This is a genomic window from Campylobacter sp. JMF_04 NA10 (assembly GCF_027737655.1).
GTDB lineage: Bacteria > Campylobacterota > Campylobacteria > Campylobacterales > Campylobacteraceae > Campylobacter_B.
Genome location: NZ_JAOVTZ010000002.1, coordinates 1 through 57,671, shown reverse-complemented (window position 1 = coordinate 57,671; position 57,671 = coordinate 1). Strand labels below are relative to the sequence as shown.

Annotated in this window: 59 protein-coding genes and 1 tRNA gene (1 of these 60 running past the window's edge); 15 read left to right on the top strand and 45 right to left on the bottom strand. The window is 39.3% G+C overall.

All coding sequences use genetic code 11. The features are described from left to right. The 3 genes from pta to OFO12_RS03220 form a co-directional block, all read left to right on the top strand. Positions 1-221: the 3' end of a phosphate acetyltransferase gene (gene pta, locus OFO12_RS03230; RefSeq protein WP_270869445.1), read on the top strand. 1,180 nt of this gene lie to the left of the window's left edge; only the last 221 of its 1,401 coding nucleotides appear in the window; the start codon falls outside the window, past its left edge; its stop codon occupies positions 219-221. Then, positions 221-1,417 (top strand): acetate kinase, encoded by a 1,197-nt coding sequence (locus OFO12_RS03225; protein ID WP_270869444.1) that lies wholly within the window; start codon positions 221-223, stop codon positions 1,415-1,417. The genes pta and OFO12_RS03225 overlap by 1 nt, the downstream gene beginning before the upstream one ends. Positions 1,418-1,550: 133 nt before the next feature. Beyond that, a complete protein-coding gene (locus tag OFO12_RS03220; RefSeq protein ID WP_270869443.1) occupies positions 1,551-2,126 on the top strand; it encodes a metallophosphoesterase in 576 nt (191 codons plus the stop codon). A 231-nt stretch (positions 2,127-2,357) separates the two neighbouring features. Here OFO12_RS03220 and hypA read toward each other — a convergent pair whose 3' ends face one another. From hypA to OFO12_RS03160, 12 genes are all read right to left on the bottom strand, one after another. Continuing rightward, the gene (gene hypA, locus OFO12_RS03215; RefSeq protein WP_270869442.1) at positions 2,358-2,699 is read right to left on the bottom strand and encodes a hydrogenase maturation nickel metallochaperone HypA; all 342 of its coding nucleotides are present in this window, start codon (positions 2,697-2,699) and stop codon (positions 2,358-2,360) included. After that, positions 2,681-3,241: a hypothetical protein gene (locus OFO12_RS03210; RefSeq protein ID WP_270869441.1), complete on the bottom strand. Its 561-nt coding sequence runs from the start codon at positions 3,239-3,241 to the stop codon at positions 2,681-2,683. Before OFO12_RS03210 ends, hypA begins: the two co-directional genes overlap by 19 nt. Position 3,242: 1 nt before the next feature. After that, positions 3,243-3,902, bottom strand: coding sequence for a hypothetical protein (locus tag OFO12_RS03205; protein WP_270869440.1), 660 nt, complete (start codon positions 3,900-3,902; stop codon positions 3,243-3,245). A 106-nt stretch (positions 3,903-4,008) separates the two neighbouring features. Continuing rightward, a complete protein-coding gene (locus OFO12_RS03200) occupies positions 4,009-4,767 on the bottom strand; it encodes a hypothetical protein (RefSeq protein WP_270869439.1) in 759 nt (252 codons plus the stop codon). A gap of 57 nt (positions 4,768-4,824) precedes the next feature. Beyond that, positions 4,825-5,829, bottom strand: a complete 1,005-nt coding sequence (gene hypE, locus OFO12_RS03195) for a hydrogenase expression/formation protein HypE (protein ID WP_270869438.1) — start codon at positions 5,827-5,829, stop codon at positions 4,825-4,827. A gap of 35 nt (positions 5,830-5,864) precedes the next feature. Further along, entirely contained in the window at positions 5,865-6,962 is a 1,098-nt protein-coding gene (gene hypD / locus OFO12_RS03190; RefSeq protein ID WP_270869437.1) for a hydrogenase formation protein HypD, read from the bottom strand. Positions 6,963-6,964: 2 nt separating this feature from the next. Beyond that, positions 6,965-7,336, bottom strand: a complete 372-nt coding sequence (locus tag OFO12_RS03185) for an MmcQ/YjbR family DNA-binding protein (protein ID WP_270869436.1) — start codon at positions 7,334-7,336, stop codon at positions 6,965-6,967. Positions 7,337-7,344: 8 nt separating this feature from the next. Beyond that, the gene (locus tag OFO12_RS03180; protein ID WP_270869435.1) at positions 7,345-7,860 is read right to left on the bottom strand and encodes a pyridoxamine 5'-phosphate oxidase family protein; all 516 of its coding nucleotides are present in this window, start codon (positions 7,858-7,860) and stop codon (positions 7,345-7,347) included. Between the two features lie 3 nt (positions 7,861-7,863). Continuing rightward, on the bottom strand, positions 7,864-8,145 hold the full coding sequence (locus OFO12_RS03175) for a HypC/HybG/HupF family hydrogenase formation chaperone (protein WP_270869434.1): 282 nt from the start codon (positions 8,143-8,145) through the stop codon (positions 7,864-7,866). After that, positions 8,145-8,966: a hydrogenase nickel incorporation protein HypB gene (gene hypB / locus OFO12_RS03170; protein WP_270869433.1), complete on the bottom strand. Its 822-nt coding sequence runs from the start codon at positions 8,964-8,966 to the stop codon at positions 8,145-8,147. The genes OFO12_RS03175 and hypB overlap by 1 nt, the downstream gene beginning before the upstream one ends. 10 nt (positions 8,967-8,976) lie before the next feature. After that, complete coding sequence (locus OFO12_RS03165; protein WP_270869432.1) at positions 8,977-9,402, bottom strand: hypothetical protein; 426 nt, start codon at positions 9,400-9,402, stop codon at positions 8,977-8,979. A gap of 63 nt (positions 9,403-9,465) precedes the next feature. Continuing rightward, positions 9,466-10,875 (bottom strand): alanine/glycine:cation symporter family protein, encoded by a 1,410-nt coding sequence (locus OFO12_RS03160; RefSeq protein ID WP_270869431.1) that lies wholly within the window; start codon positions 10,873-10,875, stop codon positions 9,466-9,468. Between the two features lie 181 nt (positions 10,876-11,056). Here OFO12_RS03160 and OFO12_RS03155 point away from each other — a divergent pair, with 181 nt between their 5' ends. Then, positions 11,057-12,013: an SLAC1 anion channel family protein gene (locus OFO12_RS03155; protein WP_270869430.1), complete on the top strand. Its 957-nt coding sequence runs from the start codon at positions 11,057-11,059 to the stop codon at positions 12,011-12,013. Between the two features lie 197 nt (positions 12,014-12,210). Beyond that, positions 12,211-12,978, top strand: coding sequence for a hypothetical protein (locus OFO12_RS03150; RefSeq protein WP_270869429.1), 768 nt, complete (start codon positions 12,211-12,213; stop codon positions 12,976-12,978). 220 nt (positions 12,979-13,198) lie between these two features. On the opposite strand, the gene OFO12_RS03145 is transcribed toward OFO12_RS03150, so the two are convergent. The 23 genes from OFO12_RS03145 to OFO12_RS03035 form a co-directional block, all read right to left on the bottom strand. After that, positions 13,199-14,425, bottom strand: a complete 1,227-nt coding sequence (locus tag OFO12_RS03145; RefSeq protein WP_270869428.1) for a hypothetical protein — start codon at positions 14,423-14,425, stop codon at positions 13,199-13,201. Then, positions 14,422-15,261, bottom strand: coding sequence for a hypothetical protein (locus tag OFO12_RS03140; protein ID WP_270869427.1), 840 nt, complete (start codon positions 15,259-15,261; stop codon positions 14,422-14,424). The genes OFO12_RS03145 and OFO12_RS03140 overlap by 4 nt, the downstream gene beginning before the upstream one ends. Further along, positions 15,236-16,075: a hypothetical protein gene (locus OFO12_RS03135; protein WP_270869426.1), complete on the bottom strand. Its 840-nt coding sequence runs from the start codon at positions 16,073-16,075 to the stop codon at positions 15,236-15,238. The genes OFO12_RS03140 and OFO12_RS03135 overlap by 26 nt, the downstream gene beginning before the upstream one ends. Beyond that, positions 16,068-17,534: a hypothetical protein gene (locus tag OFO12_RS03130; RefSeq protein ID WP_270869425.1), complete on the bottom strand. Its 1,467-nt coding sequence runs from the start codon at positions 17,532-17,534 to the stop codon at positions 16,068-16,070. The genes OFO12_RS03135 and OFO12_RS03130 overlap by 8 nt, the downstream gene beginning before the upstream one ends. Positions 17,535-17,701: 167 nt before the next feature. After that, positions 17,702-17,851: a hypothetical protein gene (locus tag OFO12_RS03125; protein WP_270869424.1), complete on the bottom strand. Its 150-nt coding sequence runs from the start codon at positions 17,849-17,851 to the stop codon at positions 17,702-17,704. Between the two features lie 319 nt (positions 17,852-18,170). Further along, the gene (gene htpG, locus OFO12_RS03120) at positions 18,171-20,015 is read right to left on the bottom strand and encodes a molecular chaperone HtpG (protein ID WP_270869423.1); all 1,845 of its coding nucleotides are present in this window, start codon (positions 20,013-20,015) and stop codon (positions 18,171-18,173) included. Between the two features lie 90 nt (positions 20,016-20,105). Then, complete coding sequence (gene murG, locus OFO12_RS03115; RefSeq protein ID WP_270869422.1) at positions 20,106-21,188, bottom strand: undecaprenyldiphospho-muramoylpentapeptide beta-N-acetylglucosaminyltransferase; 1,083 nt, start codon at positions 21,186-21,188, stop codon at positions 20,106-20,108. Between the two features lie 2 nt (positions 21,189-21,190). Beyond that, complete coding sequence (locus OFO12_RS03110; protein WP_270869421.1) at positions 21,191-22,357, bottom strand: FtsW/RodA/SpoVE family cell cycle protein; 1,167 nt, start codon at positions 22,355-22,357, stop codon at positions 21,191-21,193. A gap of 36 nt (positions 22,358-22,393) precedes the next feature. Beyond that, entirely contained in the window at positions 22,394-24,565 is a 2,172-nt protein-coding gene (locus OFO12_RS03105) for an FtsK/SpoIIIE family DNA translocase (RefSeq protein ID WP_270869683.1), read from the bottom strand. 160 nt (positions 24,566-24,725) lie between these two features. Continuing rightward, complete coding sequence (locus OFO12_RS03100) at positions 24,726-25,967, bottom strand: type II secretion system F family protein (RefSeq protein WP_270862445.1); 1,242 nt, start codon at positions 25,965-25,967, stop codon at positions 24,726-24,728. After that, the gene (locus OFO12_RS03095; protein ID WP_270864455.1) at positions 25,964-27,712 is read right to left on the bottom strand and encodes a GspE/PulE family protein; all 1,749 of its coding nucleotides are present in this window, start codon (positions 27,710-27,712) and stop codon (positions 25,964-25,966) included. Before OFO12_RS03095 ends, OFO12_RS03100 begins: the two co-directional genes overlap by 4 nt. Positions 27,713-27,717: 5 nt before the next feature. Beyond that, positions 27,718-28,257: a hypothetical protein gene (locus OFO12_RS03090; protein WP_270869420.1), complete on the bottom strand. Its 540-nt coding sequence runs from the start codon at positions 28,255-28,257 to the stop codon at positions 27,718-27,720. Next, positions 28,254-29,276: a tetratricopeptide repeat protein gene (locus OFO12_RS03085; protein ID WP_270869419.1), complete on the bottom strand. Its 1,023-nt coding sequence runs from the start codon at positions 29,274-29,276 to the stop codon at positions 28,254-28,256. The genes OFO12_RS03090 and OFO12_RS03085 overlap by 4 nt, the downstream gene beginning before the upstream one ends. Continuing rightward, the gene (locus OFO12_RS03080) at positions 29,269-30,099 is read right to left on the bottom strand and encodes an ATP-binding protein (protein ID WP_270867994.1); all 831 of its coding nucleotides are present in this window, start codon (positions 30,097-30,099) and stop codon (positions 29,269-29,271) included. The genes OFO12_RS03085 and OFO12_RS03080 overlap by 8 nt, the downstream gene beginning before the upstream one ends. Further along, positions 30,099-31,619 carry a pilus (MSHA type) biogenesis protein MshL gene (gene mshL, locus OFO12_RS03075; RefSeq protein ID WP_270862441.1) on the bottom strand — a complete coding sequence of 507 codons (1,521 nt, stop codon included), beginning with the start codon at positions 31,617-31,619 and terminating at the stop codon, positions 30,099-30,101. The genes OFO12_RS03080 and mshL overlap by 1 nt, the downstream gene beginning before the upstream one ends. Beyond that, complete coding sequence (locus tag OFO12_RS03070) at positions 31,597-32,028, bottom strand: hypothetical protein (RefSeq protein WP_270869418.1); 432 nt, start codon at positions 32,026-32,028, stop codon at positions 31,597-31,599. The genes mshL and OFO12_RS03070 overlap by 23 nt, the downstream gene beginning before the upstream one ends. Beyond that, positions 32,025-32,681, bottom strand: coding sequence for a type 4a pilus biogenesis protein PilO (pilO, locus tag OFO12_RS03065; RefSeq protein WP_270864460.1), 657 nt, complete (start codon positions 32,679-32,681; stop codon positions 32,025-32,027). The genes OFO12_RS03070 and pilO overlap by 4 nt, the downstream gene beginning before the upstream one ends. Further along, positions 32,681-34,201, bottom strand: coding sequence for a hypothetical protein (locus tag OFO12_RS03060; RefSeq protein ID WP_270869417.1), 1,521 nt, complete (start codon positions 34,199-34,201; stop codon positions 32,681-32,683). The genes pilO and OFO12_RS03060 overlap by 1 nt, the downstream gene beginning before the upstream one ends. A 63-nt stretch (positions 34,202-34,264) precedes the next feature. Beyond that, positions 34,265-35,134, bottom strand: a complete 870-nt coding sequence (era, locus tag OFO12_RS03055) for a GTPase Era (RefSeq protein WP_270858761.1) — start codon at positions 35,132-35,134, stop codon at positions 34,265-34,267. Positions 35,135-35,152: 18 nt separating this feature from the next. After that, positions 35,153-36,469 carry an HslU--HslV peptidase ATPase subunit gene (hslU, locus tag OFO12_RS03050; protein ID WP_270864462.1) on the bottom strand — a complete coding sequence of 439 codons (1,317 nt, stop codon included), beginning with the start codon at positions 36,467-36,469 and terminating at the stop codon, positions 35,153-35,155. Then, positions 36,470-37,015: an ATP-dependent protease subunit HslV gene (gene hslV / locus OFO12_RS03045; RefSeq protein ID WP_270858759.1), complete on the bottom strand. Its 546-nt coding sequence runs from the start codon at positions 37,013-37,015 to the stop codon at positions 36,470-36,472. After that, a complete protein-coding gene (rplI, locus tag OFO12_RS03040; RefSeq protein WP_270869416.1) occupies positions 37,015-37,458 on the bottom strand; it encodes a 50S ribosomal protein L9 in 444 nt (147 codons plus the stop codon). Before rplI ends, hslV begins: the two co-directional genes overlap by 1 nt. An 18-nt stretch (positions 37,459-37,476) precedes the next feature. Further along, a complete protein-coding gene (locus OFO12_RS03035; RefSeq protein WP_270869415.1) occupies positions 37,477-38,694 on the bottom strand; it encodes an argininosuccinate synthase in 1,218 nt (405 codons plus the stop codon). Between the two features lie 173 nt (positions 38,695-38,867). On the opposite strand from OFO12_RS03035, the gene OFO12_RS03030 reads away from it, so the two are divergent. After that, the gene (locus OFO12_RS03030) at positions 38,868-39,845 is read left to right on the top strand and encodes a putative transporter (protein WP_270869414.1); all 978 of its coding nucleotides are present in this window, start codon (positions 38,868-38,870) and stop codon (positions 39,843-39,845) included. Positions 39,846-39,908: 63 nt separating this feature from the next. Here OFO12_RS03030 and OFO12_RS03025 read toward each other — a convergent pair whose 3' ends face one another. After that, a complete protein-coding gene (locus OFO12_RS03025) occupies positions 39,909-42,074 on the bottom strand; it encodes a TonB-dependent receptor domain-containing protein (protein WP_270869413.1) in 2,166 nt (721 codons plus the stop codon). Between the two features lie 338 nt (positions 42,075-42,412). Here OFO12_RS03025 and OFO12_RS03020 point away from each other — a divergent pair, with 338 nt between their 5' ends. From OFO12_RS03020 to lptB, 3 genes are read left to right on the top strand one after another with little or no spacing between them, the layout of a single operon-like run. Next, entirely contained in the window at positions 42,413-42,658 is a 246-nt protein-coding gene (locus OFO12_RS03020) for an RNA-binding S4 domain-containing protein (protein ID WP_270869682.1), read from the top strand. Next, the gene (tsaE, locus tag OFO12_RS03015) at positions 42,642-43,052 is read left to right on the top strand and encodes a tRNA (adenosine(37)-N6)-threonylcarbamoyltransferase complex ATPase subunit type 1 TsaE (protein WP_270869412.1); all 411 of its coding nucleotides are present in this window, start codon (positions 42,642-42,644) and stop codon (positions 43,050-43,052) included. Before OFO12_RS03020 ends, tsaE begins: the two co-directional genes overlap by 17 nt. Then, complete coding sequence (gene lptB, locus OFO12_RS03010; RefSeq protein ID WP_270869411.1) at positions 43,045-43,785, top strand: LPS export ABC transporter ATP-binding protein; 741 nt, start codon at positions 43,045-43,047, stop codon at positions 43,783-43,785. Before tsaE ends, lptB begins: the two co-directional genes overlap by 8 nt. Positions 43,786-43,954: 169 nt before the next feature. Here the strand turns inward: lptB and OFO12_RS03005 are convergent, their stop codons facing one another. From OFO12_RS03005 to OFO12_RS02965, 9 genes are all read right to left on the bottom strand, one after another. Further along, the gene (locus OFO12_RS03005) at positions 43,955-46,024 is read right to left on the bottom strand and encodes a TonB-dependent siderophore receptor (RefSeq protein ID WP_270869410.1); all 2,070 of its coding nucleotides are present in this window, start codon (positions 46,022-46,024) and stop codon (positions 43,955-43,957) included. A gap of 24 nt (positions 46,025-46,048) precedes the next feature. Further along, positions 46,049-47,914: an iron ABC transporter permease gene (locus OFO12_RS03000; protein WP_270869409.1), complete on the bottom strand. Its 1,866-nt coding sequence runs from the start codon at positions 47,912-47,914 to the stop codon at positions 46,049-46,051. Beyond that, a complete protein-coding gene (locus OFO12_RS02995) occupies positions 47,907-48,836 on the bottom strand; it encodes an ABC transporter substrate-binding protein (protein ID WP_270869408.1) in 930 nt (309 codons plus the stop codon). Before OFO12_RS02995 ends, OFO12_RS03000 begins: the two co-directional genes overlap by 8 nt. Continuing rightward, the gene (locus OFO12_RS02990) at positions 48,836-49,615 is read right to left on the bottom strand and encodes an ABC transporter ATP-binding protein (protein ID WP_270869407.1); all 780 of its coding nucleotides are present in this window, start codon (positions 49,613-49,615) and stop codon (positions 48,836-48,838) included. The genes OFO12_RS02995 and OFO12_RS02990 overlap by 1 nt, the downstream gene beginning before the upstream one ends. Before the next feature lie 128 nt (positions 49,616-49,743). Further along, positions 49,744-50,460, bottom strand: a complete 717-nt coding sequence (locus OFO12_RS02985) for an arginyltransferase (RefSeq protein WP_270859464.1) — start codon at positions 50,458-50,460, stop codon at positions 49,744-49,746. Continuing rightward, positions 50,460-50,684 (bottom strand): hypothetical protein, encoded by a 225-nt coding sequence (locus OFO12_RS02980; RefSeq protein ID WP_270866195.1) that lies wholly within the window; start codon positions 50,682-50,684, stop codon positions 50,460-50,462. The genes OFO12_RS02985 and OFO12_RS02980 overlap by 1 nt, the downstream gene beginning before the upstream one ends. 9 nt (positions 50,685-50,693) lie before the next feature. After that, on the bottom strand, positions 50,694-52,124 hold the full coding sequence (locus tag OFO12_RS02975; protein ID WP_270862426.1) for an acetyl-CoA carboxylase subunit A: 1,431 nt from the start codon (positions 52,122-52,124) through the stop codon (positions 50,694-50,696). Between the two features lie 104 nt (positions 52,125-52,228). Beyond that, positions 52,229-52,315, bottom strand: a tRNA-Leu gene (locus OFO12_RS02970). A gap of 85 nt (positions 52,316-52,400) precedes the next feature. After that, positions 52,401-52,697, bottom strand: coding sequence for an HU family DNA-binding protein (locus OFO12_RS02965; protein ID WP_270859461.1), 297 nt, complete (start codon positions 52,695-52,697; stop codon positions 52,401-52,403). Between the two features lie 254 nt (positions 52,698-52,951). Between OFO12_RS02965 and OFO12_RS02960 the strand changes: the two genes are divergently transcribed. From OFO12_RS02960 to OFO12_RS02935, 6 genes are read left to right on the top strand one after another with little or no spacing between them, the layout of a single operon-like run. Next, on the top strand, positions 52,952-53,632 hold the full coding sequence (locus tag OFO12_RS02960) for a response regulator transcription factor (RefSeq protein WP_270862425.1): 681 nt from the start codon (positions 52,952-52,954) through the stop codon (positions 53,630-53,632). A gap of 16 nt (positions 53,633-53,648) precedes the next feature. Then, positions 53,649-54,884 carry an ArsS family sensor histidine kinase gene (locus tag OFO12_RS02955; protein ID WP_270869406.1) on the top strand — a complete coding sequence of 412 codons (1,236 nt, stop codon included), beginning with the start codon at positions 53,649-53,651 and terminating at the stop codon, positions 54,882-54,884. 51 nt (positions 54,885-54,935) lie between these two features. Beyond that, on the top strand, positions 54,936-55,319 hold the full coding sequence (locus OFO12_RS02950; protein WP_270864475.1) for a c-type cytochrome: 384 nt from the start codon (positions 54,936-54,938) through the stop codon (positions 55,317-55,319). Continuing rightward, positions 55,303-56,574 carry a glutamate-1-semialdehyde 2,1-aminomutase gene (hemL, locus tag OFO12_RS02945; RefSeq protein ID WP_270869405.1) on the top strand — a complete coding sequence of 424 codons (1,272 nt, stop codon included), beginning with the start codon at positions 55,303-55,305 and terminating at the stop codon, positions 56,572-56,574. The genes OFO12_RS02950 and hemL overlap by 17 nt, the downstream gene beginning before the upstream one ends. A gap of 23 nt (positions 56,575-56,597) precedes the next feature. After that, positions 56,598-56,894 carry an AtpZ/AtpI family protein gene (locus OFO12_RS02940; RefSeq protein ID WP_270859456.1) on the top strand — a complete coding sequence of 99 codons (297 nt, stop codon included), beginning with the start codon at positions 56,598-56,600 and terminating at the stop codon, positions 56,892-56,894. Then, positions 56,891-57,334, top strand: a complete 444-nt coding sequence (locus OFO12_RS02935) for a hypothetical protein (protein ID WP_270869404.1) — start codon at positions 56,891-56,893, stop codon at positions 57,332-57,334. Before OFO12_RS02940 ends, OFO12_RS02935 begins: the two co-directional genes overlap by 4 nt. Positions 57,335-57,671: the final 337 nt, after the last annotated feature.

Below are 57,671 nucleotides of genomic sequence, written 5' to 3'. Positions count from 1 at the left end.
CAGGCTCAGCGGTAGCTGGCAAGGCAAATGTCTTTGTTTTCCCAGATTTAAATGCAGGAAATATCGGCTACAAAGCAGTCCAACGCACATCTGGCGCAGTGGCAATCGGCCCAATCTTGCAAGGTCTTAAAAAACCAGTTAATGATTTAAGCAGGGGTTGCAAGGTCGAAGATATCGTAAATACAGTGCTTATTAGCGCAATTCAAGCAGGAGTAAATTAATGGAAATTTTAGTCATAAACTCAGGTAGCAGTTCAATCAAATTTAAATTCCAAGATATGGATAATAAAACTTGCCTTGCAAGTGGCGTCATCGAAGAGATTGGCTCAGAGCATTCAAAAGCCAAAATTGAGGCAGGCGAATTTGAAAAAGAGGTCAAAGAGCCGATTAAATCTCACGAAGAGGGCATTGAGATAATGTATCGCTTGCTAAAAGAAAGTGGCACGCTAAAAGACATCAACGATATCGAGGGTATCGGACACAGAATCGTCCAAGGCGCTGATTATTTCGACAAAGCAGCATTTGTCGATAACGATGTGCTAGCCAAAATCGAAGAACTTTGCCCGCTTGCTCCACTTCATAACCCAGCAGCAGTTGCTGGAATCAAATCATGTATGAGCGCGTCAAAAACCCCAAATGTGGCTGTTTTTGACACTACATTTCACCAAAGCATGCCGAAAGAAGCATATATGTATGCGCTTCCGTATGAATTCTACGAGAAAAACAAAGTCCGCAGATACGGCGCACACGGCACTTCTCACTGGTATGTATCACGCACAGCGGCTGAATTTTTAGGCGTGGATTATGATAAATTTAACTGCATTACGCTTCACCTTGGAAATGGTTCTAGTATCACCGCTATCAAAAATGGCAAATGCGTCGATACTTCAATGGGTATGACTCCACTCGAAGGCCTTATGATGGGCACTAGGTGTGGTTCGATAGATCCTGCGATTATCGCGTATATGGAGCGTGTGGCAGGTCATGGCGCACAAGAAATGGACGCGATAATGAACAAAAAAAGCGGACTTTTGGGCGTTTGTGGCACTAGCGATTTGCGCAAAGTCGAAGAAATGATGGAAGCAGGCGACGAAAAGGCAAAACTCGCCTATGATATGCTAGTCTATCAAATCGTCAAACTCGTAGGCGCATACTACGCAGTGCTTGGCAAAATCGACGCTATCGTCTTTACCGGCGGTATCGGAGAAAACGCAAATATCTTGCGCGAGAGAGTTTGCAAAAAGCTAGCGCATTTTGGTATCGCAATCGACAAGGCTGAAAACAATATCCGCAGGAAAATCAACCGCGATTTAAGCACGAGCGAGGCAAAAATCAAAACTCTAATTATCCCTACAAACGAAGAGTTAGCGATCGCCGAGCAAGTAGTCGAGGTGCTAAAAGCTAAAAATTTAGCCTAAATTCCGTAAATTTTAGGCGAGAAATCGCCTAAAATTTGCCTATTTTTCAAATTTTACGCTACAATACGCGCTTAAATTTTAAAATTTCACTTCCACACAAAATTTAAAATTTCACCGAATTTAAGGGTTTAAAATGAGTAAAATTTATTTTATCAGCGATTTGCATTTCGGACACGAAAACATTATGAAATACAGCCCAAAATACCGAAATTTTAAGAGCGTGGCCCAAATGGACGAGTATCTAATCGCCCTGTGGAACGACACTGTGAGCGATGATGACATCGTATATAATCTAGGCGATCTCTCATTTCACAAAGACAGCGCCAAAACAGCGCGTATTTTAGAGCGGCTAAACGGCTCTCATAGGCTGATTTTGGGCAATCACGACAAACAAATCATCGCAAATGCCGATTTGCAGGGCTATTTCGACGAAATTTGCGATTATAAATATTTCAAAGCCCCCGGCGTGAAAAAGGGGCTCGTGCTATTTCACTACCCGATTTTGGAGTGGAACGGCGCGCATTATGGCTCGGTGCATTTATACGGCCATGTGCATGACAAAACCCCGCCGCTAAAAGGGCGTGCGATTAATGTTTGCTATGATTATAACGGCAGATTTTTGGAATTTAAAGAAATTTTAAAAATGGCTGAGAAGCTGGATTTTAGTGGGTTTATACATAATACTAGCGATGATGAGAGCGAAGAGTAATGGGATTTTTAGCGTGGGTTTAGGTTTTGACATGGTTTGGAATACTGTGCCGAAATTTGACAAATTTTAAATTTGCGTGAATTTTCTAAATTCGGCGCAGAATTTAACTTCGCTCAAAATTCAAAGCTTCTTAAAATAAAACGCATCATCTTTTCGATAATCCAAAAATCACCATATTTGCCATCAATATAAATTTTGCAATTCTCAAATTCGTTTAAATCCATAATACACCTACTCAATCACAAGTTGCATTAGATACAAATCTTCGCCGTCGGTTACTTTTAAATTTCTACTTTCGCATTTTGGGCAGATGAAGTTGTTTTGCTCTAAAACGCCGTTGTATCCGCACTTTTCGCACTCTATAACGACATCTTGGATATGGATTTTCAGCTCGGCATTTTCGCAGACCGTGCCCTGCCTAAACACATCGTAGCAACTCTGCAAATAATGCGCTTCCACGCCACTAAGCCTGCCTACTTTGACTACGATTTCTTTGATTTCTCCGCCACCATTTGCGTTTAAATTTTTCTCGCAAAGCTCCACTAAGCTCTGCACTATCGACATTTCGTGCATATTATTCCTTTTTTTAAATTTTTAAAACCATAAAATACACAACTAATCGCATTTACAAGACAAAATACGCCAAAATAAAATGACGATTGTAAAAATCCAATAAATGTGTGTTGAAAGACAGAATTTATTAATATTTCTTTGTTTTTATAAAACACAGAAATCATTTTGCCAGTATAGGTCACTTCTGACATACCTTTACCAAGCATAAAAATACCAATAAGTAACAAAATACTTTTTGAAAAAAATCGAAAATTTTCAAAAATTTTATTAGCATAATCGGTTCGCATTAATATGCCAAACATACAAAATATTGTGATTACCCACGATACACTAGTAAAAAATGCTGTGAAATTCGGCATTGTGCTAAGACTTTGATAATATTCTATATTTGAAAAAAATTGTTTCATAAAATTTACAAATTTAAGCCCAGTTTCACCACTTCCAGCATCTTTTGGCAAAATAAACGGACAAATTATATTTATCACAAATACAAACGGGATAGAGTATCCATATATTATTTCTTTTATTTTTTTATTTTTCATTTTATTTTCCTACAAGATAAAATTTGTTCGTTTTTCTAATATTTGAAATTTCTAAATTTAATTTTTCTTTTAAAAAATTTTCAATTTTAAAAAAGTCATTTTTTCTCAATAAATAGCAATTTATAACCACATTTTTATTTGATATTATTACTAAATTAGAATATAAACATAGTTTATTATTTTTATTTAGTGCAAATATGATTTTAATCCAAAAAACTACAAATTCAGAAATTATCGCTAAAAATACTGCTACCAATATCGGAAAAATTTTGATAAACATTGGTAAATTTAAATTTTTTCCAATAACTGGGCGTATTGATTTTTCAACGCTTTTTATATCAGTAAGATTTATATAAATATCCTTTTTATCATCATAAATTTTATCATTGTAAAAGTATATTTTTTCTGGCTTTTTCAATTTTTTTATGAGATAAATTATCGCTTTGAAATGTTCAAAAATTACAAAGAAAAATAAAAATAAAAATTTTGGATTATGAAAATAACCAACCAATATTTCGCTCCCACTACTAGTTTGCCACAGTGGATTTAAAAATAAAAAAATATACACTAAAACACAATCCACAAATAGCAAAAGCCCAAAATTTCTAGTTATAACTTGAAAATTATTGTTAATAACAAAAAGTGGTTGTTTATTTTCCAAATTTATCCTTTTGTTTTTGCTGTTCGGTCAGTATCGCTTGATACTGAATTTTAAATTTTTCTCGCAAAGCTCCACTAAACTCTGCACTATCGACATTTCGTGCATATTATTTCCTATCAATAAATTGTTTTTGTATTTTTAAGTCTTGTTCTGAAATATCAAACCATACAGAAATTTTCTTTTCTGCATTATCTAAATTTTTATTGGCTTTGATTTTAAAATAACTTTTTAGCTCGTTGTAATCATCTTGACTGCTAAGTAAAAAATTAAAAAATAGTCCATTTTTGCTTTGAATAAAAATCATATCGTGTAAAATTTCAACATTTTTTCCAAAATGAAATATTATCTGGGGTAATATCAATATAAAAAATACTGAAATTGCAATTATTATTGTTTGTAACGGAGCCACAAAAAGCCCTAAAATAGGTAAAATTATAAAGAATACAACAACTGCTGATTTTGTCGCAAAATCATTTGGTGTTGGATAAAAAATAGGCAGTGAATAAGAGATTGTTTTTGTGATTTTTAAAATAGATTTTGGTTCAAATTCGGCAAAAATTTTATCATCAACTACCTTGATAATTTTGTCGTTATAAAAATAAATCACTGCATTTTTATAAAGTTTAGCTTCTGCTTTACGAAATAAAATTACAAAAGTAAAGCACATTGCCATTTGCATTGAATTGATTCTTCCGTCAAATAAAAAATCTTTTATTACAGCTAAACAAATTAAGCAAATTATCAAAATAATTGAATTTCTAATAACTTTTTCTGTGTTATCGACTATTATCAACGGATTTTCATCATAATTTCGCAAATTTGATTTTTTGACATTTGGTTTATTTTCTAAATTTTCGTTTTCCAAATTTATCCTTTTGTTTTTGCTGTTCGGTCAGTATCGCTTGATACTGAATTTTAAATTTCAGCAAATTCTAGGCAAAAGCTCACCCTTTGGAAGCTCCAAAAATCGCCCTGAGCCATACGCATTTTGGATTATCACCCTATTTTGTGATTTTGCCGTGCCTGTTACTTCGCCGATGATTTCGGCATTTTTATCAAATTTACGCAACACTTCCAAAGCTTTTGCTTCATCGCCGTTAGCAACGACTGCGACAAAAGTGCCTTCGTTTGCTAGTTCGTAAGGCTCGAAACCTAGCAACTCGCACACGCCCACGACTTCATCGCAAACTGCGATTTTTTCTTCAAAAACCAAAATTTCATTGCCCGAAATCTCGGCAAATTCGTTCAGCACAGCACTCAAACCCCCACGCGTGGCATCTCTCATGGCTCTTATTTTCACGCCACTTGCTAGTAGCTCCCCTACTACGCCATTTAGCGGTTTGCAGTCGCTTTTAAGCTCACTTTCAAGCGAAAGCTCATCTCTGGCTGCTAGTATCACAGCCCCGTGTCTGCCGACATCTCCGCTAAGCAAGATTTTATCGCCGATTTTGATATTTTTTGCTTTGATATTTGGTGCTAGAATTTGCCCTATTCCGCTTGTGTTTATGAAAATCTTGTCGCATTTGCCGTGCGGGACGACCTTGGTGTCGCCACAGACGATTTTTACGCCACACTGCTTGGCGGTTTCGGCAATGGAAGCTAAAATTCGCTCAAATTCGGCAAATTCTAGCCCTTCTTCGATGATGAAACCAACACTGATAAAAAGCGGTTTAGCTCCAACCATACAAAGGTCGTTTATCGTGCCACAAACTGCGATTTTACCGATGTCGCCACCGCTAAAAAATATCGGCGTAACGACATACGAATCAGTCGTAAAAGCTAACTCACCACCGAAATTTGGCAAAATCGCGCTGTCGTTGCACTCACGCAAAATTTCATTATCAAATGCCCTAAAAATCGTATCATTGATGAGTTTATTCATCTCTTCGCCACCGCCACCGTGGCTAAGCAAAATCGTTTTTTTCAAAATTTATCCTTATTTTGTAAAATTTTACGCAAAATTTATGAATTTCGTGCGTATTTGAAATACGCAGCACATGCGCCTTCACTACTAACCATGCACGAGCCTATCGGGTTTTGCGGGGTGCAGACCTTGCCAAAAACCTTGCAATCATAAGGTTTTGCCTTGCCACGCAGTATCTCGCCACAAATACACGCCCTATTTTCGCCCTTACTTTCTAAATTTTGCAAAATTTCAGCGAATTTCACTCTCGCGTCAAATTCGGCGAATTCGGCTTTTAGCTTCATACCGCTTTTTGGGATTTCGCCAAGCCCTCGCCACGAAAAATCGCAAATTTCAAAATATTTATCTATCAAATTTAACGCAGTTTTGTTGCCGTCAGCCTTAACCACGCGGTCGTATTCGTTATAGACTTCATGTGTGCCATTTTCAAACTGAGTTACCAAATTTAGCACGCCAGCCATTATGTCAAGTGGCTCAAATCCGCTTACAGCGATTGGTTTTTTGTATTTTGTAGCAATATTTTCGTAAATTTTGCTTCCTGTGATGACGCTGACATGGCTAGGTCCTAAAAATGCGTCGATTTTGGCTTCCTTGTCTTGCAAAATGGCTTCCACAGGGGCTGGGACGGTTACATGATTTATGTGAAAAAATAGATTTTTTAGCCCCAATTTTATCGCTTTATCAACCAAAACCGCACTCATCGGCGTGGTCGTCTCAAAGCCAATCGCAAAGAAAATGACATTTTTATCCGGGTTTTCTAGGGCGATTTTTATGGCATCGAGTGGGCTATAAAGTGCGCGTATGTCGGCTCCGTCCGCACGCAGTTTTTGCAGGCTCGTGGTGCTTCCGGGGACGCGTAGCATATCAGCCAAAGTGCAAAAAATCACACCGTCAAGCGAAGCAAGAGCAATTGCTTCATCAATGCGGGTTCTAGGCATTACGCACACAGGACAGCCCGGACCATGCACGAAATTTATATTCTCGCCAACCAAATTTGGCAGACCAAATTTCATAATGCTGTGCGTATGACCGCCACAAATTTCCATTATATTTATAGGTGTTTTACTAGCTTTTTTAATCGCTTCTGAAAGCCCTAAAATCAGCTTTTTATCTCTAAAATCTTTTATCAAATCCATTTTTACTTCTTTGTAAGTTTATAACTTTCTTCGATTAAATCGTATGTCGTCGCCTCGTCGCAAACGCCCAAAATTACGCTAATCCAATGCTTTTTGTTCATGTGATACGCTTCTATGATACTCTTGCCGTCGCGCAAAATTTCGCCCAAATTCGGCTCGATTTTCAAATTTAAAATATCAAGCGTTTTTTCGCTCATAAACGCGCCGGGTTCGACGCCCAGAGTTTTTACGCTCACGCCCTTCATCAGCACGGCAAACCATTTTTTGTTTTTTTCGTGGCGAAAAACGCAAAAGCCCGGCGCACTTTTCCACAAATACTCAGGCTTTGCGCGATACCTGCGCCAGATTTCTTGGATTAGTGCTTCTGCTTCCACCGCGCGCCTTATTTTAAAATTTTCGCTTTCGCTGTCATCTCGTAAATTTTAAATTCATAAATTTTAGTATGACTTAACGCACCCAAAGCCGCTGTCTCGAAAGCGTCCATAAATTTCGCGCAATATTTAGCGCTAAGAATTCGCAAAGCCTCTAATTTGGCGTTTTTGTCTGTGATTTCATAGGCTTTTGTTTTTGCGACCACGCTTTTGTATTCGGTCGTAAAAACCCTATTTCCAAGCTCTTTTGAATTATCTTTTATCGCTTCAAATTCGGCGTCGTTTAAATTTGGTACAGCGTTGAAACTGACGCAAACTATGCTCACATCGCGTCCGCCAGTGAAAAGTTCAGCTTTGCTTCCTTTTGTCGCACCGTGAATAAAAATGCTGTCATTTTCACGCACGATTGAAAGCGGGATTGAAAAAATTTCTCCATTATCCCTCACGCATGAAAACACGGCATATTCGGCATTATCGATTATTTCGTAAGCTTCGGATACGCTTAAAGCTCTATCGATTCTACGCAAAATTTAGCCTTTGAAATTCGCTAGCCCCATATCGCCCTCATCTGCCGAAATTTCGCCACTATTCATCTCTTCGGCGATTTGTTCGTAAATTTTCAGGCTCTCTAAGGCGACGGCTGTGTCGATTTTTTCCATCGCAAAACCCACATGAATAAGCACGAAATCCCCCACGCTAACTGGCTCAGAAATGAGATCCAAGCTCACTCCACGCCTAACGCCGAGCGTTTCGACGGTCGCAAAATTATTTTCATCTATTGAAATCACTTTTGACGGGATTGAAAGGCACATTATCTAAATTCCTTTTTAAATTCCAAAAATTTTAGCCACTTATCCACACCCTCGCCTGTTTTGCTATCAAGCGCAATAACACTTGCTTTTGGGTTTAGTTTTCGCACCTCTTTAACCACCTCTTCGACGCTAAAATCAAAATGCTCGATTAGCGAGTGTTTGGTTACCACGACCAAATCCGCTGCGCGAAACATTACAGGGTATTTTGCGACCTTGTCACTTCCCTCAGTTACGCTTAGAAGCACGACATTTGCGTGCGCGCCGACATCGTAGCTTGCAGGGCAGACGAGATTTCCGACATTTTCTATGAAAACCAAATCAAGCCCAGTGGTATCAAGGTGATGAAGTCCTTCATGCACCATAAATGCGTCTAAATGACATGCTTGGCCTGTGGTGATTTGATGAGCGCGCGCACCTGCTTGCAATACACGATCGGCGTCGCGGTTGGTTTCTAAATCGCCCTCGATTACGCCGATTTTAAATTTTCCGCTTTTGATAGTGGCTTCTAGTAGCGTTGTTTTGCCACTTCCTGGGCTACTCATTAAATTTACGCACAAAATCCCGTCCTCGTCAAAATGCTCTCTAATATGCGCCGCTTCGGCGTCATTTGCAGAGAGAATTTTTGTGATTACTTCAACGGTTTTTTTATCATTTAGCACAGGGTGTGCGTGGTCGCCGTGAATTTCGCCATGCTCGTGCTCGTGCGCATGCCCGTGAGAGTGAGCATGAGCGTGATTATGCTCGTGAGTGTGCGTAACGCCATCAGAGTGCGTGTGGCTGTGAGTGTGTCCTGCGATAGAACATCCGCAATCTTTACACATTTTTTATCCTTTAATTTGAGATTAAATATACAAGAAAAATTAAAACAAAAGCCCACACCACCGACCAAATAACAAATTTTTTCCAAAATTTATTGCTACTTTGCTCTTGGCTTGCGACTTTGTTTTGTGAGTTTTCGTAAAAATCTTTTGCCTTCATATCCGCGCTACTTAAAACAGCGCGCCTGACATCGACAAATTCGCCATTATAGCGCATTGCCCCGTCTGGTTCGATCCTGTAAGAATCTATTTTTTTAACGCTCCATAAAACTTTATTGGTTGCGCTTTGCATTTTGATTAGGGCTGAAATTTGCCCCTCGCTATCAAGGGCGTAAAATTTTAAAATTTTATCGTATGTAGCCTTGTCGATTTGCCCCAAATCTGCTAAATAATCTAATTTTTCTTTAATACTTTTTTGGTGAAAAGTATGTAAAAACATAAAAATTCCTAATCGTAAAATAACTTACGATTTTACCTAAATTTAATTATTTAACGCTGAAATTTAGCCTTTAATGTAATCGCTCGCGTTGTATGCCTTACCTGCGTCAAAATCCCGCAGTAAGCGCACTACAATGCCACTTAAAAGCAAAATCGCAATCAGGTTTGGAATCACCATAAGTCCATTAAAAAGATCGGCTAGCTCCCAAACAAGGTCGATTTTAAGCAGTGAGCCCATAAAAACAAAGCCAATAACCAAAAGCTGTAAAAATTTCACCCCTTTTGGTCCAAGCAGATAGCGAATATTTATCTCAGCGAAATAATACCAGCCCATAATCGTGGTAAATGCGAAAAACAAAAGACAAATCGCCACAAAGCTATATCCAAGCTCCCTGCCCAAAAAATTCGACGAAAACGCCTCTTGCACGAGTGCAATCCCGCTAAATACAGCCTTGCCATCAGCCCCAAACTCCACCACGCCCGAGGTCAGTATCACAAAAACCGTGATATTTAGCACGATAAATGTATCTATAAAAACGCTCATAATGCCTAGCATGGCTTGATCGACTGGGTGAGCGACATTGGCAGCGGCGTGAGCGTGAGGGGTAGAGCCCATACCAGCTTCGTTGCTAAATAGTCCGCGCGCCACGCCGTATCTCATAGCCATAGCGATACTCGCCCCCGTCGCACCGCCCCATGCAGCGCTTGGATCAAAAGCTGATTTGAAAATCAGCGAAATAGCGCCAGGAAGCTCGGAGATATTGGCGCAGATTATGCTAAATCCCACCAAAATGTATAAAATCGCCATAAGTGGGACGACCTTTTCGGCTACGCGCGCGATCGCCCTGACACCGCCGATAAAGATTATCGCGCAAACCACAGCCAAAATTTCGCCGATATAGACCTTGTCGATATTAAAAGCCTTGCTAAATCCGTCTGAAATGGCGTTTGCTTGCACCATATTTCCCATACAACCAAGCGCTAAGATTATCGCTACGGCAAAAATCACGGCTAAAATTTTACCAAATTTCCCACCAATACCGCGCGAAATATAAAACGCAGGACCGCCTATGATATGACCACTTTTATCCTTTGAGCGATAAATTTGAGCTAGACAGATTTCGGCGAAATTTGTCGCCATACCAAAAAACGCAGCCAACCACATCCAAAAAATCGCCCCAGGTCCGCCCATAATAAGCGCAGTCGAGGCTCCGACTAGATTGCCCGTGCCAACCTGCGCCGCAATCGCAGTCGAAATCGCCTGAAACGAGCTCATACCGTGTTTGCCCGCCTTTTTGCCATGGAGCGAAAAATCGCCCAAAAGTCTATTTCCGGCAAGCTTAAATTTTAAAATTTGAACGAATTTTAATCTGATTGTAAAATACACGCCAGTTCCGCAAAGAAGGGCTATGAGAAAGTATGGCCCCCAGATAAATGAGTTTATGTCGGTTATGATTTTGATAAAATTTTCCATTTTGTCCGCCTTGATCTGCCTCGAATTTGTTAAAAATCGATTATTTTACTTTTTTCGCGCTTAATAAAACTTAAAATTTTATAAATTTCAGTTTTAATTTATAATTGTAAGAATTTATGGCACCAAATTTTGCTAGAATTCGCGCCGTTTTTAAAAAAATTTGAAATTCATCGAGGCTAAAATGAATCTAAAAAATGAAAATATCTCCAAACTCTCAAATTTCCCGATTATGTTTTTTGCCGTTACAATGGGGCTTGGCGGGCTTAGTATCGCTTATCGCGCCATTAGTGAGGCGTATGGTGCGCCACATTTTATATTTGAAATTTTGCGATTTTTCGCCCTTGGTGTGTTTGCGCTAATTTCGGCGTTTTACACGGCAAAAATCATCAAATTTCCACGCGCTGTGCAGTCAGAATTTACCCACCCAATCAAGCTAAGTTTTTTTGCCACATTTTCGATTAGCCTACTTTTACTAGCCATCGCATTTAACGATATTAGCGCACTTCATAGCGCATTTTACGGCGTAGCGATGATATTTCATGCGTTTTTGACGCTTTATATCATTTCGTTTTGGATACAAAAAAACATGCTCATCACCCACTCCAATCCAGCGTGGTTTATCCCGATCGTAGGCAATCTCATCGTAGTCATCGCCGCGAGCGAAAAGGGCGAATATCTGTGGTATTTTTTTAGCATTGGAATTTTCTTTTGGATTGTGCTTTTTAGCATTGTTTTTTACCGCATTATTTTTCACGACCAGCTCGCACAAAAATTCGTCCCAACGCTTTTTATAATGATTGCGCCACCGTCTGTGGCGTTTCTGGGCTATATCAACATCGGCGGCGAGTTTGATATGCTCGCTAAAATTTTGATAAATTTGGTGCTATTTTTCACGCTTTTGATATTTTTCATGGCAAAAAGCTTTTTTGGGCTTAAATTTTTCCTATCATGGTGGGCTTTCACTTTCCCGACAGCTGCTGGGTGCATTGCCTTTATGAAGGCGTATTTTTTAAGCGCGGAAGTGTGGTTTGCAAGGCTCGGGCTTGGTATGTTTGCGCTTTTGTGCGTTTTGATAGCAGTCGTGGGATACCACACTATAAAGGGGCTAATTAACGGCGAAATCTGCGTGCAGGAGTGAAATTTAGCGTAAATTTCGCCAGATTTATTGTTTAAGAAAATTACTTACAAAATGCACATTATCAACCTTAAAATTTGGTAAAAGTAAATTTATAAACTTACAAATTTTCTTAAAATCAACTTACAAATTCGCTATTTTTATTGACTTTTAAGAATTAATATTATATTATAACGCCAAATTTTCACAAGGAGCAACCTATGGCAGTAGATGTTATAAAAGTCGAGCAAATGGTCAAAGACGCTGAATTTTTAGAAAATATCAGAGGCAGAGAAAGTTATAGAAAAGCTCTAAAACTCTTAGGAATTGCTAAAAATTATAGCCTTTTGGATAGCGAGAAATGGGAATCGCTCCATAATAGCGTGCAAACAATGGCTTCGCTCTTGGGCCTAACAAGGACAGAAATTAACGAGGTCTATACCCCTAAACAGCAGGTTTTAGCCGGCCACACTATGAAAATCATAGAGCTACTCAAAAAGGAAAAAACCCCGCTTCAAATCACAAAAATTTTGCAAGAGCGAGGCGTGGAGGTGGCTTACTCTCAGGTTAGTCATTTCATATCAGAGACAAGGCTAAATCAATTTTCCGCGCCATCGACTAGGGACAGGCTCGCCAAATACAAGGACGAAATCCAAGCCAAACTCGAAAACGGCGATAGCTACTACTCGATCGGTGGCGATTTAGCAGAGGCATACCCCGAGCTTAGCGAGCTTACATATTCGCAGATTAGCAACTTTATCAAAAGCGAGTTTGGCGAAAAATACCTAGCCGAAATAAAGGCGAAATTCGCAGGTCCGACAAGCGAAGAGTTGCTAAGCCCATACAAAGATGAAATTCGCAAAATGCTAGCTAGCGGCGACCAGCTCACAGATATCCGTGCCAAACTAAAAGAATTAAAGCCAGAGCTAGGGAATATTTCGTATTCTCAGCTTAACTACTTTATCGCGACGAAACTCTCACAAGGCTGAGAGCCTGCGATAAGGGCGTGAATTTGGCGTGAAATTCTCGTAATAGCACATTAGCAGTGCGCGCGATGCTGTCATTGCGAGAAGCGAAGCGACGAAGCAATCTACGAACTTAAAATTCCGAAGCGTAAATTTGCAAAAATACTGACCTTAAATTTAATATTCACAATAGCGCATTTGGTAAATTTTAAAATTTAGGGTTTTAAAAATACTAATAATTTCATCAATCCGAGCAATGGCACGGTAGCTCCATAGCACCCTCAACCTCATCGCTACCATTTTTAATCTTTTCGTATGATAATTTTGAACTTTCACCGAAAAAATTCACAAATTTTGCTCCGTCTTTTTTAGTTTTTCTACCCTCAGCCTTCAAATCTCTTTGGTATTTTTGCTCCATTTTTATCCACCAATCGATATTTTCTGGTGTTTTTAGTTTTGAAGCACTTTTGATTTCGAGCAACTTTTTTGTCCCTTTCATAAAGCAATATACACAATTTCCGTATTTTCCGTCATAATCAAGCCCTAAATCAAAATTTTGCTTTTCCCAAAATTCCTTAACATCTTGCTTGGTTGTGCAAAATTTAATCATCGGCATATATACATGCTCAACGCCGTCTCTAAGATACGGGAATTCCTCTAAATTTATGTTATCGTTATACTCGGCACTTTTTTTATCGTTTTTTGCTATTCTATCTTTCATCTTGGTTATTCGTTGCGGCTCATCGCTTCGAAAACCGATAAAAGTAAGATATTCCGAGCCTTTTATCTCTTTTCGATACCCTAAATCCACACTTGTAAAGTCTTGATATTCCTGTTCCTCTCGCCACAATGGTAGATTTAGCACAAATTCTTTTTTAGATAGATAAATTTCTCTTGGGACTGAGCCATTGTTTTTTAAATGTTTTTCGTAAAGCGCGTCTTTATCTATCAAGCTTACACTATCAAAATGCCCAAGTCTAGGTATGCTACTCTCGCCAAAAAACCAATCCCTTATAAACTGCTTACTTGTTTCCATTTTTAAATTTTGTGTGCAAATTCTACTCATTTGATTTGGCACGAATGCCTTCCACGAAATCAGTTCCTCAAAAACCTCTCCGCCAAATTTATACCCAAAAGGATTTTTCTTTGAAAACGGCTTATCATTTACCAATCTATAAGCACCAAATCTATCATAAATCCCACCCTTACAATCCTCAAAAGTTTGAAACTCTATTAAAAAAAATGGTATGCCGTATGTCTCCTCGCACTCCCTTTTGCATTTCATTACAAACTCATAAGTTTTAGAGTGCTCAGCAGATGTATTGTTAAATAAAACAAAATCGCCTCTTTCTTTTTTTAACATACCATTTTTAAGCATATTAAAAAGCATATATCCGCTTGATCTGCCACCTGAAAATTTTACAATATGTGGTAAATTTTGGTGTGATTTTTTGTAATAATAATGTCTCATTTAACAAACTCTTTTATGATTTTTAAATTATCATCGACGCTAAGTCCGCCGATTAATCTCCACGCTGATTCTATACCGATTTTTTTGATTACGGCTTCAAGATTTTTGCCTGTAAATTTTTCAGCAGAAAGCAAAAAAGTAATCAAAGCGTTTCTAATATTTTCATCAGCAATTATCGTTAATTTTCCACTCATACGCATAACAAGCTCTTTATAATTGCTGGTATTAATAGTAAAATATTTATAAATTTCCTCGATTTCTAATTTGGTATTTTTTGCTACTTCATTGGCGATATAATACCGCCACCACGCCATTGCTAGCGAAATTTCTTGATAAATCCCCTTTTTACCTCTAAGTTCGGTGGCTCCATACAAATTTCGCAAAATTTGTCTAACGACATCTTTTATAATCTCTTGATTTTTGCTATCAAGAGCAAGTTTTAAATTTTCCTTGCCAGTGATTTTTTTTCTTATAGAATTTGCAAAATATTCTGGTTTAACAAAATCATTTTTAATGAGTTCTACATTTAAATAAAGCCAAATTTTTTCATTTAAAGCGTCGAATTCTGTGAAATTTTGACTTTGCAAATTTGTAAAAATTTGTTTTCCAAACCTAAAATTTAAGTTTGCAAATTCTTCCTCACTTATAGCTCGGTCAAATCCTACACTATAAGTAAAATCCAAATCACTAAATTTAAAATAATTCAAAAATTTTTCTTTGCTTTTAAAAGCATTTAAAAATTCATGGGCTTTTGCTACATTTATATTCTCTTTTTTTCCTTTTGCAAAATACTTCAATCCACCAAAACTCTCAATCATCGTCTTTCTCGCTTTCATCAAATTTAAAAGGCACAAACGAAGCAGCTATCATGCTTGGCATAAAGCCCTCATCGCCCCAAACAAATCCTTTTGCTTCAATCTGCCTGATTAGCTGTTTAAACTTATCATCAAGTTCGTTATTTTGACTAAATTTTTCCAATTCATACAAAGCAACACTGAGTATATTATTGACAATACTAATATAAAGCTTGCTTTGCTTGTTTTTTTCATTTTGTAAATTTAAAAAGTCTTTTTCGTTCATTTTGACCAAAAATAACCCATTGCTGTCTATTTCCACCTTAAATCCATATTTTATATTTTCATCTTTTTCTACGCTAATAAAATCTCCTATGCTTTTTTGATCCTCACTCCAAGAACTTCTAGCTAAAATTTGACCTTTTTTAAGATTTATAATTACATTATTCCAAAAGCTATCAAGTCCCATAATATCTGAATTTAGCGTGATTTGTCTATCATCGCCAGTATAAATTGCGCAACCAAAATAGTATCTTATTTCATTTTGTTCTAAGGCTTTGATTGATTGTGAAATTTGAATAATATTTGATGATTTTTGCACACTTGCTTTATCAGCTAAAAAAGTATGACGATACATTGTGGATTTTACAACCGTAGTAATACAAAAATCAATTTCACCACTATCAAAAAGCTGAGATATTAAATTTTCACCTTTTAAAATATGGTTAAAATGCAAATTTTTATCATTTTTTGATTTGTCTTGCTCAAATTTATAAGTCCCACTTACATAATCACTTGATTGATTTTCATCAAAATATGCACCCAAAACTGGGTAAAAAGAGGATTGATTACTCATTGTTTTCCTTTTCGTCATAAAAATCATAATACAAAATGCACTCTTGCAAAATTTCATCAAATTCGATATCTAAATGCAAAATCTCATCTTTATCTACCTTGCCAATACTAATAGCCTCTTTGTTAGGCAAAATTTTCACATCCACACCACGATTTTTGGCTGATTTTATCTTAATCTTTGGCTCATAAACGATATTGTCGCAACTCGGATCTGTTCCATTATCTTTCCTAATGCCAACGCATAAATTCTTAAAATTTTTGTATGAGCTAAATTTGACATTTGCCCTATTTCCACCGTGTTTTGAGATGAAATTTTTCATATTCTCAGCTTTTACTAAATTTTCAAAATCAGATATTTTCTTTATACTTTCTCCGTCATCACCTTCAAATTCACCTAAATTTAGCGTGCTAGGATTACTAGAAATAGTCTTTGTTCCCTTATTTTGTGAGCCTTTGTGCGTATCGCCTTGCATTTTAATATCCAATCCTTCGATATAAATGTCAAATTTCTCAGTATTGTTTTTAGGCATATTTTCTCTCAAATAATCCCTTATTTGCTCCAAATATTTCTCCAATTCTCTTTTATCGGACGCTTTTAGATTGCTCAGATTAATTTTGCTATGGAAGTTAGTTTCAGCCAATTTAATCAACTTTGCAAATTTCGTATTTGGCGAAGGCAAAATAAGGGCAAAAAACGGAGAATTGTCTAAAAAATCATTTTTTCTTAGTTTTGAAATACTATTATCTGTAATCCACATACCATTTCTACAAAGCCCTATTTTGGTGTCATTAAAGCCAGTGGCTGTATATACGACCACACTTTGAGAACCGAGCGGGATTTCATGATACACTCCATTTATATATGTATCATAGAAAATTTTGGCATTTTTTGGGTCATCACTATCTAGACTTAGCGCAAAATTATCTTTTAGGGTATTTTTATTTATGATAAAATTTTGGTTTTCCAAGCTTATTTCAACTTCTAAATCCCCATCCTCAATGGCTACGAAAAAATTCTTCACAACGGCACTTGTGATAACATTTGCCAAATTATCTTTTGAAGTGTTGAAAAAATTAAATCCAATAATACCCACAATAGAGCCTGTATTTTCAATCTCATCAAGCTTAGTTTGAATAAAATTTGGCACATTTTCATTTTTTACAAAATGCGTGCTTCCTTTTGTTATAGGGCTATGCTCCGTAAGCACATACAAATCTGCACCGCCACTATCTTTACCTTTAAAAATCGTGCGCAAAATCGCATGCATTGAAAATATTGTCTGTTCTTTTGTTTTGCCAGCGTAAAAACAAAACCTTAAATTAGAAGCATTAAACGCAGAATAGTGTCCGTTGCCGTGCGAGCCACTTGAATTTATGCTTGATTTTTTGCTTATTCCATTTGAAAAAATACTGACTAATTTCTCATCATCAAAGCCAACGCCATTATCATAAACATACAAAATAGGGATTTTTGGTTTTTGAAGTTCGTTTTTTATTTTGTCAAATATGGGTTTTTCTTGTTCTGTAAGTTCGCTCTCATCAATTAAATTTACCGCTTCCTCATAATCATCAATAAAAGGAATTTCATCTTTGTTGGCGTATTGTAGATGAAATTTAATTTTGGATTTTAGGCTCCCCCCAACGCTTTTTCAAAAGCATCGTAGGAATTTTGACAAAGCTCTCTTAAAATTTTAGCAGGTTCGCTACTTTCCTTACCTCCAAGCTCGGTTCTAGAAAACCCGCAAGGAGTAAATTCGGTCGACGGATATAATTTCATTTATAAACCTTAAACATAGAATAAAAATTTGAATTATACAATGATTTACTTAAAAGCAGTTGGTTAAAATAATCATTTTTTGCAAACACTGCACCAAGCAAATGGAATACTGCACGCGAGATTTTTACCACCTCGCGTGCAGTATTCCCCCAGTCAAAAGCCACGCTTACAACACAATCAAATTCCAAGCGAAAAAGCGCGGCTAAATTCCAAGCCGCGAGCCACGGATTAAAACGCAATCAAATCCCAAGCCACGCGCCACGGCTTACAACACAATCAAATTCCAAGCCATGCGCCACGCTCAATCAAAAATCAAATTTTACAGAGCTTTTGCGACTAGTTCGTTGATATTGGCGATAAAAGCGCCCGGATCATCGACGCTTTGGGTCTCGCCGAGTTTAGCCAAATCAAAAGCCAAACGAGCCACGCTAGCAATCATAGTTTTATTATTTTCTAGCTTTTTGATGATCTCATGCTTTGCGTTGATTTCCAAAATCGGCTTAAACTCGGGCAAATTCGTCTGTCCCATTTGGCGCAAAATTTGCTGTGTGGCGTAGTCTGGATCGCTCTCGTCAAAGACAAGGCAAGAAAGCGAGTTTGTCAGACGAGTGGAGATTTTCACATCTTTTACAAGGCCCTCCAAGCACTCTTTAAATTTCGCTGCCACTTCCAGCGCCCATGGGCTTTGCTCTTCGTTTTGCTCGGCGCTTTTTACGCTAGTTACGCTCTTGATTGCTGTGCCGTCAAACTCGAAAAGTCCCGGCATAACCACAGCGTCGATCTCATCATCACAGAGCAAAACCTCCACGCCCCTAGCGTTAAAATCCTCCAAAAGTGGCGAGTTTTTCAGCATTTTCGCGTCTTTGCCAGTGATGAAATAAATCTCTTTTTGCTCCGCGTTTTGCTCGCTCATACGCGCCTTGTATTCATCTAGGCTGATTAGCCCCTCGCGTAAATTTGACTTAAATAGCGCTAGGTGGCTAATCTCAGCCTTATCAGGGCCAAATCCATACAAGCCCTCTTTTAGCACTTTGCCAAAAAGCGCGTAAAATTTCTCATATTTTTCGCGGTCGTTTTTTAGCATTTTGGCTAATTCGCCTAAAATTTTCTTTACGCTTTGTTCCTTGACATGGGCCAAAATGCGGTTTTCTTGCAGAATTTCACGGCTTACATTTAGTGGCAGATCCTCCACATCTATCACGCCACGCACGAAGCGCAAATACACAGGCAAAAGCTCTTTGGCATCATCTGTGATAAATACGCGCTTGACATAGAGTTTAACGCCACTTTGATAATCCACGCGGTATAAATCAAACGGCTCATTTGATGGCACATAAAATAGCGTAGTGTATTCATGCACACCCTCTGCTTTGGTATGTATATGAAATAGCGGATCTGCGCTATCGTGGCTGATTTGTTTATAAAAATCGTCATAATCGCTCTGTTTTAGCGATGATTTTGGCAGTTGCCAAAGTGCGCTAGCCGAGTTTAGCTGCACGACCTTGGTCTCGCTATGACCCTGCGCGCCGTTCTCGCCAGGGATATATTCCTCTTTTTGCCCAAAAATCGGATATGGGATATGGTTCGAGTATTTTTTGATAATGCCCTCTAATCGCGCCAAATTCGCGAATTCATCGTCTTTTAAATGCAAGATTATATCGGTGCCAAAGCTATCTTTTTCGCAAGGCTCGATTGTGTAGTTTTCGGCGTTTGATGACCATTTGAAAGCCTCGTCTTCAAGGGCTTTGCGCGAGATGACATCGATACTATCTGCGACCATAAACGCTGAATAAAACCCCACGCCAAACTGCCCGATTAGGTTGCTATCTTTGGCGGCATCTCCGCTCAAATTCGCCATAAATCCCTTTGTGCCAGATCTCGCAATCGTGCCTAGATTGGTCTCTAACTCGCCCTCGTTCATACCGATACCATTATCTGAAATTTTTAAAATTTTATTCTTGCTATCGAGCGAAATTTCAATGCGTGGCGTGTAGCTTAAAGCCTTGTAAGCCTCGTTTGTAAGGCATAGATAATTTAGCTTATCAAGCGCGTCTGAGGCGTTAGATACGAGCTCACGAAGGAAAATTTCCTTGTTTGAATACAGCGAGTGGATCATTAAATTTAATAAATCATTGACCTCTGTTTTGAATTTTTTCTTTGCCATAAAATGTCCTTTGGATTGAATTTTGTTTAAAAATTAGCACATTATAGCACCGAGTGCTAAGTTTTGTCAATATTAAGCCAAATTTTGTTTTTAAATTTGGCTTAGAATATCGTCGATTATGGATTTTGCGCCGTTTTTGGAGCTGAAATTTACTAGCCCCCTACTTGCACTTGGAGCGTCGAAATTTTGGATTAAATCCAAAATTTTATCCTCGCTAGCCTCATTTTGGCGCACGATTTTGCATAAATTTAGATTTTGCAAAAATTTTGCATTGTAGAATTGATGATCTCCTGCTGCGTGCGGAAACGGCACGAAAATCGCAGGAAGTCCATTTGCCACGAGCTCCCACAGAGTGCTAGCCCCACTTCTGCCTACGCACAAATCGGCCTTTGAGATTAAATCAACCAAATTTTTGCTAAATCCCACAAGCTCGACATTTAAATTCGCGTTTTTGTAAAATTCGCTATATTTTTCAAACTCTTTTTCGCCACATTGATGAATAATCTCATAGCCCATTTTGGTGAGCCTTGGCGCTAAATTTGAAGCAAGAGTATTGATAAAACTCGCCCCTTGCGAACCGCCTAAGAAAATTATCGTTTTTACCTCGCTTCGAATTCTAGATTTTTCGAAAAAAATGTCGCTTACTGGATAGTCGAATTTATCGCTTATGCACTGGGTATTATCCTGCGTAAATTTCGTCACGCAACCACAAGCTGTGGGAAGCTCGAATTTTTCCCTAGGATATGGGCTGTAAATTTTCTTGCAAAACGGCTCTAAAAGGTCGTTTAATCGCCCTAAAATAGCGTTTTGTTCGTGGATAAAAAGTGGCTTGAAAAAAAACAAAGACGCAAACGAAGCCGGAGCCGAGCTGTATCCGCCCACGCTAATTACGGCTTTTACGCCGTTTTCTTTGAAAATTTTACGACATTTCAAAGATAGTTTTAAAATATTAATCAAAGAAGCAAATTTGCTAAGACCCTTTTTATTTACCACGCCAGAGCTTTCCAAAAAATACGCCCTATCGAAAATTTCGCTACCCTCAAACCACGCTCTGTCTTGGCCGTTAGTCGAACCGATAAAAATCACCCCTATTCCGCGATTTTTAAGCTCAGCGCCTAAACTTTTTGCGATACTTAAATGCCCGCCTGTGCCACCACCACTGATTGCTATCATTTTCAGCTCCTTAAATTTGCGCGTTTGCTAATCATAAGTATAAACCCAACCGCCATTGAAGCAGCTATGACATGGCTTCCGCCATAGCTTAGAAACGGCACAGCGATACCCTTCATAGGTATTAACCCAGTAATTCCGTAAGAATTTAGACAAAATGAGAAAAATAGCATAAAAGCAATGCCAAGCCCAAAGAGAAAATATACGCTATTTACGGATTTTGAGGCTATGCGAAAGACCCTAGCAAGCATCGCAGAAAAGAGCAAAACAACGCCAAGAATTCCAAAAAATCCGATTTCCTCGGCAATGCCAGCTAGCACGAAGTCAGTATGCACCTCGCTAAGATAGCCTAGCTTAAAGCTTCCCTGCCCTAGCCCAGCCCCCATTAGCTCGCCGTTGTTTATGGCATTTAGCGAGTGGCCGACTTGGTAAGGCATATTCGCATCATCTACGCGAACCTTAGCGGCTGTTTCCGGGGAGAGAAACGGAGTGATAGTGTCTTGCACGCCAGCCCACCATGAGCGAATTCTCACGATTCTGTGCGGACTAGTGACGACAAAGGTATAACCCAAAATGCCGATTATTCCCACCACTATGCCAACTAGCCTCATGCTAGTTCCCGCGAAAAACGACATACATATCATCGTCGCAGCCAAAACAGCCACTTGACCAAGATCTTTTTGTCCTATGGCGATAACTATGCCAAAAATCGCGAAAAGAAAGACATACGGAACCCAAATTTTAATCTCTTGCCAAACCGTTTTTTTAGTATGGTTCATCTTGCGCGAGAAACTCCACGCCAAAAAATATATAAAGCCAACTTTGAAAAATTCCACCGGAGCGATACTAATGCCTGCGATTTTTATCCACCTAGCCGCACCATTTACCTCTGATACGATTGATTTAGGCATAAAGCCCATTGAGATCATCACTAGCCCAGATACCACCCACAAAACCATACAAAACGGCGTTAAAACCTTATCTGGGTTAAACTGCGAAAGCCCCCACATAAGGAAAATGCTAAACATACCAAATATCCATTGTTTTTTGAAAAAATATAGCGGCTCAGTATCGCTTGCAAGCGTGGTATATGAGGTCAATGATAGCGAAAATACAATGCCTATGGTGATTAATGCAACCGTGAAATAAAACAGCCACTGATCTGTTCTCAAATTTTACTCCATTTAAATTTCAAAATTTAGCCAAATTTATTTGATGATATCTCTTTGCCCTTTGGCATTAACTTCGCTTAAAATTCCCATTTGCTCTAACTGCTCGATGATTGTAGCGGCGCGGTTGTAGCCGATTTTAAGACGGCGTTGCAAATAGCTAATCGAAGTTTTTTCTTCGGTTAAAATGATATTTTTCGCCTCTTCAAACAACTCATCAAGCTCCATATTTTGCGGATCCATCATACCTGCGCCCTCTTTTTGGCTATCGTTTTCGGCTAAAAATCTCTCATCATAAACCACGCTTTCTTGCGAACGCAAATACTCAGCTATGGCATTTATCTCATCTTCTGTGCTAAATGGCGCATGTAAGCGAATCGTAGTGCTTCCGCTTGGTGGCATAAAGAGCATATCACCTTTCCCTATCAGGCTTTCAGATCCCATTTGATCGAGGATTATGCGACTATCTGTATATGAGCGAACCTTAAAGCTAATGCGACTTGGCATATTTGCTTTGATTAGGCCTGTTACAATCTCTTTGCTTGGGCGTTGAGTCGCGATGATGAGGTGGATTCCGCATGCTCTTGCCTTTTGAGCTAAAAGCACTATGTTGGTTTCGACCTCTTTTCCGCCAGTCATAATAAGGTCAGCAAATTCATCTATCACAACCACAATATAAGGCAAAATTTCGCCATTTTCTTTTGAAATTTTGGCATTATAACTTTCGATATTTTTGACCCTATTATCAGCCATTATGCGATATCTATGCTCCATTTCAGCCACGACATTTCCAAGGGCGGTTATAGCTTTTTTGGGCTCGGTAATAATCGGCGTTAGTAGGTGCGGAATATCCTCATAAAGTCTAAATTCAACCATTTTTGGATCGACCATTATTAGGCGCAGAGTTTTTGGCGAATTTCTATACAAAAGGCTTAAAATAAGGGCATTTACGCCAACGCTTTTACCGCTTCCTGTTCCGCCTGCGATGAGTAAGTGTGGGAGTTTTTTTAGATCCGTAACAAAAGGCTGACCCACGATATCCTTACCAAGAGCCATTGTAAGCGGACTAGAAGCAGTTTTAAAAACCTCGCTTTCAAAAATTTCGCGCAAATAGATTGTCTGTGCCTCTTGATTTGGGATTTCGATACCTACGACATCTTTGCCAGGAATCGGGGCTTGGATACGGATCGTCTGCGCGCGCAGTGCCATAGCCAAATCATCTTGGAGGGTTAGGATTTTACTAACCTTAATGTGCGCTGCTGGACGAAACTCAAATGTCGTAACCACGGGGCCTGAGTATGTGCGAACGACATCGCCGTCGATTTTAAATTTGCGAAGTTTATCGAGCAAATCAAAGATTTTTTGATCTATTTCGCTCTCATCGATTATATTTTGTTTTTTGGGCGGATTTTCCAAAAAATCAAGTGGTGGAAGGGCGAAATTTTGCGGTTTGTCGATTTTGCCCTTTTCTAACTCATCAAGAAGTTTTTTGTTTTCGGCAACCTCGCTTAAATGCTCGACTTTTTTTAGCGAAGATGGTTTTTTGAAATTTGATTTTTTAGAATTTGGCTCTGAAATTTCATTTTGCAAATTTGGCTCTTTTTCTAAATTTAAATCTAAATTTTCACCCTCCAAATCATCGCTTTGCTCGGTTAGAAATTTTTCGATTTTACTCTCTTGTTTTTCGTTAAATTCGGCTCTGTCTTTTTTAAGCGGTTTTGGTTTTAGCTCGGTTTGCGCCCTTGTGGCTCTTTGGCGAGTTTGTTCGCGCGAAATTTCACTTTTTGCCTCGCTAGTTTGCTCTTTGATAAAAGAATTTTTGATAATATTTGTAAGCTTATCCTCGAAAATCAGCACCAGCGAAAGGACAAAAAGCGTTAGGTTAAAAATCCAAATCCCCACACTTCCCACAAACTGCCTTAGCTGATTTATGACCACGCTACCGATGATTCCACCGCTATCGCCGATAATGCTTGATTGCACAAAAAGCACGGTGAAAAATAGCAAAATCACGCCTATGCAAAATTCAAAAAATCTAAAATCAAATCCCCTGAAATAGCGATACGCGATATAGACAAGCCCTAGTAAAAATAGCGGATAAATATATGAAAAATAACCAAAAAGCCCTAAATTTACCGAGCGAATTGCATTGCCAGCACTGCCGACAAGAGCCGAATCAGGCGCAATCGTAGCAAATCCAAAAAACAAAATTATAGCCGAGACGATTATAAAATATACTTCTTTTATTATGATAAATCCTTTGAAAATAAAAAGCGCAATTTTAGCAAATTTAAGGTTAAAATTTTATTTGAAAACTAGAATTTTACGAAGTTGAGATAAATCCGCGCCCGATTTGGACGCGGATTTTGTTTTAGCTTTTGACAGCTTTTCCCAAATCCCACATTGGCATAAAGATACCAAGAGCGAGTAGCAATACCATACCAGCCATGAAAAATAGCATAATTGGCTCAACATAGCTAGAAATATTATCGATAATATCGTCAAATTTCTCTTTGTAATAATCAGCGACATTTCCAAGCATTTTATCAAGGTTACCAGCCTGCTCACCAGCGCTAATCATCTGGATAAGCATACTCTCGTAAAGTCCAGTATTCTCAAAAGCCTCTGTTAGGCTAACACCTTGTTGAACAGCGATTTTAACGCTTGAAAGTTTTTCTTTTAGCGTGTGGTTATCGACCATCAAAACAGCCGTATCAAGGGCGTCTGCGATAGGAATACCAGCGCGAACTAGCTCGGTAAAAATAAGCATAAAGCGTGACATTGTAGAGTAAAAAATAATCTTGCCAAACAAATAAACCTTTAAAATTCCCCTATCCCAGCCGATTTTAAACTGATCGTTGTTTTTATAGAGCCATTTAAGACCCACGATTGTAACGATGATGCCAAGCAAAATATAGCCACCATAATTGCTAAGCGCACTTTCAATTCCTAGCAAAATTCTTGTAGGAAGTGGCAAATCTGCGCCGAGCTCTTCGAAAATTTCGCGGAATTTAGGCACAACATACATCATCAAAATCGTAAATGCTATCGCCATAACAATCATCAAAGTCATCGGATAGCGCATAGCCTTTTTAAATTTTCTTTGGTTTTCGTAAAGTTCAGTAAGCATAGAAGCTAGCTTGGCAAGTGATTCAGCCATATTACCTGTGGCCTCGCCAAGGCTTACCATTGCCACGACGACATCGCCTAGTTGTGGGCGGAATTTCTCCGCTGATTCAGTAAGACTAAGACCTGCATTAAGGTCGTCGTTCATCGCGCTAAAAATGCCTTTTAGCGTCTTATCCTCTGTCGCTCTTGCGACCTCTTTAATAGAGTCGTGGATAGAGATACCAGCATTTGTCATAACAGAAAGCTGTCTAATAGCAGCAACTAATGGCAGAGTTTTTACCTTGCCACTACCGCCCATTAAACGACTTACTTGGGTTTTAAAATCGCCTGTGATATTACCCAAATTTTGCGTTTGAGCGCGCCTAGAAATCGAACCGCCTGAGCGTTGTTTCATTAGGTTGTTCGCATTGACCTTGTTATTGACTTTTAGTCGCATTTGCTGGCGTTTTCCACCAGCGTTCATATTTACATTTAAATCTTTCATTGTTTAGCCACCCTATAAATTTCTTCTATACTTGTTACTCCACGAGCTGCACGAATAATGCCGTCTTCAAACATATCGATAAAGCCCTCCTCTTTCGCCAAAGCTCTCATATCGTCTTTCGAGCCACCATTTGCAATCAGGCTTTGCATACGATCTGTAATAGGCAAAATTTCACTTATCATCTCACGACCCATATAGCCTGTCTGACCACATTGATCACAACCAACTGCTTTGAAAAATTTATACTGCTCAGGCAAAAATTCTTTTAACTGATCGAGCATAGATTTTGGCACATTTGTCGGTTGTTTGCAGTGCGGGCATAGCTTGCGCACAAGGCGTTGAGCCTCGACCGCAATAAGCGCACCACTGATTAAGTAACTCTCAATCCCCATATCTACAATTCTTGGTATCGCACTAACAGCGTCATTTGTGTGTAGTGTAGAAAAGACCAAGTGTCCAGTAAGAGCCGCTTGAATCGCGATTCTAAGCGTTTCTTGGTCACGAATCTCACCGATCATTATAATATCAGGGTCTTGACGCAAAATCGAGCGCAAAGCCGACGCAAATGTAAGGCCTGCTTTTTCATTAACATGGACTTGTTGTATTAAATTTACCTGATACTCAACAGGGTCTTCAACGGTAATGATTTTTGTATCGACACTTTTGACATCGTTTAGTGCCGCATATAGTGTGGTTGATTTACCACTACCGGTTGGTCCAGTAACTAGGATAATGCCATACGGTGCGTGCATTGCATTGCTAAATTTTTTAAAGCTTTCAGGGTGCATACCAAGCTTTTCAAGGCTAATGATAACCTTAGATTTATCCAAAATACGCATAACGGTAGATTCGCCATTGATAATAGGCAGTGTAGAGATACGAAAATCGTATTCGCGCCCAGAAATCGTCATAGAAAAACGGCCATCTTGTGGCTTTCTACGCTCTGCGATATCCATATTTGAAAGCAGTTTCAAACGGCTCACAAGTGGCGGATAAATGTCTTTATCAAAGATAAAAATTTCTTGCAACATACCGTCAATTCTGGTGCGCACGACGCAGTTATTCTCAGTAGGCTCGATGTGAATATCGCTACCGCGCATAATGATTGATTGTTTTACAATCATCTCGATAAGCTGCAAAATCGCAGATGTATCATCGCCTGTGCCACTACCGCCCGTGCTAGCAAGCTCTTTTCTAATAGTAGCGACCAAATCTTTGATACTCTCGGAAAGTTCGAGTTTAGCCATATATTTATTTACTTGATTTGGATCGGCCACAACGATTTTTAGAAGGTGTTTGTTAAAAATCGCTTGAATTCTATCCTGGGCTTCCATATTAAACGGATCAGAAAACGCAACATAGATATTTAAATCGTCCGCCCTTACAGGAATTACGCCAAATTTTTTAAGTTGCGCCATCGGAGCGCGCTCAGATAGTTTAAAATCGATATCAACATCGTCTAAATTCATATAGGTTAAATTTTGCTTTTTAGCCAAAACTTGCAAAAATTCTTTTTGATCGATTGAAAATTTCTCGCGAACATCTTCGTAATCGATCTGTCTGCGTTTGTAAAGCTCAGCTAAAATCAAGCAAAAATTTTCTTGACTTAAATAGTTGTCGCCGACCAAAACTTCGCCAAGGGTCAAACCAATATCCATTTTCTCCTGAATTTCAGGGACGATGGCTTGGGTTAGGACATTATTTTTTATTAGAATTGAAACAATCTGCTCTTCTATCTTTGTCATATCAATCACCAATAAATTTTAATCGAGCTCAGTTTTTCACCGGCATAGATTGCCACCACCATTTTTTTTACTCCCTCTTCTTCTTTGATAAAAAGCTCGGCTTTTTCGCCGTCATCTAGGGTAAAAACATACGCATCGCCTTTTTTGGTGTATGTTTTCTCTACAAATTTATCAAAAATTTCAGACAAAATATAATTAATCTTCGGCGTTCTGATATACGAAATATCCACGCCGTCGCAAAGCGCTAAATAAAGCATTTTCTTTTGGAAAACTATGGTCGAATACAAAGAGGCATTTTCCCTAGTTTCCTTTGTTTTATACAGCATTACCATTGGCACGACTAGCTCATTTACCCTATCCATTTTTAGGCAAGCTTTCGCATAAGTGTTTGCTAGCGCCTCGTTTTGCTCCTCGATAAAGAGATTTCTAACGCTTTCTTGGCAAATTCTATTATATTGACCGATTTGATCCCAGTTTCGCACATCATCGACATTGACAGCGAAAACAGAGCCAAAAAATAGCGTTAAAAATAAAAATACTCTCATAGCGCACCGCTTTTGATTTGATTTATTAAATTCGCAATTTCGCCATTTTTAGCCTTAGAATTAAATGTTTCTAGCGCGTAAATAGCGTCATCTTTGCGACCTTTTTTATAATTAGCTTTGGCGAAAATTATCCAGCTATTAATATTGTTTTTATCAATCTCATTTGATGTTAAAGCCCATTTTATCGCATTGTCATAATCTTTTTTATTATAAGCTTCCTCGGCCAATGAAAGCGAATACTCGATTTTATTTGTCGCATAAAATTTACTCTCCAAACTCTGTCGCTCAGAGCTTAAATTTGAGGTGCGAATTTCAAGGCGAGAACTAATCGGAGCCCTATTTACAGGGGCTGGCGCGCTTGAAGCGACATTTTGTTTTGGCGGCAATGGAGCCTTACCAAAATCAATAATCTCGTTTTTCATCGGTTGGTTGAAATTTTGAGCATTTGGGTTAAAATTTGGCACATTGTTAGCCTGATTAAAACCCTGATTAAATCCCCCGTTTGTAAAATTTTGGTTAGCAAAATTTTGGTTATTAGCAGAATTTTCGTATGTGTTTGTGATCTTAAAACCGCCAGAATCCTCGCTAGATAGCACGCCTACATCGTTGATATTTAGGCTTGGGCGTTCTACATTTTGCACTCGGTTACTATCATTTGCTGGGGCGCTGATATTATAATCTGCGCGCGAAATTTCACTATTTTGCGCGGCAACCTCAGTTTGCGGGGCAGTATTTATGGTAGGCTGGACCTGCGGCGCAGGGTTTGGCACGACATCGCTTATAACAGGTTCGTTTTGGATATTTTCGTTTATGCTAGCCATGCTGACTTTATCGTCGTCTTTAAGCAACCAAAAAATCGCGCCGATCGCGATAGAAATTAAAGCCAAAAGCCCTAAAATCGTCTTGTCAAATTTAAATACAAAATTTGGCTTAGATTTCAAAAAGGAAAATTGCTTTTTGTTTTTGTTGTATTCTTCCCATTTTTTTTCTAATTCATTAACTTCGTAAAATTCAAGCATCGATTATCCCCGTGCCAATGGCCGCCATTTCTATGATTTTATTATTGATTTGAGCAAAACTAATCTCTGTTGGCTTATTTGCCTCGTAATACTCAAACAGCTCATACATTTTATACATTAATTTGTTTATGTTTCTCATATTTCCATCAGTTAAATTTAGGATTAAATCGAAATTGTCATCGCTAAACATAAAATAATATTGCTGAAAACCATGAAAAACTAATTTTTTTTCTATATACAGCTTCACCTCGCCTAAATTTGAGTTTGGAAGCTCTATACTCTCCCAAATTCTGGTTTTAAAATAATCTTTGGCAAGACGATCTTCCTCATCTGTTTTATGCACTGTAAATAAAAATTTAAATAACCTAGAATCCGCCATTAATCTAATTTTTTCAATCAAATTTCCAGGATAAAGCTGAGCTTCATCGAGCAAGATTACCACCTGCTCCACGGCTGCACCTCCGCCTGTAATCCCAAGTCTTTCGCGATAAACTCTCATAAAATTTTCGTAGTTATCGATTGGCGCAACTGGGTTAGAGTGGAAAATTTGAGAATAAAGTTCTAAAAAAAACTCTTTTTCATCAAAAAAAGGCTGTGGCATAAAAACCACTTTAACCTTTTTTTCCAAATCGACCTTGATTTTATTTAGTAAAAAGGTCTTTCCGCAACCTGGTTTGCCATAAAACAAAATCAGTTTAAGCGGTTTTTGTAGGGCATTTAAAATTTTATGATATGCAAGAGTTGATTTATCGAGATTAACGAAGTCTGAGACTTCGTTATCTTCGATAAATATCTCTTTAATAGAGGTATAAGTGTTACTCATTATTTTTCATAAATTGATTTTGAGTAACCAAGCTCTTTTAGCGATGTAGCCAAAGGAGCGCCTGTATTGTCGATAATATGCGGAGTTACGACGAAAATAAGCTCAGTTGTGCTAACAACATCAGCTGTACTCTTGAATAAATTTCCAATTAAAGGAATTTCTGCAAGAACTGGAACTCTTGTATTTCTTTTAGATTTAGTTCCGCCAATTAATCCGCCAAGAATTACAGTATCGCCATCATCAACCCAAACTACACTTGAAAGTTTCTTTTGAAGTGTATCAGGAGCAATTGTTCTTGCTACAATATTACCATCGGAATCTGTTTGTCTGTTTTCATCCTCAGCATATTTTAAAGAACTCAAAGAAGGATTAATTCTTAACATAACTCTATTATCATCTGAAATTTCAGGCAAAATATTCAATAAAATACCAACAAAAATAGAGTATTGTGTTTGTTCTACATCGACAGAATCGCCCTCTGAGCTAGTTACTGACTCACGCGATTTAATCAACACATAATTAATTGTGTCGCCGACAGAAATGATAGCAGGTTGATTATTCATAGTTGTAACCTTAGGGCTAGATACGACCTTTGTTTTGCCTTTGGTTTCCAAGAAATTAATCATACCATCAATGCTAAAATTTAAATTAGCGCCAATTGTCCAAGCGCCATTAGTGCCACTAGCTTTGCCAGAATAACCATTAGTAATAGAATATGTAGTAGGAGTCAAACTGTTACCATTTACATAAGTATTAAAACCTAGTTGAAATTTACTCCAATCGATACCTGTTGTGTATTCATTATTTAACTCAACAGATACAATATTCACATCAAGCAAAACCTGTCTGCCAAGGCGTTTTTGCATACTTTGAATATATCTATCTACACGAGCGATTTGCGATTTCATACCAGTTACTGTTACCAAACCAGCATTTTGATTGATGATAGGAGCTACGGCTACATATTTCTCTGTACCGTTATTTAAAATAGAAGTGATTTCTTCACTCATTTTTTCCCAGAAATCAAATTTTTCAATAGTTGTAATTTTATTATCATTGATATCTACTTTTTCATCACCAGAATCATCTGTTTCAATAGGAGATGAATCAACAGAGGCTTTCGTAGTAGCAATGCCCTCTCTTACAGAAGTGATATAATCTACTTTAAATGTTTTTGTCTCTAATGCAGATACTTTAAGAACATCATTTGAGTAATCATAGCTAAGGTTGTTTTCTTTGATCAATAAATCAAAAACCTCTCTTAATGACATATCTTTAATGCTAACACCTTGAAGCTCTTTTGCAAGTTCCTCTTGCGCAATAGCATCTTTTGCAACGACAGAAAATCTACACATATCAGATAATTGTGTTAGCATTTCATTTAGCGTTACAACATCATTAACCTTAATATTCAAAGCCTTTCTATCGCAATTTGAAGCAGCAGATAAACCTGTAACACCAAGCGATAATGCAAGCATAGCAGCTAAGCTAAGTTTCTTACTTGTATGTAATAGTGACATTTTGATTTCCTTGTTTTAGTTTTAATTCGATTTTATTATCTTCGTTATTAGCGACAATAACGCTATTGCCAGTTATTTGGACAATCTTATATGAACCGATATAATCACCTAGTCCATACCATTTGTCATTTAATTTAACTTTATTGCCCATGATACCAAGCAACTGATAACCTAAACCTTCTGTTTTTTTTACCACAGGTTGAGGGGTATTAGCCTCACGCGGATAAAACGGATCTGGCAAAGATGCGATTTGAGAATCACTAAGACCGACCCTTGGCTTGTTTAGGTTAGAAAACATACCATTATATCTATCTTGAAATGCTCTTACTTCATCAGATAGACCCTTAGGCTCATCTGCTCCAAAAAGCACACTAGACAAAACAAACGAACATAAAATTATCTTTTTCATTTGTAATTCACTCCCCAGATAGACATACCAACCGTGCCACCAATTTTACCTTCCTCGGTGCCATTGATATCCATCTTATTAACATCTACAATCATTTCTGATTGTTCGATTAAATTTACATATCTAACAACATTTTGAAAAGCACCTTCGAATTTAACATCGATATTCAACAATGCTTCTGGTTTGAATACATTTTTAGCACTCGGCTCTTTTTTAGAGCTAGTAATGCTATGAATTTTGATATTATTATTCTCGGCCAATGTTGTTAAACTATCCATAAAGGTAGCCCAGTTTTTCTCATTGTATGTTAGCTTTGAAATCTCTGTCAATTTTACATCTAAATAGTTGATTTTATTAACAGCATTTTCCAAATTTGTCTCTTCGCGTTTTAAAACAGCTCTTTCTTGTGCAACTTTGCCAGTAGGATTACCGTTAAAGTCAGTATCATACTCTCTTTGTGATTTTTCCAATTTATCAGTCGCGCTAGCTAAATTGCTTTCGCTCTCTTCTAAATATGGCACAGAGTATGTGCTCAACGCAAAGTAAGCGATAACCGCTGCCAAAGCCAAGCCCATATATAAATATGTATTGGCGCTATTTCCTTTGGCTGCAAACCATTCATCAATTTGATCTAATGAACCTTTTTTTCTCATTAGCGCACCTCCACACTTATATTACTATCATAAACGACACTATCATCTTTGCCTTGTAAGACGATTGTTTCAGTATATACGCCATATTTTGCTTTTTGGCTTATATCTTCTAGCAACTCTGTCATTTGCTTGTCATTTTTAGTATGAACTTCTACGGTAATATTTCTATCATCGTTGCCTATTCTTACCAATTTTCCTCTGTTTTTAACAATCATATTAGTAAGGTCAAATACAGACATACCTTTCATAGCATACTCATTTTTCTTACTAAAAATTTCGTTAATCAAACTACTGCGATCGCCTAATTCTTTATTTCTTACGCCAAATTCCTCTTTAACTTTGGCAGTTTTATCTCTGGCTTCTTTGACTTGCGCTCTTGCAGGCACAAGCTCTGATTCTAATCCTTGATATTCTGTTGTTTTCTCATCGGCTATCATATTGTTGTAATAACCATAGCCAAATTGATATGCAGGGTAAGCAGCACCAAGCAATAAACCACCCAAAACATAGCCAATCAATTTACCGCTATATCTTTGATTTAATGGTGGTGGGCGCATAAATGGTGAGTAGTTGTGATCATCATCTGGCTCAGCCAAGTATTGCTGTCCGGCTAAAAACATCAAAGTATCTAGTTGAGTAAGCGGATAATCTTTCGCATTAATCGCTACGCTAAAATTGAAATCTTTGTAGTCGATTTTTAGATTGTTTTCTACAAAAACCTCGATAGCAGGGATTTTGCCGATATCTGTGCCAATATAAATACTTTGAATATTTATGTTATAGACCTTAGATATACCATTCAAAACATCGTTGATATAGTAGAACATATCATCGAAAATTTGAATCATATAATCTCTCTCAGCTGGATTTTCTAAATTTATACCTTGTATTGCAAGTAATTTAAAGAATTCAGCCTCTTCCATTCTATTTCCGACCAATTCAGAAAATTTGTCGTGCAAGAATTTGAGATTGTATCTAAGTTGTCTTGATTGAAAATATTCACCGTTTTGATAGACGACCAAAAACGCGTCATCTCTTTGCAGATAAACAAAACAATCAATTCCGTCTCTTGTCAAAATTCCACGAGCATAGAGATTTTCGTAAAGAAACGGTGCCATAGCGACATAATCGATGTAATTTGTGCGAGCTGCGATAGCATCAAATTCAGCAGTTAATTTTGTGTTATCGACGACGAATACATTAAATACTCTATCATCGCTGTTAGCACCGATAACTTCGCTATATGTAATTTTATAATCCAGAGCAGTGTCAAGACCTAGCTCCTCATAAACCTTAACGACGATAGTGTCTAACAAATCGTCATCCGCGACAGTCTTGCTTATTTCGACTGTTGTTGTCATTACATCCTTATAAGGTACATAAGAAATGTAAGTCTCTTTCGCACGATTTGATTTAGAAAAATCGTGTTCAAAAACTTCATTTTCACTTAGACCGAATATGGTTTGCGTGACTTTGTTGATTGCAACAACCGAAGTAGCATTTTTACTATTTCTTGCCATAACACTCCACTTCTTTAAATGAAATTAAATATCTACGAATAATAATAAAAATAAAATGAAATGTCAATAGATAAAGTGCCTTTTTACGCCATTTTCATCATTTTTCCACCCTTTTTTTACCAAAACTATTAACTTTAAGTAAATTTTAATGTTTTTAAAGGCGGAAATTATTTTCTTCCCTCTAATTCCTATTCTCTTAATTGTTTCACCATTTTTGCCAATTAAAATTTCTTTATGAGAGTTTGTGTCGGTAATAATCTGGGCATAAATTGAGATTAAATTTGGCTTTTCTATCACTTTTTCGATTAAAACATCGCTCGAATACGGCACCTCGCTATTAGTATTTTCGAAAATAGATTGCAGGATAAATTCGCGGTAAATGTCTTTTTCGTTTGTAGTGCTTAAAATTTCAGGATCGTAAAAATACTCGTGCTCGGGCAGAAATTTGCAAATTTCGTCCAAAATTTGGCGTTTGTAAATATTTTTTTTGATACTAACTGGAATTATGGCTTCAAATTTATCTTGAAATTTTTGATATTCGAGCAGTTTTTTAACGATTTTTTCATCATTTACTTCATCGATTTTAGTCAAAATCACGATATGTTTGGCAGTGGGATTTAGCTCGACAAATTTCGCGTAGTTTTCCACGCTATCATGCACAGGCGCTAAAAACAGCGTCAAATCGCCGTCCCCAATAGCTTTGAGCGCCACTTCGACCATAAGCTTATTCATCAGCTTCTCGCTCTCGTGAAGTCCTGGGGTATCGACAAAGATAATTTGATCATCTCCATGCATAACTATGCCATTGATTTTACGGCGTGTGGCGTTGATTTTGTGCGAGACAAGCGAAATTTGCTCACCCAAAAGATAGTTTAAAAACGAGCTTTTTCCAGCGTTCGTGCGTCCGATAAGTGTAACAAATCCGCTTTTCATCGACATTTTCCGCAAAATTTAAAGAATATATTTTGCCAAATCGTCGTTATTAACGATTACGCCTAGCTTTTCGCTGACTAAATTTTCATCAATCACGACCTTTTCACCGCTGTGCTCATCGGCTTCGAAGCTGATGTCTTCTAACACCTTTTCCATTATGGTATGAAGTCGTCTAGCACCGATGTCCTCGACCTGAGCGTTTGCCTGTGCGGCGTATTTGGCAAGCGCTTTTATGCCACTTTCGCTAAATTCTAACTCCACACCCTCAGTTGCTAAAAGCGCGCAGTATTGCTTTAATAGCGAATTTTTTGGCTTGGTTAAAATTTCGTAAAGCGCGTTTTCATCTAAGCTTTCAAGCTCCACGCGAAGCGGAAATCTGCCTTGAAGCTCTGGGATCAAATCGCTTGGTTTGCTTATGTGAAACGCCCCAGCCGCGATAAATAAAATGTGGTCAGTGTCTAAATTGCCAAATTTCGTACTCACGCTCGATCCCTCCACAATCGGAAGCAAATCGCGCTGAACGCCCTCTTTACTCGGATCTTGGCGCGAGCCGTTAGAGCTAACGGCTACCTTATCAATCTCATCGATAAAGATAATGCCCTCTTCCCTAGCCCGTCTCATCGCCTCTGCCTTGACGCTTTCCATATCCAAAATTTTCTCGCTAGCTTCATTTTTAAGGGCGACTTTGGCGTCTTTGATTTTGAGTTCTTTTTTTGTTTTTTTTGTCGCTATGCCGATGACTTTAATGAAATTTTCTTGCATATTTGCCATTTCTGGCGGTAAATTTGAGTTTGATTCTAGGGTATTTTCGCTGATTTCGATTTCGATTAATTTCTCGTCCAAACTTCCGCTAAGCAGTTTTTCACGCATTTTTTCGTAGCTTTTGGCATACTCTGCGTTTTTCTCTTCACTAGCCCCGCGAGGCAATGGCGGCATAAGCTTTTCTAAAATTTTTTGCTCGATATACTCGTCGATTTTGTCTTTGTTTTTTTCAAATTCTTCATTTCTGACTAAATTTACAGCCGCAGCCGCCAAATCTCGCACCATAGACTCCACATCTCGCCCTACAAAGCCTACTTCTGTGTATTTACTAGCCTCCACTTTGATAAATGGCAAACCAAACATTTTTGATAATCTTCGCGCGATTTCTGTTTTTCCCACGCCGGTAGAGCCTATCATAAGGATATTTTTTGGGGTGACTTCGCCCCTCATATCATCGCTTAATCTCATACGGCGATAGCGATTGCGAAGTGCGACTGCTATCGTGCGTTTGGCGTCCTTTTGTCCGATTACATAATCATCTAAATTTTTAACAATTTCCTTTGGTGTCATCATCTATTTATCGTCCCAGATTGCGTAAGTTTTAATGTTTTCGTTTGTGTAAATGCAAATTTCACCAGCTATTTTCAGGCTCTCTTTTACCAAATCCTCTTCGCTTAAAATTCCAAACCTATCCAATGCCCTAGCTGCGCTTAGTGCGTAGTTTCCACCACTTCCAATGGCCGCTAGGCGACCGTCGTCTGGCTCGACGACATCGCCCGTGCCACTTAGCAAAAATATATTTTTTCTATCCACTACAAGCATCATGGCTTCGAGTTTGCGCAGATATTTATCCTTGCGCCACTCTTTGCTAAATTCCACCACAGCTTTCAAAAGTTCGCCCTTTGCGTTATCAAGGCACTTTTCAAACATATCAAAGAGATTAAACGCATCGGCCGTGCTTCCTGCAAATCCAGCCAGCACGCTTCCGTCTTTGCCTATTTTGCGAATTTTAGTCGCATTGCCTTTAAGCACGGTATTTCCGAAGGTCACCTGCCCGTCTCCGCCGATAACTGAGCCACTTTTGCCTTTGTAAGCTAAAATCGTAGTTGCTTCAAACATTACTCTGCTACCACATCTATTTCAAATTTCGCCACAATGCCGTGTTTAAATTTCGCCGAAACATCGTAAATTCCGACACTTTTTATATTTTCGACTTCCAAGACTTTTTTATCTATATCGAAATTCTTCTGCTCTTTTAGCGCAGTTGCGATCTCTTCTTTTGTAACTGAGCCAAAAAGTGCGCCATTTGCACCTGCTTGTTTTGCGATTTTTAATCGGATATTTTTTAACGCCTCTTTAAGCTCGGTAGTTTTGTCGATTTCCTCTTTTTCTAGCTCGGCTTCTTTTCGTTTGCCAGCCTCGTATTTGCGCAAAACCTCATTAGTCGCAGCTAGCGCAAAGCCCTTTCCTATCAAAAAATTATTTCCATATCCGTCTTTTACTTCTTTGATTTCACCGGCTTTTCCCAGCCCTTTGACATCTTTTATAAGTAAAACTTTCATTAAATTTCCTTTTAAATTTTAAAATTTTCGACCGCTTTTTCCTGCGATGATAAATCTAAGCGCATTTAGCTTGATAAAGCCGTCTGCGTCTTTTTGGTTAAATACAGCGTCTTCTTCAAATGTGCTAAATTCGACATTAAACAAGCTATCTTTGCTCTCTCTGCCTCTTACAATCACATTTCCTTTGTATAGCTCTATGCGAACTGTGCCATTTACGCACTCTTGTGATTTGTCGATTAGGCTTTGAAGCATGATTCGCTCTGGGCTAAACCAAAAGCCATTGTAGATTAGCTCAGCGTATTTTGGCATAAGCTCGTCTTTTAGGTGCGCTGCGCCGCGGTCTAGCGTAAGGCTCTCTATCGCGCGGTGAGCTTTGAGAAGGATTGTGCCACCTGGGGTTTCGTAGCAACCTCTACTTTTCATACCGACATAGCGATTTTCGACTAAATCAAGTCTGCCGATACCGTGTTTAGCGCCGAGATTGTTTAATTCGTGTAAAATTTCATGTGCTTTTAGTTTTTTGCCATTTAGCGCGATTGGATCTCCGTTTTTATACTCGATTTCGATGATTTCGCTCTCATCTGGTGCATTTTTTGGATCTGTTGTCCATCTCCACATATCATCTTCTGGTGCGTGGTTTGGATCTTCTAGCACCAAGCCCTCATAAGAGATATGTAGTAAATTTGCGTCCATTGAATATGGTGATTTGCCCGGTTTTTTGGTGATATCAATACCATGCTTTTGCGCATAAGCTAGCAGCTTTTCGCGGCTGTTTAAATCCCACTCGCGCCATGGAGCGATGACCTTTATATCAGGTTGCAATGCATACGCACCAAGCTCGAAGCGAACTTGATCGTTTCCTTTGCCAGTAGCGCCGTGGCTTACAGCGTCTGCGCCTGTTTTTTGCGCGATTTCGACCATTTTTTTCGCAATTAGCGGTCTAGCGATACTTGTGCCTAGCAAATACTCGCCCTCATACACTGCATTTGCGCGAAACATAGGGAAAACATAATCTCTAACAAATTCTTCTCTTAAATCTTCGATAAAAATATTTTCTGGTTTAATGCCTAATTTTAGGGCTTTGTCTTTGATTGGGGCTAGGTCTTCGTTTTGACCGATATCAGCGGTGAAAGTTACCACTTCGCAGCCATAATTATCGCCAAGCCATTTTAAAATAATACTCGTATCAAGTCCGCCAGAATACGCTAGAACTACCTTTTTTACGCTTTTTTGCATAACCACTCCTTTGATTTGAAAATAATGGCAGGGATTTTAGCTAAATTTTGGTTTAAAAGTTCTGAAATTTGGGAAATTTTGGGAAATTTGCAAAATTTTAAGGCGTTAAAATAAAAATTAATATCAAATTTGCTAAAATTGATTTTGAAATAAACTTTCAATAAAGGTAGATAATGTTTTCATCATTTTTCAAAAGCAAAAAATGGCGAATTTTGGCATGGGGCGGTATGTTTTGCATACTAGGTATAAATTTGTTTCAAACCGTTTTAAATGTCAAATTTAACGAGTGGTATCGGACATTTTACGATATGGGTGGCGAGATAGACAAGCACACAATCGATGAATTTTACCAGCAAATTTTACTTTTTATCTGGATTGCTGTTTGGTTCGTGCTATCAGTTGTCGCTGAGCGATATATCACGCGTGTATGGGTGCTAAAATGGCGCGAAGCGATGACATTTGCGTATATCGGCTTTTGGCGCAAGGTAGAGCGCGATATCGAGGGTAGCTCGCAGCGTATCCAAGAGGATATTTATCGTTTCACAAAAACGCTCGAAGATGTCGGCATGCGTATCGTGTATGCCTTTATGACGCTCTTTGCCTTCATACCGATTTTGTGGAATTTAAGCTCAGGGGTCAAAGTACCAATACTCGAAAATATCCCAGGCGGGCTTGTTTGGATTGCGCTAATCGTTAGTATCGGAGGGCTTGGGGTTTCGTGGTTTGTGGGCAGGTATCTACCACGCCTAGAATACAACAACCAAAAGGTCGAAGCAGCATTTCGAAAAGAGCTGGTATTCGCCGAAGAAGATAAGCAAAACTACGGCAGCGAGACAAAGATTATTTCGCTTTTTGACAAGCTTAAATTTAACTACCACAAGCTGTTTTTGCACTATTTATATTTCGATGCGTGGCTAAATACATACTCACAAATCCTAGTCATGGTGCCTTACCTCATCATGGGTCCGGGGCTTTTTACCAAGGCAATCACGCTTGGCGTACTGATCCAAACGGCAAACGCGTTTAATAAAGTGCGCGTGAGTTTTAGCGTATTTACGAATAACTGGACGACAATCACAGAGCTTCGCTCAATCCACATGAGACTTAAAGAATTTGAGGAAAATATCGGGTATAAGCCAAATTTAGAGTAAAAAAAAAATAGCGAATTTGGGTGAAATTTACCCAAATTCGCAAAAAGGAGTTCAATGAAAATTTTAAAATTTAACTTCTAAATCTACCCAGAAATTTCGCCCACGACCTACCGCAGTAGTTTCTCTGGTTCTATTTGCGTTAATGTATGGTTTATCAAAGATATTATTTACACCAAAACCAACTGTCGCGCCATCTAAAAAAGGCAAAACTTCGCTTTTTTCTATTTTGTATTCGCCCTTAAAATCAGCAATCGTAAAGTCCTTATCGACATAATGCGTAACTTCACCCGTCCTTGAATTTACACTATAAATACCATCTCCGTAAATTTCAGGCGAAAACCAATGGCTAATTTTTAAATCCAAACTCAAATTCGAAAGTGGTTTGTAACCAAAACTTGCCATAAGTTTATCGGCGTGTCTGCCGTTTGTAATAGGCTCTTTTGTTTTGCTATCATAAATTTTTAGGTGTTCGTAACCTGCGCCAAATTTAAATCCGTTTATTTCATAGTTTGCACTAAGCTCAAAACCATGTCTTTTTGCCTCTTCGACATTTTGATACTGTCCATATTCTTGAGATCCAGTTCCTGCCGGATTAAGCCCACTAATAGGCGGTGTTCCTAAATCAGGTCTTTTTGTAATATTAATCATATCTTCGATTTTTCCGTTAAAATAAACACCTTTGAAGCTAAATTTATCATTATCGCTAAAAATAGTATCATCTGCAAAGCTAAATCCAATTTCATACTCTTTTGCAACCTCTGATTTTAAATCAGGATTTGGTATATAATAATACATCCTATTTATCGAACCAGCCTGTGAAGTCTCATGTGGAGTTGGCGCTCTAAAACTCTCACTATATCCTGCAAGTAAAGTAAGCTTATCAAAAAAAGTATAGCTTAGTGCAACTCTTGGAGAAAATCTATCGTCGCTAAAATCGGCGTCATTTACACCTACTTCGCGTTTAAATTTATCATATCGTCCGCCAAGAGTTAGCTCCAAATCGCCAACTTGCATAATATCTTGCAAATAAAATCCAAAATCTTGCCATTTATTTGGATGAGAGAAAAAATCCATAGTAGAGACGCCATCAACCGCCATTAAAGCATCCTCTTCTCTGTTTTGATAGTCAAATCCAGTCACAAGATTGTGATTTATAATACCAGTTTCGAAACGCGAAACATTTTTTAAATTTAAGCCCCAACGCTCTTCATCATTATCATACATACTATTCCAAACCCCAGAACCCTCGGTTTCTTCGTAAATTCTATGGTATTTAGACTCTGTTTTGTAGGCTGTCAATTCTAAATCTAACCATGGATTTTGTGGAGTGTAAAAATAGTTAAAAACATAATCTCTTTGCTCTAATTTTCCTTTTACATCTAAACTATCATAATTATTCCAAAGTGTTTGCCAAGTAGTAAGAGCGTCTAGTTTGTAGTCAAAAAGGCTGAATTGCAATCTATGACTATCACCTAAATTTGCCCCTACTTTGGCAAATATAGTCCTAATATCCTCATCATCAAACGATTTTTTTGTGGTAGGGTCGTTCGGATCTGCATATTTTGAACCACCATCAGCAAATTTCATATTTCCATACGATGCTTTTTTGCCATAAACCAAAACATCCAACGGAATATCTTTTGGCGCAGCATATACGGCAGCTCTACCACTTTTCATATTATTTGATTCTAATCTACCTCCAATCATTGCACCGAATTCTTTGCCCTCACTTAGATAATCCCTAGCGTCTTTTGTGCTCATTTCTACAATTCCGCCAATAGCACCAGAACCATGCAAAATCGAGCTAGCGCCCTTTGTAACCTCAACTCTTTTTAAAATATCGCTATCGGTTCTAAAACTAGAAATATGATTTGAATACAAACTTGGGCTTCTTGGAACGCCATCTTGCTTGATGATAACGCGATTTTCGCTTTGGTATCCAAATCCACGGATTTGAAACTGCCTACCGCTTTCGCGCCCCATTTCCATACCACCATCTACACCTGGAATATCCATAATAGAATCGATAACATTTGATTTTTGTTTCAGCTCTTTTTCGCCAACTACGCCAACCGAACCTGCGTATTTTAAGTTATCGACCTCCGTCAAGGTCGCACTAACGATAATCTCGTCGAATTCAACCGCATTATGCTTAGGAGTTGTTGCGTTGTTTTCGACACCAAAAAGCACACCAGCCACAACGATAGAAAGATAAAAGCTCTTTTTCATGTGGAATTTTCCTTTCGTTAAATTTACATTTAAAAATCGTGACAAAATTATATTCATTATCAACTTAAAATATATTGAAAATTTTTATCAATAAAATGTAATAGCGATTATACTTCGTTTTTATCGAAGTTTTTATAAAATTTTAAGGAAAATTTATTAAAAATTTTGTGAGAATTTATTGTTTTATTTTCGTTTAAAATTTTAAAATTTATGAATTTTATGCTTTATAACAAAATTGATAAAACAAATTCATAGTAGTAAAATTTTTGATTAATTATAAAATTTTAAATTCGCATAAATTTCCAAATTTTAAGGCGAATTTGGCTACAATCCCGCCCATGAGAGTCGATAAATTTTTAAATTCAGTAAATATCACAAAAAGGCGCGCTATAAGCGAGGATATGTGCAAAAGTGGCGTAGTCTATATCAACGGCGCAGTGGCAAAAGCTAGCAAAATCCTAAAAATCGGCGATATAATCACCATTAAATTTTTAGAAAAAGATAAAAGCTATCAAGTTCTGGGCTTTCCTGCCGCCAAAAACACGCCAAAAAGTGAGCAAGAAAAATATGTCAAAGAGCTTTAAACTCGCGCTTGGTGAGAGCGAAATTTCGCAAATCGCTGAAATTTTGCCGCGCAGTGGAGTGATTTTGCTAAATGGCACGCTAGCAAGTGGCAAAACCACGCTAACGAAGGCTATCGCGCTATCACACGGCATAGATCCAGCCGCTGTGAGTTCGCCGACATTTTCACTCATGCAAAATTACGGCCAAATTTACCACTACGACCTGTATAATGGCGGTAGCGAGGCGATGATGAACAATGGCTTAATCGAAAATTTATTCGAAGACGGGCTTCATATCATCGAGTGGGCGGACGAAAATCTGATAAAATTTATTGAAAAATATGAGCTGGATTGTTGCGCGGTAAATATCAAGGTCATGGGCGACAAACGCGAATACGAGGTAGTTTATGCATAGATTAGAAGTAAAAGATTTGAAAAAGACTATCAAAGGCACCCCGATAATCAAGGGCGTTTCATTAGAGGTCGAAAACGGCGAAGTCGTGGGCTTGCTAGGTCCAAATGGCGCAGGCAAAACCACGACATTTTATATGATTTGCGGGCTGATTTCTAGCACGAGTGGCGAGATTTTGCTCGATTTTAAGGACATTAGCAATGTCCCGCTTCACAAACGCGCCAAGCTTGGCATCGGATACCTGCCCCAAGAAAGTAGCGTTTTTAAGGATTTAAGCGTGGAAGAAAATTTAATGCTTGCCGCTGAAATCACCTACAAAGACAAAAAAATCGCAGCCGAAAAAGTCGATGAAATGCTAAATCTGCTAAATATCGAGCCAATAAGAGAGCGAAAAGGGGTGAGTCTAAGCGGTGGCGAAAGAAGGCGTTGCGAAATCGCGCGAAGCCTAATGATAACGCCGAAATTTCTCTTGCTTGATGAGCCATTTGCAGGTGTCGATCCTATCGCTGTTAGCGACATACAAAACATCGTGCGAAGTCTAAAAGAGCTTGACATCGGGATTTTGATAACCGACCACAATGTCCGCGAAACTTTGGCGATTTGCGATAGAGCTTATGTCATAAAAGACGGCGAGTTGCTCACTAGCGGCACAGCTAAGCAGGTCGCAAACGACGAAAATGTGCGAAAATACTATCTTGGCGATAATTTTAAATTTGATAGCGAAATCATAGAGTAAATCGAATAAACTTTAACAAATTTTGGACAAATTTCACCAAATTTAAACCCCAAAATTTTAATAAAATTTGCCAAATTTCAACCTAACGAAATTTGGCAAAAATTCAAAATTTCGCAAAATTATACTTATAATTTTGCGAAATTTTATACATAAAATTTTAATTAAAATTTTACCAACTATACTTCGCGGTTAGTGTTACCTTCGCGCCCTCGCCGTAATAGCACCAGTAGTTGCACCCTGCGACATACTCCTTATCAGCGATATTTGTCGCATTTAGACGAAGCGAAAAGTCCTTATACGAATACTCCGCCATAGCGTCAATTAGCGTGTGTGACGGCACACTCACAGCGTCGTGGCGAGGCGATGTCCATGCGCTGCTCTCGCTCTTGCTTTTGCCCACATAGCGCACGCCAGCACCCATTTTGAGCCCATGTCCGCCTCCTAAATCCATAGAATATACCAAAAAGCCAGAGAGCATATCTTTTGGGATTAGTGGCGTTGGCGTCATGTAGTCAAAGCCATCGACATTGATTTTAGCTTCGTTGTAGTGCGTGTAAGCGGCGATTAGGTTTAAATTTTCGCTTAAATTCACATTTGCACCAAGCTCCACGCCTTTGGCTACCTGCTTTCCAGCCTGACTTGAAAAGCTAGAACCATCGGTGTATGGGACATTTCTCTGCTCTATGTCAAAATACGCTAGGCTAAATTCGCCGTCTATGAAGCTAGGCAGATATTTCACACCCGCTTCGTATTGTCTAGCCGTGGTTGGCTTGTAAAACTCGCCCGAACTCGTGCGGCCAGATTGCGGCATAAAAGACTCGGAGTAGTTGAAATACGGCATAAATCCGCTATCAAACGCGTATAAAATCCCAGCCTGATATGTGGTTTCGTCCGTGTCGTAGCTTTTATCACCATTTAGCGTGGCTTTTGCCTTGTCATGGCGCACTCCAAGGGTCAAATTTAGCTTCTCATAAAGCTCAATTTTATCATTTAAATAAAACCCAAGCTGGCTTTGATCCAAGTCATAATTTGGATTTGAAAACGACAGCGCCGGATTTGCCGTTAGGCGGGTGCGCACTGGGTTATAGACATTTATAGTGCCTACGAAGTAGTTGTAAAAATACTGCCCCCTAGCGCGGATATCTCTGTAATCCACGCCCAAAGTTAGGCGGTTTTTCACACTTCCCCACTCGTCTTCGTAGCTTATACGGTTATCGAATATATGCGAATTCACACTCGCATCGACAAAGAGCAAATCCTGCGCGATATCGGTATCGTTTATCATATTATACTCGACACTTGCGCCGATTTGGTCTTTGTTTTCGCGGTTAAATTTATAGCTTGATTCGAATTTTAGCTTATCGTTAAAGCTATGCGCTAACTCGTATCCAACTGAAATTTGATCGCGTGATAGGCTATCGTTTAATGCGCCCAAATTCGCACTTGGCGAAATTTTGCCCTGCGCGCCAGGTATCATCGTGCCTACATAAGGGAAAAACCCGTTGCTTCCAGTGCCTGCGTCATGCGTGAAGCTAGATAGAAGTGTGAGCTGTGTATCATCGCCTAGCAAAAACAAAATTGAAGGCGCGATGAAAAAATGCTCGTTCCATGTGTAGTTTATGTCGCCACGCTTTTTCTCATAATCGCTTACAATGCGAAATTTCACATTTTCGCTAAATTCATCGCTGACATCGAAAAAGACCCCACGCAGGTGATTTGAGCCAAATTTCGCGCCGATTTCGCCTTGTGGGGTGAGAGTTGGGCGTTTGGAAACTAGATTTATCACGCCACCAGCGTATGATGAGCCATAAAGTAGCGAGTTTGCGCCCTTTACCACCTCGATACTCTCATATCCGTATAAATCAGGGCTGATACCAAAATATCCGCCCTTATACGCACTAGCGCCGTCCAAACTCACACTAGCTTCAAACCCACGAAGTCTAAGCCAGTCGCTAGTATCCAAATCCGCGCCATAAGGCTGTCCAATGAAACCAGCCTCGTATTTTACGGCCTCGTCTAGCTGTGTCGCTCCACGCTCTTCGATTGCTTTTTTGCTCTCGATTACAGATGAGCTTCCAGCACTCATGAAATCGACCTTGCCACTACCCTTGCCTACCGAGCCTACCACGGCGATTTCGTCTAAAACCTGTGCCTCGTTTGCCCTCTCAGAGACTTCCTGCGCCAAAACAGCCGCCGCACACAAACTAAGCGCAAACGCGCTACCAAAAATTTTTTGCATAAATGCTCCTTTGATTAAAATTTATTAAATTTTTCTTGCAATCCATAAAAAATAAAGGCTTCCGATTATCGTAGCGACCACGCCACAAGGTATTTCGTAAGGAAAAATCAAATTCCTACCCAAAAAATCCGCCACGCTCATTATCAAAGCCCCGATTAGCGCACTTGCCATGAGCCCAGCGCCCGTTTTGCGAAAGCCCAAAAATTTCGCCAAATGTGGTGCGATAAGCCCCACAAAACTCACTGGCCCCACGCAAAGTGCGCTAAAAGCCGACAAAACGGCGCAAAATACAAACAAAATGGTTTTAAATCTGAAAATATCCACGCCCACGCTACTAGCGCACACATCGCCTAGGCCTAAAATCGTAATTTCTCTTTGAAATCTCATCACCACGCCAAAGCCAATCACGCAAAGCATCGCCAAAAGCAAAACTTGCGAAAAACTCGCACCGTAGGTGCTTCCAGCGCTGTATGAGATAAAATCATAAATCCTGCTATCCCCACTAAAAAGCAAAATTTTCTCCACCGCGCTCACAAAGGCACTCACCGCAATCGCGCTTAAAATCACGCGCATTGGGATCATGCCACTTCTCGCATTTATCGCCAAAATAAAGCCCAAAACCACCAACGCCCCAAATACACCAAAAACAAAGCCAAGCGCAGGTGCGAAAAACATCGAAGCAAGCACGCCAAGGCTCACGCCAGAACTAATGCCAAGAAGCTCGGGCGAGGCCATGTCGTTGCGGGTTAGGCTCTGTAAAATATAGCCACAAACAGCCAAAATTCCGCCACAAAACAAGGCTGTAAAAACGCGGTTTATGCGCAGAGCGAAAATTTCGCGCGAGAATTCGCCATAAAATAGACAAAACGCCACAAAAACAGCCAAAATTCCACCAAGAAGTGGCAAATTTAAATACTTTGCCCTTTCGTGAATTTCGTTTTTGGCGCCGTTTCCTGCGTTTGCGTCCTTTGTGGCGCAGTGTATGAGCCACAAAAACATCGGCGCACCCAAAAATGCGCAGATTGCACCCGCAGGAAGCGAAATTTGGGTTAAATTTTGCAAGATTATAAGTCCGCTATCGCAAATGCCTAAAATCAAAGCCCCCAAAATGGCGCAAAAAATCGCTTTTTTGACAAACGAGCTAAATTTCAGCTGATTTGCGAGATAACTCGCCCCAAGCCCCACAAATGCAATAATCCCGCAATGCGCCACCGCCACAGCTGTAAAATACGCACCCAGCACAAAGCCTATAATTCGTACCAAAACGACATTTAGCCCAAGCGATTTTGCCGTGCTATCGCCAAGCCCAAAGAGCCAAAACGAACGCGCAAAAGCTAGCGTTACAACTAGGGCTGGAAGCGATAAAATCGCCATTGTGCGCAAATTCGCGTAGCCGTTTTGGGCTAAATCGCCACTTAGCCAAACCGTGATAAAATAGCTTTCATCTTTGAAAAAAATCAAAAGTAGCGCGCTTAGTGCGCCAAAGACTAGCCCTATGATTAGACCGCACAGCGTCGCGCTAAATGCGCTAAACTCGCGCGTATTTGTGAGCGCAAACAAAAGCCCAAGTCCGATGAGCGCGCCCACAAACGCACTTAGCGTGGTGCCAAGCACGGGCGCGAACAGCCCCAAAAACAGCACCCCAAAGGCGCTTGACGCGCTTACGCCACTGGTGCTATCACTCGCTAATGGATTGTGCGTAATAGCGCAGAGCAAAAGCGATGAAAGCGAAAGCAACGCACCGCAAAGAAGAGCCGTCAAAATGCGTGGCAGGGTGGAATTTAGCACCACAAGGGTGCGAATTTCGCCTAAATTTGCGTGTGCGCCAAGAAGTGAAATGGCGCAGAGTATCGCAAAAATGAGCGTTAAGATTGGTAGAGTTTTATTCATTTGCGCTCTTTTGCGAAATTTTAGAATTTGGCGAATTTGGCGAAATTTCTAAATTTTGCGAAATTTTGGAATTTGCCAAATTTGCCTCATTTTTCAAAATTTCACTCAGCAAATTTGCAAATTTTTGCATACTTATCCACGCACCAGCGCTCCACACAGCCTCTATTTGCGCGCGGTTTTGCAAAATTTGCAAATTTTTATAAATCCCGTTTGAAGCGATTTGCGAGTTTATATCAACCCTGTTTGGCTCGATTATAACGAGCTTTGCGCCATGCCCCACCTCATAAAGTGCGCTTACATGAGCACTCGCGATACCCCAGAGATTATATGATAAATTACTTGGAGCCAAATTTGTAATCCCAAGTTTAGCCAAAACCACGCCATACAGGCTGTTTGCGCCATAAATCCTAATGTGAGCCGCGTCGATAAACTGCACGACTAAAACAGGCGTGGTGAAATTTTCTAGCTCTTTTTTCTTTTTTTCGAAAAATTCGTTGTTTTTGGCAAGTAAAATTTTCGCCCTCTCTTCGCAATCCAAAATTTTCGCCACTTCCAAAACAGCCTCGTTTAGGTTGTCTTCCAAATTTCCGTCTTTATAAACATCGATAATACGGGTTTTGGCGTATTTTGAAATGGTTTTTTCGTGCCCCGCAAAAAACGATGGCAAAAGCACAAAATCAGGCTTCAAAGCTATTATCATCTCCAAACTCGGCTGGTTTCTAAGCCCCAAATCTAGGGTATTTGCACTATTTTTTAGCCCACCACCCCATAGCATGTAACTCTGCTTTTCTGCCATCGCGATTGGATCAACTTCTAAAAACTCCAAAATCTCCGCCACGCCCCAATCTAGCGTGATTATACGCGGTTTAGTATCGCCAAATACTGCGCCGAAAAAAATCAGCAAAAAAATAATCGCTCTCATTAAAACATCGCCGTTAATAAATTTGTCTTTGGGTGCGCGATTATATGGGCATTTACGCCGTAAATTTCTTTGATTTTTTCTGCGCTCATAGCCTCGCTAGATGGGCAGTTTAGTATCAGCTCGCCGCCTTTTAGCGCGATGATTTTATCGCAGTGCGAACAGGCTAAATTTATGTCGTGAATCACGATGATGACGCATTTGCCAAGCTCTTTTGCCATTTTTTTGATTAACGCCATGACGCTTAGCTGGTGCGCGATATCTAGGGGTGCTAATGGCTCGTCAAGTAGCAAAAAATCGCTTTCTTGCGCGAGTAGCATGGCTAGGAAAATGCGCGATTTCTCGCCGCCACTTAGCGTGGAGACGATCTGGTCTTTGAATTTGAGCGTATCTGTGATTTGTAGGCACTCGGTAGCGATTTTGGCGTCGTTTTCTTTGTCCGTAAAATACCTGCCCCCGTGCGCATATCTGCCCGCCATAACTAGCTCCAAGCCCGTCAAATGAGAAGCGTCTGGTAAAATTTGGGGCAAATAAGCAACACTTTTGGCAAATTCTTTTTTTGCGTAATCTTCGATTTTCTTGCCATTTAGCGAAATTTCGCCACTTTGATTTTTGATTTGTGCGGCTAAAAGCTTGATAAGCGTAGATTTGCCAGAGCCATTGTGTCCCACGAGAGCGTAAAATTCGCCCTTTGCAAACTCTAAATTTATATTATTTAAAATTTTTTTATTTTGTATTTGGTAATTTAGATTACTAGTTTTTAACACGATGATAATATCCATTATTAAAATAAAAGATAGATATTATCAAAAATTTAATAAATTTAAACTAAATATTTAACAATTATTATCAAAAGCCATATCAATTTAAAATTTTAAAAATAATAAAGTATAGCAAAACATGCCCTGCCCTACTCCCATAGACTAGGCTCCTGCGGGTCTGTATAGCTGGATAAAATTTGATATGGCTGGTAGTCGAATTTGTATTTTAGGCTCGGACACTCACGCACTGCATAACCCAAATATATCCAGCGCAGATTAAATTTTTTCGCGATTTCAATCTGCTTTAAAAGCGAAAATTTCCCAAGGCTAAGATCGCTTCTGTATGGATCGTAATAGCAATAAATCGAGCTTATCCCGTCTTCGACAATGTCGATCAAATCGACGCAAATCAGCCTGTCAAACTCATCGTAATACGAAATTTCCTTGCCAAAATTTCCATATCCCTCCACATAAATTTCATAGTATTTCTCAGGCGTGATATTTTGGCGCGGCCAACCCTTTTTTTCGCTCATATAGTTGTGATAAATTTCGAAAAGCTCCAAATGCTCGCCGTCTAAAATCGGCGCTGAAAAGCCAAGAGTGGTTTTTTCGTTTTTTTTATAAACTCTGCGGTGTGATTTGGAAAATTTGAAATTTCTCGCATCTACTCTCAGGCTTTTGCACTCATCGCAACCCGCACAAATGGGCTTTTGGAAGTAATTCCCAAAGCGTCTGTATCCGTGAGTGACCAAATTTGAATTATAAGAATACGAAGCATTTTTGACAAAAATGTATTCATTTCTAGCTGATTTTCCCTGCAAATACGGGCAGGGAAAATCGAGCGTGCAAAATGGAATTTCAAGCATTAAATTTTTCTAATATTTGCGTTTTCGATATATTTCAAAAACTCGTCTTTTAGCCGATTTTCGCGCGCACTCACGCTCTCATCAGCCAAATCCTCATCTTTGAAAATATCTTTAAATTCATCGCGATTTGGGTTTGGTTTTGGCTTAGGTTTGGGTGGATTTTTCGCCTTTTCCTCTTTAATCATATCTTTTTTTATGCTATTTAGCGATTCTAAAAAATCCATTTTCGCTCCCTAAATTTCGGCTTCTCGCATAGCAGAAGCGATTGCAGCGACGACTTCGGTTTTTTTCGTATCGAAATCGTCCTTGGTGTTTGCCAAAATTTTGTCCAAATTTTTCTCGACATAGCTCGTATCGAAAAATCCTAGTCTAAACTCACGCGATTTGCTAATCGAGAGCAAAAATGGGATTATCGTGCGCACACCCTCTATGCGGAACTCCTTCAATGCCCTTTCTAGCTTATTTACCGCCAAGTCATAATCTGTCGTTTTGATAATGAGTTTAGCTAAAAGCGAGTCATAAAATGGCGGAATTTTATAGCCTTTGTAAATATGGCTATCCACGCGCACGCTAGGTCCCAAAGCTGGGTAATAATCCTCGACTTTGCCAGGTGCTGGGGTGAAATTTTTCCATACATTTTCGGCTGTAATTCTCGCCTCAATCGCGTAACCGCGCGGTTTGATATCGCTTTGTTCGAGCTCTAAAATTTCGCCATTTGCGATACGAATCTGGCGCACGACGATATCCACGCCGGTGATTTCCTCGGTGATTCCGTGCTCGACTTGGATTCTGGTATTCATCTCCATAAAATAGAAGTTGTTGTAATCATCGAGCAAAAACTCCACAGTGCCGACATTTGAGTAATTCACAGCCTTAGCCGCGGCTACTGCGGTGATACCCATGGTTTTGCGCAAATGCTCGCTAATCGACGGGCACGGGGCGATTTCGATGATTTTTTGGTGACGGCGTTGGATTGAGCAGTCGCGCTCGCAAAGGTGGATAATGTTGCCGTAATTATCGCCGATGATTTGAAACTCGATATGGCGTGGATTGACGACGAGTTTTTCCATAAAAACTTCATCGTTGTTAAAATACGCCTTCGCCTCTCTGGTGCAGGATTCAAAGGCCGCTTCCATATCCTCTTCGCTCCAAACTTCACGGATTCCACGCCCTCCGCCACCGCCGCTTGATTTCAAAATCACCGGATAGCCGATTTTGCGGGCGTATTCTTTGATAGTTTCCATTGATTCGTTGTTTAATTTTTCGGTGCCTGGCACGATAGGAATACCATTTTTGCGCATTAAATAGCGAGCGATATTTTTATTACCCATTTTGCGGATAACTTCTGGTTTTGGACCGATAAAGATAATCCCAGCATCCTCGACCTCTTTTGCAAAATCATAATTCTCACTCAAAAATCCATATCCAGGGTGGATAGCGTCCGCACCGCTTGCTTTGGCTATTTCTACGATTTTTTTGGCGTCCAAATACCCAGTAAGTGGCTCTGTGCCGACTTCATAAGCCTCATCAGCAATTTTAACATGCAAGCAGTCTTTGTCAGGCTCGGTGTAAATCGCTATACTTTTTATGTGCAAATCTCTACATGCTCTAATAACCCTAACCGCGATTTCACCGCGATTTGCTATGAGAATTTTGTGTATCATACTAAAACACCTTTTTGTAAAAATAATATTGCGTATGATAGTATAAAAAATGTTATATCAAGTTGAAATTTAGGGGAAAAAGTCAAAATTTTAAAGGATTTTAGTGGTGCCCAGAGCCGGAATCGAACCGGCACGGAGTTGCCTCCGCCAGATTTTGAGTCTGGTGCGTCTACCAATTTCACCACCTGGGCTTGAATTAAAAATCGAGATTATACAAAAATTTGATTAAAATAAAATTAAGCCCCAAAATTTTGGGGCTTAAAGAGTTAAGAAAAATTATTTTTTCTTTTTAGCTTTTGAAGCAGCAACAGCCTCTTTAAGTTGTTTGCCAACTTTAAATTTAACTACTTTTGTAGCAGGTGATTTGTAAGTTTTGTTTGTGCCAGGAACTTTGCCTTCACGAGCAGCACGCTCAGCAATGCTAAAAGAACCAAAGCCAATGAAACTAATCTCATCGCCTTTAACTAATAGCTCTTTAATTGTTTCAAGAGCTTTATCTACTACTGCTGTAGTATCTTTTTTGCTTTGTCCTGCTTTTTCAGCAACAATACTGATAAAATCAGCTTTTTTCATAGAGTATCCTTTGTGATAAAGTGTAACGGCGACCATTTTACAATACTTTGATAAAAATTTCAATAGAATTTTGCGAATTTTTCGCCAAATTTGGCAAAATTTCACGAAATTTAGCAAAATTTTGCCCATTTTCACACTATTTGAAAAATAAATTTTTCATTTTTTCCCAAATTTACACAAATTTAGGCGCTAAAATTTTTTATAATCTTAAATTTGATATAATGCGCCCAAAATTTTAAATTTAAGGTAAAAATATGACAAAAATTTTGATGATAGAAGATGATTTGGAGCTGGCTGAAATTTTAAGCGAATACTTAGAACAATACGAAATCGACATTACCGTCGCAGATGACCCGTTTATCGGACTTTCGAAGCTTAAATTAGAAAATTTCAACCTCGTGATTTTAGACCTAACGCTTCCTGGTATGGACGGGCTTGAAGTCTGCAAAGAAATCCGCAAAACCTCGAATTTACCGATTATCATTTCTAGTGCGCGCCACGATTTGACCGATAAAATCAATGCCTTTGATTTCGGCGCAGATGATTATCTACCAAAACCATACAACCCCCAAGAGCTTCTAGCCCGCATAAAACGCCATGTCGAGCGCTACAACACAGGCTCGATCAAACAAGCCGGTGAAAAAACCAACAAAGACATCGTGGTAGATGATTTTTCGCACATTATCACCTTTAAAGGTCAGCCTCTATCGCTGACAGTCGCTGAATACGATGTCCTCTCATATCTAGTCAAAAAAGAAGGCGGAGCAATCACACGCGAAGAGCTCATTTACAACAGCTCCTCAATCAGCGAAGAATCCTCGCCAAAAAGCATAGATGTCATCGTCGGTCGTATCAGGGTCAAGCTTGGCGAAACCTCCAAGACACCGCAATATATCCACGCAATCAGGGGCGTGGGATACAAGCTCGTGCAATAAATTTTGAAATTTAAATATGAAATTTAGATCTTCGATTTTTTATACCATTACATTTATTTTCGCGCTTGCGACGATTGGCGTATCGCTCGCACTCATTTGGCTTATCGGATATGATAAACAAAACTACACCAGAGAGCTAAACACAAAATATTCCATAGTCGCGCGCTCGCACCTATACCAGATGAGCAGGCTCATCTCGCAAAACGAATTCCAAAGACAAATCGCAAATTTCGAATTTTCTAGCATTAATGACGAAAATTTTATAAAGCAATTAACCGAAAATGGCGAAATTTTAGATAGTATTTCGGCTGATATCGGCTCGGCTGATATTATAATGTATAACCGCAAGCACTACCTCAAAATCACCCACGCAAACGAGGTTAGAATTTTAAATGACAAAGAATACCAACCATATCGCTACGATATTTTTAGGGCGATTTATGGCGGAATTTTGGCGATTATTTTGCTCGCATACATTTTTATTATACGCAAAATCAAACCACTTCGCAAGCTAAAACGCCAAATCGATAAATTTGCCACAGGCGATTTAAATATCGCAAATGTCGCCACAGGCACGGACGAAATCTCCGAGGTTTCGCGCGCGTTTTACGGCGCAGTTACGCAGATCAACAAACTAAACGAATCGCGCCACCTGTTTTTGCGAAATATCATGCACGAGCTAAAAACGCCCATTACCAAAGGTCGCATAACCGTCGAAATGATCGAAAAAAACAAATACCAAGAGCGCTTGTTATCGGTGTTTGAAAGGCTAGAAGATTTGATTAACGAATTTGCCGCAGTCGAGAGGGCGACTTCTGGGATTCCGCTTGGAGAGCGTGGAATTTACTCAGCCAAAGAAATCATAAACGAAGCCCTAAAAATCGCAATGATAGGCGAAAATTTAGTAACCATAAATGCGCCAGAGGATTTGAAATTTAATGTAGATTTGAAGCTGTTTTCAATCGCTGTGAAAAATCTAATCGACAACGCAATCAAATACTCCACCGACCGCCATGTCATCATAAATGTCGGAGCAACCTTCGATTTCATCAGCAATTCGCCCGAATTAGAGCAGGATTTCGAGCATTACAAAGAGGCATTTTCCAAGGGCTCAAACGCCAAACAAAGCTTCGGTCTTGGGCTATACATCGTCGATAATATCGCCAAATCGCATGGTTTAGCCTTTAAATACCGCAGAGAAAATGAGACAAATATCTTTTATTTTGATAATATGAGTGAAATTTTACTCTAAATTTTAAGGCGATTTGATATATGATTGCAAAATTTTTTAAAAAGTGAGTTTATGCGAAATTTAATATTTTTACTAGCATTTTTCGGTGTTTGTTTGTGTGCAGAGAGCTTCATCACAGATGAAGAATACGGAGCCATGCTCTATCAAAACCCCCGTGGAATAGGCTGTGATAAGTGCCACGGCGAGCGTGGCGAGGGACAGCTCATCGCAAAATACGAGGAATTTAATCGCTCAAATGAAACCTACTACGAAAAATCCCTTTTCGCACCCAAAATCAACACCCTTTCACTGCAAGAATTAGCCGACGGAATCGGCGCTAGCAAGGACATTATGCCAAGCTATTTTCTTACAAAAGATGAAATTATCATTATTTACAAATATTTAAAAGCCAAAAATCAAACCCAAAAAAAGGACGAAAATGACAAACAAAACTGAATTTGCAAAGGCTATGAAATTTATCCCAGGTGGCGTTGATTCGCCTGTTCGCGCATTTGGAAGCGTAGGTGGCGAGCCATTTATGGTAAAAAAGGGCAAAGGCGCATATATCTACGATGTCGAGGGCAGAAAATACCTTGATTTCGTGCAAAGTTGGGGTCCGCTGATTTTCGGACACGCTGATAAAGATATCCAAAAAGCGGTTTGCGATGCGGCGAAATTTGGACTAAGTTTTGGCGCACCAAGCCCGCTAGAAACGAAACTTGCTAAGCTTGTTTTAGATAAATTTCCGTTTTTGGATAAAATTCGCTTCACTAGCAGTGGCACAGAGGCCACAATGAGCGCAATCCGCCTAGCGCGCGCTTACAGCGGAAAAGACGGCATAATAAAATTCGCTGGTTGCTACCACGGACACAGCGACTCGCTTTTGGTCAAGGCAGGTTCAGGAGCAACTACATTTGGATATTCAAGCAGTGCTGGCGTACCAGAAGATATCGCCAAAAACACATTTGTCGCTGTTTATAACGATATCCAAAGCGTCAAAGCGATTGTCAAAGCCAATGATATCGGCACCATAATCATCGAACCAATCGCTGGCAATATGGGCTTAGTGCCTGCAAAAGCCGAATTTTTAAGCGAACTTCGCAAAATTTGCGACGAGAAAAAAATCGTGCTAATCATGGACGAGGTAATGAGCGGATTTCGCGCTAGTGCGCGCGGAAGCTACGATGTGTATGGCATAGCTGGTGATATCGTAACCTTTGGCAAGGTAATCGGTGGTGGTATGAGCGTGGCAGCCTTTGCAGGAAAATCTGAAATCATGGATCTAATCAGCCCTCTTGGCGGTGTTTATCAAGCAGGCACGCTAAGTGGAAACCCAGTGGCAATGGCGGCTGGAATTGCGAGTTTGAGTAAAATTTATGCTAAGAAAAATTTATACAAAGATTTAAATTCACTCGCCAAACGCTTCATAAACGGCCTTAGCAAAGCCGCCAAAAAGCATGGTATCGCTCTTCAAACAGCGTGTGTGGGAAGTATGTTTGGGTATTTTTTCGCCGAAGACGAGGTGAATAACTACGACGACGCGCTCAAATCCGACACTAAGCGTTTTGCGAAATTTCACCGCGAAATGATAAAACGGGGCGTATTTTTGGCGCCAAGTCAGTTCGAAACTGGCTTTATTTGCGAGGCAATGAGCAAAAAAGATATAGATTTTGCCATAAAAATGGCCGATGAAGCAATGGCAAATTTGTAAATTTTGAAATTTAAGGCGAGGTTATGAAATACACAAAAAACCTGCATAAAGTCGTCCCGGTCGCATACGATGTGAGCCTTGGGATTTCGATAGTCGTCGCAATCGCCATTGGCGTGGGGCTTGGGCTGTGGCTCAAATCCCTAACCGGCTCATTAATCGTATTTTGGGTTTGCGTGTGCTTTGGTATAGCTGCGGCGTTTTTAAATGTCTATAAGGCGTTTAAGGGGCTAAACGAAAGCCTCAAAGAGCTCGAAGACGATCCCAAATACAAGGCCGCAAAAGAGAATTTCGACGATGATGATTGGGACGAAAAAGAGTGAAAAAAGAAATTTTAAAAATCTACTTGATTTTTGATTTTCTAGTCCTTGCGCTTGGGGGTTTGCTTTGCGCTTTTGGGGCGAAATTTGCCCCATTTTTCGCTAGTTCGCAACTCGGATTTTTCTGCTCGCTTGCGGTTGTGTTTTTTTCGCACAGAGCCTACGCACTGCGCCTCGAAGATGAAATTCGCTCTGGCAAATACGACAAAATCGCTAATAATGAATTTGATGATGAAAATTTAGCCGAGCTCAAAAAAAGCGCGGTCAAATCAAATTTTGCCACCGCATTTTTTTCGCCATTTAAAATTTTATCTTACGCTGCGCTAATTTTTGGAATTTGGCTTTTGGCTAAATTTGGACTTTTAAACCCGCTTGCACTAATGCTTGGCGTAAGCGTAATCCCGCTAGGCACGCTCATTTTTGCGTTTTGTAATAAAGAGTGAATTTAGGCTTTTACCGCTCTTGGCGTATCGTTTGATTTGCCATTGTGAAATACTGTCCCGGAATATACTCGCCATTGTCATTGTGAGGCGATTTATCGCCGAAGCAAAATGAGCGTAGCGACCCGAGCGAAGCGAAGGGCATTTGGACGAGCCGTAGGCGAAGTCAATCCAGTAAAATTTAAAGCAAAATTCAACCTAAATTTAGCATTGAATTATTTTTTAAATTTTAGGCGAAATTTTGAAATTCTCTGTAAGGGGGAGGGCGCGCTTTTTAGGAGACGCTACCCTCCCCCTTACCAACCCCCACCCCTGTAAAACCTTAGAAGTGGCTAAATTT

Excerpts from the sequence above, each read along its gene's own strand:
- OFO12_RS03225 (WP_270869444.1), top strand. The coding sequence starts at position 221 with ATGGAAATTTTAGTCATAAACTCAGGTAGCAGTTCAATCAAATTTAAA.
- OFO12_RS03220 (WP_270869443.1), top strand. The coding sequence starts at position 1,551 with ATGAGTAAAATTTATTTTATCAGCGATTTGCATTTCGGACACGAAAAC.
- hypA (WP_270869442.1), bottom strand. The coding sequence starts at position 2,699 with ATGCACGAAATGTCGATAGTGCAGAGCTTAGTGGAGCTTTGCGAGAAA.
- OFO12_RS03210 (WP_270869441.1), bottom strand. The coding sequence starts at position 3,241 with ATGAAAAATAAAAAAATAAAAGAAATAATATATGGATACTCTATCCCG.
- hypD (WP_270869437.1), bottom strand. The coding sequence starts at position 6,962 with ATGGATTTGATAAAAGATTTTAGAGATAAAAAGCTGATTTTAGGGCTT.
- OFO12_RS03175 (WP_270869434.1), bottom strand. The coding sequence starts at position 8,145 with ATGTGCCTTTCAATCCCGTCAAAAGTGATTTCAATAGATGAAAATAAT.
- hypB (WP_270869433.1), bottom strand. The coding sequence starts at position 8,966 with ATGTGTAAAGATTGCGGATGTTCTATCGCAGGACACACTCACAGCCAC.
- OFO12_RS03165 (WP_270869432.1), bottom strand. The coding sequence starts at position 9,402 with ATGTTTTTACATACTTTTCACCAAAAAAGTATTAAAGAAAAATTAGAT.
- OFO12_RS03160 (WP_270869431.1), bottom strand. The coding sequence starts at position 10,875 with ATGGAAAATTTTATCAAAATCATAACCGACATAAACTCATTTATCTGG.
- OFO12_RS03155 (WP_270869430.1), top strand. The coding sequence starts at position 11,057 with ATGAATCTAAAAAATGAAAATATCTCCAAACTCTCAAATTTCCCGATT.
- OFO12_RS03150 (WP_270869429.1), top strand. The coding sequence starts at position 12,211 with ATGGCAGTAGATGTTATAAAAGTCGAGCAAATGGTCAAAGACGCTGAA.
- OFO12_RS03145 (WP_270869428.1), bottom strand. The coding sequence starts at position 14,425 with ATGAGACATTATTATTACAAAAAATCACACCAAAATTTACCACATATT.
- OFO12_RS03140 (WP_270869427.1), bottom strand. The coding sequence starts at position 15,261 with ATGAAAGCGAGAAAGACGATGATTGAGAGTTTTGGTGGATTGAAGTAT.
- OFO12_RS03135 (WP_270869426.1), bottom strand. The coding sequence starts at position 16,075 with ATGAGTAATCAATCCTCTTTTTACCCAGTTTTGGGTGCATATTTTGAT.
- OFO12_RS03125 (WP_270869424.1), bottom strand. The coding sequence starts at position 17,851 with ATGAAATTATATCCGTCGACCGAATTTACTCCTTGCGGGTTTTCTAGA.
- htpG (WP_270869423.1), bottom strand. The coding sequence starts at position 20,015 with ATGGCAAAGAAAAAATTCAAAACAGAGGTCAATGATTTATTAAATTTA.
- murG (WP_270869422.1), bottom strand. The coding sequence starts at position 21,188 with ATGATAGCAATCAGTGGTGGTGGCACAGGCGGGCATTTAAGTATCGCA.
- OFO12_RS03100 (WP_270862445.1), bottom strand. The coding sequence starts at position 25,967 with ATGAAAGATTTAAATGTAAATATGAACGCTGGTGGAAAACGCCAGCAA.
- OFO12_RS03095 (WP_270864455.1), bottom strand. The coding sequence starts at position 27,712 with ATGACAAAGATAGAAGAGCAGATTGTTTCAATTCTAATAAAAAATAAT.
- OFO12_RS03090 (WP_270869420.1), bottom strand. The coding sequence starts at position 28,257 with ATGAGAGTATTTTTATTTTTAACGCTATTTTTTGGCTCTGTTTTCGCT.
- OFO12_RS03085 (WP_270869419.1), bottom strand. The coding sequence starts at position 29,276 with ATGCTTGAATTTTACGAAGTTAATGAATTAGAAAAAAAATGGGAAGAA.
- OFO12_RS03080 (WP_270867994.1), bottom strand. The coding sequence starts at position 30,099 with ATGAGTAACACTTATACCTCTATTAAAGAGATATTTATCGAAGATAAC.
- mshL (WP_270862441.1), bottom strand. The coding sequence starts at position 31,619 with ATGTCACTATTACATACAAGTAAGAAACTTAGCTTAGCTGCTATGCTT.
- OFO12_RS03070 (WP_270869418.1), bottom strand. The coding sequence starts at position 32,028 with ATGAAAAAGATAATTTTATGTTCGTTTGTTTTGTCTAGTGTGCTTTTT.
- pilO (WP_270864460.1), bottom strand. The coding sequence starts at position 32,681 with ATGAGAAAAAAAGGTTCATTAGATCAAATTGATGAATGGTTTGCAGCC.
- OFO12_RS03060 (WP_270869417.1), bottom strand. The coding sequence starts at position 34,201 with ATGGCAAGAAATAGTAAAAATGCTACTTCGGTTGTTGCAATCAACAAA.
- era (WP_270858761.1), bottom strand. The coding sequence starts at position 35,134 with ATGAAAAGCGGATTTGTTACACTTATCGGACGCACGAACGCTGGAAAA.
- hslU (WP_270864462.1), bottom strand. The coding sequence starts at position 36,469 with ATGATGACACCAAAGGAAATTGTTAAAAATTTAGATGATTATGTAATC.
- hslV (WP_270858759.1), bottom strand. The coding sequence starts at position 37,015 with ATGTTTGAAGCAACTACGATTTTAGCTTACAAAGGCAAAAGTGGCTCA.
- rplI (WP_270869416.1), bottom strand. The coding sequence starts at position 37,458 with ATGAAAGTTTTACTTATAAAAGATGTCAAAGGGCTGGGAAAAGCCGGT.
- OFO12_RS03035 (WP_270869415.1), bottom strand. The coding sequence starts at position 38,694 with ATGCAAAAAAGCGTAAAAAAGGTAGTTCTAGCGTATTCTGGCGGACTT.
- OFO12_RS03030 (WP_270869414.1), top strand. The coding sequence starts at position 38,868 with ATGTTTTCATCATTTTTCAAAAGCAAAAAATGGCGAATTTTGGCATGG.
- OFO12_RS03025 (WP_270869413.1), bottom strand. The coding sequence starts at position 42,074 with ATGAAAAAGAGCTTTTATCTTTCTATCGTTGTGGCTGGTGTGCTTTTT.
- OFO12_RS03020 (WP_270869682.1), top strand. The coding sequence starts at position 42,413 with ATGAGAGTCGATAAATTTTTAAATTCAGTAAATATCACAAAAAGGCGC.
- tsaE (WP_270869412.1), top strand. The coding sequence starts at position 42,642 with ATGTCAAAGAGCTTTAAACTCGCGCTTGGTGAGAGCGAAATTTCGCAA.
- lptB (WP_270869411.1), top strand. The coding sequence starts at position 43,045 with ATGCATAGATTAGAAGTAAAAGATTTGAAAAAGACTATCAAAGGCACC.
- OFO12_RS03005 (WP_270869410.1), bottom strand. The coding sequence starts at position 46,024 with ATGCAAAAAATTTTTGGTAGCGCGTTTGCGCTTAGTTTGTGTGCGGCG.
- OFO12_RS03000 (WP_270869409.1), bottom strand. The coding sequence starts at position 47,914 with ATGAATAAAACTCTACCAATCTTAACGCTCATTTTTGCGATACTCTGC.
- OFO12_RS02995 (WP_270869408.1), bottom strand. The coding sequence starts at position 48,836 with ATGAGAGCGATTATTTTTTTGCTGATTTTTTTCGGCGCAGTATTTGGC.
- OFO12_RS02990 (WP_270869407.1), bottom strand. The coding sequence starts at position 49,615 with ATGGATATTATCATCGTGTTAAAAACTAGTAATCTAAATTACCAAATA.
- OFO12_RS02985 (WP_270859464.1), bottom strand. The coding sequence starts at position 50,460 with ATGCTTGAAATTCCATTTTGCACGCTCGATTTTCCCTGCCCGTATTTG.
- OFO12_RS02980 (WP_270866195.1), bottom strand. The coding sequence starts at position 50,684 with ATGGATTTTTTAGAATCGCTAAATAGCATAAAAAAAGATATGATTAAA.
- OFO12_RS02975 (WP_270862426.1), bottom strand. The coding sequence starts at position 52,124 with ATGATACACAAAATTCTCATAGCAAATCGCGGTGAAATCGCGGTTAGG.
- OFO12_RS02965 (WP_270859461.1), bottom strand. The coding sequence starts at position 52,697 with ATGAAAAAAGCTGATTTTATCAGTATTGTTGCTGAAAAAGCAGGACAA.
- OFO12_RS02960 (WP_270862425.1), top strand. The coding sequence starts at position 52,952 with ATGACAAAAATTTTGATGATAGAAGATGATTTGGAGCTGGCTGAAATT.
- OFO12_RS02955 (WP_270869406.1), top strand. The coding sequence starts at position 53,649 with ATGAAATTTAGATCTTCGATTTTTTATACCATTACATTTATTTTCGCG.
- OFO12_RS02950 (WP_270864475.1), top strand. The coding sequence starts at position 54,936 with ATGCGAAATTTAATATTTTTACTAGCATTTTTCGGTGTTTGTTTGTGT.
- hemL (WP_270869405.1), top strand. The coding sequence starts at position 55,303 with ATGACAAACAAAACTGAATTTGCAAAGGCTATGAAATTTATCCCAGGT.
- OFO12_RS02940 (WP_270859456.1), top strand. The coding sequence starts at position 56,598 with ATGAAATACACAAAAAACCTGCATAAAGTCGTCCCGGTCGCATACGAT.